At 31.4% G+C, this 52592-nt stretch carries 44 protein-coding genes and 1 pseudogene; 19 read left to right on the forward strand and 26 right to left on the reverse strand.

The annotated features are described in order from the left end of the window. Positions 1–1912: asparagine synthase (glutamine-hydrolyzing) (gene asnB / locus ABYI63_RS11070; RefSeq protein ID WP_372756412.1), on the forward strand; the 1912-nt coding region annotated here is incomplete at its 5' end. A gap of 257 nt (positions 1913–2169) precedes the next feature. On the opposite strand, the gene ABYI63_RS11075 is transcribed toward asnB, so the two are convergent. Further along, the gene (locus ABYI63_RS11075) at positions 2170–4191 is read right to left on the reverse strand and encodes a hypothetical protein (RefSeq protein WP_372756413.1); all 2022 of its coding nucleotides are present in this window, start codon (positions 4189–4191) and stop codon (positions 2170–2172) included. A gap of 711 nt (positions 4192–4902) precedes the next feature. On the opposite strand from ABYI63_RS11075, the gene ABYI63_RS11080 reads away from it, so the two are divergent. From ABYI63_RS11080 to ABYI63_RS11110, 7 genes are all read left to right on the forward strand, one after another. Further along, positions 4903–6075, forward strand: coding sequence for a glycosyltransferase family 4 protein (locus ABYI63_RS11080; protein WP_372756414.1), 1173 nt, complete (start codon positions 4903–4905; stop codon positions 6073–6075). Positions 6076–6097: 22 nt separating this feature from the next. Next, positions 6098–7138 (forward strand): sugar-transfer associated ATP-grasp domain-containing protein, encoded by a 1041-nt coding sequence (locus ABYI63_RS11085; protein ID WP_372756415.1) that lies wholly within the window; start codon positions 6098–6100, stop codon positions 7136–7138. 6 nt (positions 7139–7144) lie between these two features. Further along, complete coding sequence (locus ABYI63_RS11090) at positions 7145–8428, forward strand: CoF synthetase (RefSeq protein WP_372756416.1); 1284 nt, start codon at positions 7145–7147, stop codon at positions 8426–8428. 133 nt (positions 8429–8561) lie between these two features. Beyond that, positions 8562–9242 (forward strand): acetyltransferase, encoded by a 681-nt coding sequence (locus tag ABYI63_RS11095; RefSeq protein ID WP_372756417.1) that lies wholly within the window; start codon positions 8562–8564, stop codon positions 9240–9242. A 286-nt stretch (positions 9243–9528) separates the two neighbouring features. Then, positions 9529–11313: a NeuD/PglB/VioB family sugar acetyltransferase gene (locus tag ABYI63_RS11100; protein ID WP_372756418.1), complete on the forward strand. Its 1785-nt coding sequence runs from the start codon at positions 9529–9531 to the stop codon at positions 11311–11313. Between the two features lie 136 nt (positions 11314–11449). Next, complete coding sequence (locus ABYI63_RS11105) at positions 11450–12523, forward strand: hypothetical protein (protein ID WP_372756419.1); 1074 nt, start codon at positions 11450–11452, stop codon at positions 12521–12523. Positions 12524–12569: 46 nt separating this feature from the next. Beyond that, positions 12570–13187 (forward strand): sugar transferase, encoded by a 618-nt coding sequence (locus tag ABYI63_RS11110; protein ID WP_372756420.1) that lies wholly within the window; start codon positions 12570–12572, stop codon positions 13185–13187. A 49-nt stretch (positions 13188–13236) separates the two neighbouring features. On the opposite strand, the gene ABYI63_RS11115 is transcribed toward ABYI63_RS11110, so the two are convergent. The 7 genes from ABYI63_RS11115 to ABYI63_RS11145 all read right to left on the reverse strand — a co-directional run bounded on the left by ABYI63_RS11115 (position 13237) and on the right by ABYI63_RS11145 (position 21169). Continuing rightward, positions 13237–14928 (reverse strand): carbamoyltransferase, encoded by a 1692-nt coding sequence (locus ABYI63_RS11115; RefSeq protein WP_372756421.1) that lies wholly within the window; start codon positions 14926–14928, stop codon positions 13237–13239. Positions 14929–15131: 203 nt separating this feature from the next. Then, positions 15132–15815 carry an HAD family hydrolase gene (locus ABYI63_RS11120; protein WP_372756422.1) on the reverse strand — a complete coding sequence of 228 codons (684 nt, stop codon included), beginning with the start codon at positions 15813–15815 and terminating at the stop codon, positions 15132–15134. Then, positions 15799–16764, reverse strand: a complete 966-nt coding sequence (locus tag ABYI63_RS11125) for an ATP-grasp domain-containing protein (protein ID WP_372756423.1) — start codon at positions 16762–16764, stop codon at positions 15799–15801. The genes ABYI63_RS11120 and ABYI63_RS11125 overlap by 17 nt, the downstream gene beginning before the upstream one ends. Positions 16765–16865: 101 nt before the next feature. After that, positions 16866–17822 carry a hypothetical protein gene (locus tag ABYI63_RS11130; RefSeq protein ID WP_372756424.1) on the reverse strand — a complete coding sequence of 319 codons (957 nt, stop codon included), beginning with the start codon at positions 17820–17822 and terminating at the stop codon, positions 16866–16868. A gap of 5 nt (positions 17823–17827) precedes the next feature. Beyond that, on the reverse strand, positions 17828–19189 hold the full coding sequence (locus tag ABYI63_RS11135) for an MBOAT family protein (RefSeq protein ID WP_372756425.1): 1362 nt from the start codon (positions 19187–19189) through the stop codon (positions 17828–17830). Positions 19190–19462: 273 nt separating this feature from the next. Further along, on the reverse strand, positions 19463–19942 hold the full coding sequence (locus ABYI63_RS11140; RefSeq protein ID WP_372756426.1) for an Lrp/AsnC family transcriptional regulator: 480 nt from the start codon (positions 19940–19942) through the stop codon (positions 19463–19465). 69 nt (positions 19943–20011) lie between these two features. Continuing rightward, positions 20012–21169 (reverse strand): M14 metallopeptidase family protein, encoded by a 1158-nt coding sequence (locus tag ABYI63_RS11145; RefSeq protein WP_372756427.1) that lies wholly within the window; start codon positions 21167–21169, stop codon positions 20012–20014. 290 nt (positions 21170–21459) lie between these two features. On the opposite strand from ABYI63_RS11145, the gene ABYI63_RS11150 reads away from it, so the two are divergent. Next, complete coding sequence (locus ABYI63_RS11150) at positions 21460–21861, forward strand: helix-turn-helix domain-containing protein (protein ID WP_372756428.1); 402 nt, start codon at positions 21460–21462, stop codon at positions 21859–21861. A gap of 39 nt (positions 21862–21900) precedes the next feature. Further along, positions 21901–22275 carry a DNA topoisomerase IV gene (locus tag ABYI63_RS11155; protein ID WP_372756429.1) on the forward strand — a complete coding sequence of 125 codons (375 nt, stop codon included), beginning with the start codon at positions 21901–21903 and terminating at the stop codon, positions 22273–22275. Here ABYI63_RS11155 and ABYI63_RS11160 read toward each other — a convergent pair. Further along, positions 22265–22768, reverse strand: coding sequence for a hydrolase (locus tag ABYI63_RS11160; RefSeq protein WP_372756430.1), 504 nt, complete (start codon positions 22766–22768; stop codon positions 22265–22267). The genes ABYI63_RS11155 and ABYI63_RS11160 overlap by 11 nt on opposite strands. 10 nt (positions 22769–22778) lie before the next feature. Next, positions 22779–23540 (reverse strand): MBL fold metallo-hydrolase, encoded by a 762-nt coding sequence (locus ABYI63_RS11165; protein ID WP_372756431.1) that lies wholly within the window; start codon positions 23538–23540, stop codon positions 22779–22781. A 222-nt stretch (positions 23541–23762) separates the two neighbouring features. On the opposite strand from ABYI63_RS11165, the gene ABYI63_RS11170 reads away from it, so the two are divergent. Then, a complete protein-coding gene (locus ABYI63_RS11170; RefSeq protein ID WP_372756432.1) occupies positions 23763–25232 on the forward strand; it encodes a TonB-dependent receptor in 1470 nt (489 codons plus the stop codon). Positions 25233–25270: 38 nt separating this feature from the next. Here the strand turns inward: ABYI63_RS11170 and bcp are convergent, their stop codons facing one another. After that, entirely contained in the window at positions 25271–25723 is a 453-nt protein-coding gene (bcp, locus tag ABYI63_RS11175) for a thioredoxin-dependent thiol peroxidase (protein WP_372756433.1), read from the reverse strand. 33 nt (positions 25724–25756) lie between these two features. On the opposite strand from bcp, the gene nth reads away from it, so the two are divergent. Next, entirely contained in the window at positions 25757–26422 is a 666-nt protein-coding gene (gene nth, locus ABYI63_RS11180) for an endonuclease III (protein ID WP_372756434.1), read from the forward strand. Between the two features lie 25 nt (positions 26423–26447). On the opposite strand, the gene ABYI63_RS11185 is transcribed toward nth, so the two are convergent. Both ABYI63_RS11185 and ABYI63_RS11190 read right to left on the reverse strand, forming a co-directional pair. Then, the gene (locus tag ABYI63_RS11185) at positions 26448–26594 is read right to left on the reverse strand and encodes a hypothetical protein (protein WP_372756435.1); all 147 of its coding nucleotides are present in this window, start codon (positions 26592–26594) and stop codon (positions 26448–26450) included. A gap of 57 nt (positions 26595–26651) precedes the next feature. After that, positions 26652–27236: an RNA polymerase sigma factor gene (locus tag ABYI63_RS11190; protein WP_372756436.1), complete on the reverse strand. Its 585-nt coding sequence runs from the start codon at positions 27234–27236 to the stop codon at positions 26652–26654. 234 nt (positions 27237–27470) lie between these two features. Here ABYI63_RS11190 and uvrA point away from each other — a divergent pair, with 234 nt between their 5' ends. Next, positions 27471–30254, forward strand: a complete 2784-nt coding sequence (gene uvrA, locus ABYI63_RS11195) for an excinuclease ABC subunit UvrA (protein WP_372756437.1) — start codon at positions 27471–27473, stop codon at positions 30252–30254. A gap of 11 nt (positions 30255–30265) precedes the next feature. Here the strand turns inward: uvrA and ABYI63_RS11200 are convergent, their stop codons facing one another. The 4 genes from ABYI63_RS11200 to ABYI63_RS11215 all read right to left on the reverse strand — a co-directional run bounded on the left by ABYI63_RS11200 (position 30266) and on the right by ABYI63_RS11215 (position 33676). Next, complete coding sequence (locus ABYI63_RS11200) at positions 30266–31267, reverse strand: DUF3667 domain-containing protein (protein ID WP_372756438.1); 1002 nt, start codon at positions 31265–31267, stop codon at positions 30266–30268. A 213-nt stretch (positions 31268–31480) separates the two neighbouring features. Next, positions 31481–32299, reverse strand: a complete 819-nt coding sequence (locus tag ABYI63_RS11205; RefSeq protein WP_372756439.1) for a hypothetical protein — start codon at positions 32297–32299, stop codon at positions 31481–31483. 23 nt (positions 32300–32322) lie between these two features. Continuing rightward, positions 32323–33057, reverse strand: coding sequence for an SDR family oxidoreductase (locus ABYI63_RS11210; protein WP_372756440.1), 735 nt, complete (start codon positions 33055–33057; stop codon positions 32323–32325). Between the two features lie 10 nt (positions 33058–33067). Continuing rightward, positions 33068–33676 (reverse strand): TetR/AcrR family transcriptional regulator, encoded by a 609-nt coding sequence (locus ABYI63_RS11215; RefSeq protein ID WP_372756441.1) that lies wholly within the window; start codon positions 33674–33676, stop codon positions 33068–33070. A gap of 275 nt (positions 33677–33951) precedes the next feature. On the opposite strand from ABYI63_RS11215, the gene ABYI63_RS11220 reads away from it, so the two are divergent. Continuing rightward, positions 33952–34587, forward strand: a complete 636-nt coding sequence (locus ABYI63_RS11220) for a hypothetical protein (protein ID WP_372756442.1) — start codon at positions 33952–33954, stop codon at positions 34585–34587. Between the two features lie 15 nt (positions 34588–34602). On the opposite strand, the gene ABYI63_RS11225 is transcribed toward ABYI63_RS11220, so the two are convergent. Then, entirely contained in the window at positions 34603–36393 is a 1791-nt protein-coding gene (locus ABYI63_RS11225) for a serine hydrolase (protein WP_372756443.1), read from the reverse strand. A gap of 172 nt (positions 36394–36565) precedes the next feature. On the opposite strand from ABYI63_RS11225, the gene ABYI63_RS11230 reads away from it, so the two are divergent. Next, positions 36566–37750 carry a hypothetical protein gene (locus ABYI63_RS11230; RefSeq protein WP_372756444.1) on the forward strand — a complete coding sequence of 395 codons (1185 nt, stop codon included), beginning with the start codon at positions 36566–36568 and terminating at the stop codon, positions 37748–37750. Positions 37751–37913: 163 nt separating this feature from the next. On the opposite strand, the gene ABYI63_RS11235 is transcribed toward ABYI63_RS11230, so the two are convergent. Genes ABYI63_RS11235 through ABYI63_RS11250 form a run of 4 tightly spaced genes read right to left on the reverse strand, consistent with a single transcriptional unit; the run spans position 37914 to position 43392 of the window. After that, positions 37914–39380: an oligosaccharide flippase family protein gene (locus ABYI63_RS11235; protein ID WP_372756445.1), complete on the reverse strand. Its 1467-nt coding sequence runs from the start codon at positions 39378–39380 to the stop codon at positions 37914–37916. Then, positions 39380–40657, reverse strand: a complete 1278-nt coding sequence (locus tag ABYI63_RS11240) for a glycosyltransferase family 4 protein (protein ID WP_372756446.1) — start codon at positions 40655–40657, stop codon at positions 39380–39382. The genes ABYI63_RS11235 and ABYI63_RS11240 overlap by 1 nt, the downstream gene beginning before the upstream one ends. Then, positions 40650–43076 carry a YfhO family protein gene (locus ABYI63_RS11245; protein ID WP_372756447.1) on the reverse strand — a complete coding sequence of 809 codons (2427 nt, stop codon included), beginning with the start codon at positions 43074–43076 and terminating at the stop codon, positions 40650–40652. The genes ABYI63_RS11240 and ABYI63_RS11245 overlap by 8 nt, the downstream gene beginning before the upstream one ends. A 31-nt stretch (positions 43077–43107) precedes the next feature. Next, complete coding sequence (locus tag ABYI63_RS11250) at positions 43108–43392, reverse strand: DUF4834 family protein (RefSeq protein ID WP_372756448.1); 285 nt, start codon at positions 43390–43392, stop codon at positions 43108–43110. 156 nt (positions 43393–43548) lie between these two features. Between ABYI63_RS11250 and ABYI63_RS11255 the strand changes: the two genes are divergently transcribed. Both ABYI63_RS11255 and ABYI63_RS11260 read left to right on the forward strand, forming a co-directional pair. Then, positions 43549–44544: a transporter gene (locus ABYI63_RS11255; protein WP_372756449.1), complete on the forward strand. Its 996-nt coding sequence runs from the start codon at positions 43549–43551 to the stop codon at positions 44542–44544. A gap of 18 nt (positions 44545–44562) precedes the next feature. Continuing rightward, positions 44563–45681 (forward strand): GTP cyclohydrolase, encoded by a 1119-nt coding sequence (locus ABYI63_RS11260; RefSeq protein ID WP_372756450.1) that lies wholly within the window; start codon positions 44563–44565, stop codon positions 45679–45681. 56 nt (positions 45682–45737) lie between these two features. Here the strand turns inward: ABYI63_RS11260 and ABYI63_RS11265 are convergent, their stop codons facing one another. From ABYI63_RS11265 to ABYI63_RS11275, 3 genes are all read right to left on the reverse strand, one after another. Continuing rightward, complete coding sequence (locus tag ABYI63_RS11265; RefSeq protein ID WP_372756451.1) at positions 45738–46994, reverse strand: aminotransferase class I/II-fold pyridoxal phosphate-dependent enzyme; 1257 nt, start codon at positions 46992–46994, stop codon at positions 45738–45740. Between the two features lie 256 nt (positions 46995–47250). Further along, the gene (locus ABYI63_RS11270; RefSeq protein ID WP_372756452.1) at positions 47251–48291 is read right to left on the reverse strand and encodes a PLP-dependent cysteine synthase family protein; all 1041 of its coding nucleotides are present in this window, start codon (positions 48289–48291) and stop codon (positions 47251–47253) included. An 83-nt stretch (positions 48292–48374) separates the two neighbouring features. Next, positions 48375–50441 (reverse strand): S9 family peptidase, encoded by a 2067-nt coding sequence (locus ABYI63_RS11275; RefSeq protein WP_372756453.1) that lies wholly within the window; start codon positions 50439–50441, stop codon positions 48375–48377. Between the two features lie 74 nt (positions 50442–50515). On the opposite strand from ABYI63_RS11275, the gene ABYI63_RS11280 reads away from it, so the two are divergent. Next, entirely contained in the window at positions 50516–50839 is a 324-nt protein-coding gene (locus tag ABYI63_RS11280) for a YbaB/EbfC family nucleoid-associated protein (RefSeq protein ID WP_372756454.1), read from the forward strand. A gap of 5 nt (positions 50840–50844) precedes the next feature. Here ABYI63_RS11280 and ABYI63_RS11285 read toward each other — a convergent pair whose 3' ends face one another. After that, positions 50845–51876, reverse strand: coding sequence for a low specificity L-threonine aldolase (locus ABYI63_RS11285; RefSeq protein ID WP_372756455.1), 1032 nt, complete (start codon positions 51874–51876; stop codon positions 50845–50847). A gap of 92 nt (positions 51877–51968) precedes the next feature. On the opposite strand from ABYI63_RS11285, the pseudogene ABYI63_RS11290 reads away from it, so the two are divergent. Further along, a pseudogene (locus ABYI63_RS11290) lies at positions 51969–52592 on the forward strand (PCRF domain-containing protein); the annotation flags it as partial.

Genomic DNA, 52592 nt, shown 5'->3' on the forward strand with positions numbered 1-52592 from the left:
GACAATGTGCGGAATAAATGGATTTATATCAACGAAACCCCTTAGTGAAAATCAATTAAAAAAAGATATAACGCTAATGAATGATTTGATTATTCATCGAGGACCAGATGATGATGGGGTTTATTCATTTTCTGAAAAGAATTTTTCTGTAGCAATGGGAATACGAAGATTATCAATAATAGATCTTAGCTCAGGCAATCAACCAATGTATTCAGACGATAAACAGATAGTTATTGTGTTTAATGGCGAAATATATAACTACAAACAATTAAGGTCTGACTTAGAGGTGCTTGGTATACGCTTTGTAACACAAAGTGATACCGAAGTTATATTAAGAATGTATGCCTATTACGGAGAAAATTCTTTTAAAAAATTGGATGGTATGTATGCTTTTAGTATTCATGATAAAACTAAAAACAAAGTATTCATAGCTAGGGATTTTTTTGGAGAAAAGCCCTTATATTACACTAAGAATAATGATAAATTTATATGGGGATCTGAATTAAAATCGATAACTAAACTTTGCAAGTCTGTGCCAGGTATTAATAAAAAAGGACTGAATTTATTTTTTAAACTAACTTATATTCCAGCACCTTTTACAATTTATGAAGGGATTAATAAACTACTACCAAATCATTATTTAACCTACGACCTTTTATCAAATGAAACTTATTGTAAACCAATTGATGAGCAAACAGATACAGTTATTAATAATATGAGTTTTCAAGAAGCTAAATCTGAAGTAAAAAAATTAGTTAGAGAAAGTGTTGAAAGTCGCTCGGTTTCTGATGTACCTATAGGAACTTTTTTGTCTGGCGGTGTTGACTCTTCTATTGTATCGTTGTGTTTGTCTCAAATAACCTCAAAAAAAATAAATACATTTTCAATAGGCTTTGATAAAAAATCCTTTGATGAAACAGATAAATCTCAAACTGTGGCTAAATTAATTAATAGCGACCACCATGAATTTATTTTAAATGAAAAAGATTTAGAAAATAATGTCAATACTATTTTATTAAATTTTGATGAACCCTTTGCCGACTCCTCATCATTGCCAAGTTATTTGGTTACTAATAAAACAAGTAAACATGTTAAAGTAGCCTTAACAGGAGACGGTGGCGATGAGGTTTTTGGAGGTTATAACAAATACTATATGGGTAAAATTAATCGAACTTACACAAAGTTCATACCTAAAAATATTCATAATAGTATTTTAAATTTCTCGAACGTATTGTTGAAAACTAAAAAAGATAATAGAGGTAAACGCTATAAAATTAATAGGCTACTAAACGCTGTTGATTACTCAAATGATTACTACTGGGATATTATCTCTTTAGGTTATGCTGCAAATACATTATCGGATTATTTAATGCCGGAGTTTTTAGAACAATTACCTTTTGAATATTATAAAAAGATAACCGGTATAACTTCTCCAAAAAATCTTAAGGACTATAGAACAATAGATAAAAACATGAGTCTTGAAGGTGACATGTTGGTTAAAGTGGATAGAACAAGTATGTTAAATTCTCTTGAATGTAGAGCGCCATTTCTAAATAAAAAGCTATGGGACTATACAAACACCTTACCGGATTCTTATCTAATAAACGGATGGCATAAAAAACATATCCTAAAAGAAGCATTTAAAGATGAGTTTCCAAATAATTTTTTAAATAAATCGAAAGCTGGATTTGGAGTTCCTATTGGCGATTGGTTGCGCAATTCCCTACGTAAAGATTTAGAGTTTTATATTGAAGACAAATTTTTAGATTCACAAAACATATTTCAAAAACAAAACATAAAAAAATTAGTTCACGATCATTTAAATGGTAAAGACCATACATTTATGGTATGGACATTTTATTGTTTCCAGAAATGGTTTAATAACAACGCGATTAAACCCAATACAAATTAATAATTAGTCAAAAACATAGGTAAACCTATTCTTTTTATATTTAAATCTTAAAGTCCTTTTTTTAAAATAAAGGATTTTATTTTTTTATTTAATACAAAAACATAATTACTGCTTTTAAAATATAAATAATTCTCATTCATAGATAAATTAAAATCGTCAATTGTATTCTAACCTTTATTCTAATAAAATTGAATAAAAAAGACCGCAATTAATTAACGGTCTTTTTTTAGTATATAATATGATTAAAAAATATCTATTTACTTTTCTATACAAATATTATTATTTATTATAACCGAATTGGTAAGTTGTAATCCATCTTTAATTTTAACACACGAAACCCAAGCTGCTTTAGATGTATAATACGTAATTTCATTATTAGTAAAAGTAGAATTAGGACAATCCTTGTTAATTAATAGTCCTTCTTCGGCGTACGGTGCTTCTATTTTATTTCCTGTGAAGTTAATATTTTTACCACCATTAATTATTACATTACCAAAAACATTATCAATAAGGGAAATAGAATTAGCATTTATCTGTGTAGCATGAGCTCCAGTCACGGTAGCTTTAGAGCCGGTAACGACATTATTTTTTAATATAAAATTTGCATTTTCATTATTTATTCCAGCGGTGTTAAACAAAGACAACGCCGCATCACCTCCAGCCAGTATTTCAATGGTATTGCCCTCTATTAGTGTATTAGTTATAGCGTTAACTGAAACAATACCATACTTGCTACACTTTAAAGTATTATTTTTAATAATTGCATTAGACAAGCCCATAGTGTTATCAGATGTTCCAGGTCCCAAATAAATACCATTAGTTCCACCAATAATATTATTTCTTAATGTCACTCCATTACCGGCCATAATGACACCATTTTTAATAGTGTTACCGTATATTTCATTGCCATATACAAAATTAGTTCTATAAGTATTATCAGCCGTTCCAGCAGTTATGGATCCAATATTATTATTTCTAATAATTAGACCGTCAATAGTGGTAAATGACACCGCAGAATCAATATTATTCTCTTCAAAAATCATTGGACCATTGCCATGTGAAAATAAAAAACCACCAGCTTTAGGATTAGCAACCTTATCCGTTATTTGCTGATTATTATTTCTAAAAATAATATTGTCTACACGTTCCCATTCTATTAAATTCCCACTACTATCTCTAGTCCTAACAGGCTCAGTATTAAAATCAGCAGAAGGAGCAGCCCCTTCAGAATTAGGCATATCAATACCGCCATCAATAAAATCATTGTTCGCTATTGTGACATCTGTACAACTCGTTAAAACTAAGTTAGTTCTACGTGCTCGGATAAATTTGCAATTTATTATTTGAATATTCTGTGATCTCATATGATTTGGAGCAGTATAATGTGTACTTCCAGATATTAATAAACCGTCTCCTGCTGCATCCATGAAAGTAACACCGTCAATAATTATATTCTGTCCACTGCGAATTTCCATTGTATTTAGCCATTCGTTTGTTGGTCCTGTAGATCCATCTGAATCAACATAACCAGAATTATAATTATGTTGCTCACGCTCTCCATGCAAATAACCACCTGTTATTTTTATATTTTTCTGTTCTAAAATACACAATAAATTTGCTCTAAAATGTCCATTTGGCTGCATTCTTAAATGAGAATTATCTGTCATAACTAAATTGAAATCAGATGGAATATTAATAGCTCTTACAGACGGAACTCCTTTGTTTATTGGTCCATCAACTTTGAAATAGGCATCAAGTTTGTCTATCTTAAAAGTAAAAACCCCAATCGTTTTAATATCAAAAAATAGTTTTTCCAAAATAATAGTATTATTTAAAGCTACATCGTCCGTAACTTCACCCTCCACAATCCCCCAACGTTTAGGGTCAAAATCAAAAGTAGTATCTTTCATCTGTGGTTTAGACCCTGCTATGGTTAAAGTAGAATTTAAAAGTTCCCCAGAAACCACATTGTTAGTTCCAAAATTAATGGTTCCATTAATAATATCCCCACCATCATAAACAATAGTCACACCAGCTGGTAAAGTAATGGTTTGTCCTCCTAAATCCATAACACAATTAATAACGATCGTTGAATTAGCAGTAACATTATCTAAATTAAAATCACATGGGGTGGTTGTAGGCGTAATAGTTTCTGTATCAGTATCATCTGGTATAGGTTCTTCTCTAACATCTAATACCGGTTCAACAAACAACTCTTCGTTATTACATGATAGTAATAGGATTAATACTAAAAACATGGGCTTCATAATCAATTTCATAGGTATAAGATTTAAGTACGTGAAAATTTTATTTTTCAAAATTAAGTTAATTTTTAATAATATCGACAAAATGACGTGTATTTTCGATTAAGTGTAATTTTATTATGAAATCAATTAGTTAAAATACATTTTTTATCGATAATCTGTTTTTGTTTAAAGCATATACGTCGTTATAGGCTACTTGGACTTTTTATACTTTATTTTTTAAAAATGCAAATGTATACAAATAATGACATAATCCGTAACTAGCTGTGAATAAGTGACAATAACTTAATAAATACACCCAAATGGTACTAAAATCTTAAAATAATGCTGGAAAATAAATTTTTACTCATTCATAATTTTTTGCAATTATAAAATAACGGCATCGTTTAGGCAATAGCCGCCACTTTCTATATGAAGGATTTTAAAAACAAAGTAAATAGTGGTAGTTAAAAAAATAGAAAAAACGGACAAAATTTATCAGAATTTTATATAACAAACCTGTAAAAAATGCAGTTAAACAAACAGATTATACAAATACGAATATCAATTAAAATCAACCTACTTAAAGCTATAAAACAGCTTAGTCTTACAACCTAAGCTGTTTTTGTTGAAACTACATCCAGCATCCATACCCCCACTTTAAAAATCTAACAGTCTACCTTCTAATATCTATTATCTACCTTCTAATTAAATACTTTCATATATTTGTTTTCAAAACATCTTGTAATGCCTACAATTCAAAATAAAAATAAAATAATTAGAATTACCACCGTTCCGCTATCATTAAGTGGTTTATTACAAGGACAACTGCGATTTATGTCGCAATATTTTCACGTTTTAGGTGTGTCTTCAAAAGGCAAATCCAATGAATTGGCACAAGTCACCCGACTGGAAGGTATTCCAACCTTTGCTGTTGAAATGACTCGAAAAATAACACCTTTTAAAGACTTAGTAGCCGTTTGGAAATTATACAAACTATTTAAGAAAGAAAAACCACATATTGTACACTCACATACACCAAAAGCGGGTACACTTTCCATGTTCGCTGCTAAATTAGCTGGAGTGCCACATCGTTTACACACTATTGCTGGATTACCATTGCTAGAAGCCACAGGAGCTAAGCGGTGGCTATTAAATACCGTTGAAAAATTCACTTACGCTTGTGCCACCAAAATATACCCAAATTCTTACGGATTGAAAGCGATTATTCTGGAGCAAAACTTTACTTTTAAAGAAAAACTCAAGGTTATTGCTAAAGGAAGTTCCAATGGTATTGATACCAGTTATTTCGACCCACATTTAAATATCGATTTAACAACTAAAAATAACCTTAAAAAACAGCTAAACATTGCTGAAACAGATTTTGTGTTTGTATTTATGGGACGTCTTGTTGGAGATAAAGGCGTAAATGAATTAATTCTGGCGTTTAATAGATTATGTGAAAAATATGAAAATATTAAATTGCTTTTAGTGGGCACCTATGAAAGTGAATTAGACCCTTTGAATGAAGAAGTACTAGCCATTATTAAGACTAACAACTTTATTATATCCACTGGATGGATAGATGATGTACTACCCTATTATGCCATAGCCAATGCCCTAGCATTTCCAAGTTACAGAGAAGGTTTTCCAAATGTAGTTATGCAGGCTGCAGCAATGGAATTACCATGCATTGTAACCGATATTAATGGTTGTAATGAAATTATAAAGCATGAAGAAACTGGCATTATAATACCTGTTAAGAATGAATTAGCTTTATATAATGCCATGGAATTCATTTTAAATAATAAAGCATTTGCCAAAAACATGGGGATAAAATCTCGCGTTTTTATCAAAGAAAATTTCGAAAGGCAGGTTGTATGGAATGCCCTATTAGCAGAATATAACAACCTAAAATAACTAATAGATTTTAAAACGCCTAATGCTTCAAAGAATAAAGTATTTAAACGTATTCATTAAAGACCCCGATAAAAAAAGGCCTTTAACTATTTTTAAAGAAATTATTCAATATAGCTGGGTGAAAAGAGTAATCCCTACCGATTACTTTCGAAAATATTTATATCGTACCGATATTAAAAATATTACAAATTATTTATCTTATAAACAGTATTACAGCATTTTACTATCAAAAAAGCTGGTTTTTCCTGAAGTATCCGCATTGTTACATAACAAGCTCTCTTTTCATTTACTTTGTGAAAAGCATCAAATAAACACACCTAAATTATATTGCTATAATATTAAAAGTCAATTTTACTACAATAATTCTTTTGTTTCAGTTGAAAACACCAATGAATTGGTTAAATTTTTTCTAAAAATATACCAAGATAACAATATCGAATCATTGTTTTTGAAACCCATAGACGGTATTGGTGGCCAAGGCTGCTTTTTATTACACAAAGACAATTTAAAAGAACAACTTATTGAAAAACAGCAACTATTGCTTAACCAAAGCTATTTACACGAAGCTTATATTATTCAGCACCCCGAAATAAATCATATCCATTCCAATTGCGTAAATACTTTGCGCATTGTTACCTACATAGATTATAATAACAAAGTACACGTGGTTTCGGTATTCATGAGGTTTGGTATAGGTAAAAGCATCACCGATAACACCCATACGGGTGGTTTTTATATAGGTGTGGATACTATGACAGGAAAACTTTCTGGTGTTGGCAGACAAGATGTGAATATGGGAGGTAAAGTGTTTACAAAACACCCCGCTTCCAATGAAGTACTTGAAGGTTTTAAAGTCCCCTTTTTTAAAGAAGCTTGCCTTTTGGTACAAGAAGCCAACCTAATATTTCCTAACAGAATTGTAGGCTGGGATGTAGCAATTACAAAAACAGGCCCCGTAATTATTGAAGCCAACCACAACCCTAGCCTGCATGTATCGGATGTGGCTTATGGAGGTTATTGCAACCACCCAATCATTAAAGAAATCTTACAAGAAATAAATTAATAAACCATGAGCAATATTCGCCTCAGAGCATTTAATATAATAGAAAGGTTTATTAGTAAACAAAAAAGATTGGACGTTCTAGATGTTAAAACCATTATTGAAAATAGTTTACGGAATGATATCATTGCTAAAAAAAATAACTACTTAATACAGCTTTTAAAACATGCCTCCAACACAACAGGTTATTATAAAAATTTGTCTAGAGGAACTAACATAACTGATTTTCCTGTAACAAATAAAAACACTATTAAAAGCAATTTTCACTTATTTGAATCTAGTAAATTTAAAGGCAACAAACTTAAACTTGTTAGAACTAGTGGCTCTACAGGATTACCGTTTAAAACATTTCAAAATAAGGAAAAGGTAAGAAGAAATAATGCTGATAATCTCTATTTCTCTAAACTAGCAGGTTATTCTGTTGGTAACAAATTGTATTATTTTAGAATGTGGGATGCCTACGACAAAAAAAGCTTTTTAAACAAATGGCTAAGAAATATTAAAACTTTAGATGTATTCGATTTAAACGATGCTTTTTTCAATAAATTTGTAGCCCTTCTTTCAACCAAGAAACACCAAAAAAGCTTCATTGGCTACGCCTCTACCTTTGAACAATTATGTAAATATTTAGATAAAACCAAGTCCAAACCTATACAAACAAACTTACAATCGGTGATTGCCATTTCTGAAAGTTTGAACACCTACACTAAAGAGGCAATGAAAAAATATTTTCAAGTGGATATGGTTTCTAGATATTCCAATGTAGAAAATGGAATTATTGCACAACAATTGCCAGGTACCGAATATTTTTTGGTTAACACAGCAAGCTATTTTGTGGAAATATTAGATTTAAATACAGATACACCTATTAAAAATGGAAATCCCGGACGCATTGTTATAACAGACTTATTTAATTATGCCGTACCCATGATTCGATATGACACGGGTGACATTGGTATTATGGATGTGATTGAAGATAAAATTGTGTTGACACAAGTTTTAGGCAGAAACATAGATACGATAACAGATACCAAAGGAGATATCATATTAAATAACATCATGATGTTAGTGAACAATTACCATGAATTAAACCAGTGCCAACTTATTCAAAAATCTGCAAAAACATACCTTTTCAAAATAAATATAAAGTCAGAATTTAAAAGAGAAAAACAATTTATTGCAGATTTTAGACCCCATTTGGGATCCGATGCCATTATAGAAATTGAATATGTAAGTGAAATTCCACTAATGGCGTCTGGAAAACGACGCGTAATGGTAAATGAAATGTCTTAAAAATATTAGACATCATATATAAAAAACATCTTTTATTACTATATTTCCAAAAAAATAGTGGGTAACATAAAATTATAGAGTACAAAATTCTAAAAAAATTAATAACCCTAATCAGCCTCCAAATATTATTAACATGAGAAACACCTTAGAAAAACCAAAAGTTGTGGTTATAGGCGCTTCTGGCCACGCCAAAGTGATTATTGATATCATAGAAAGACAAAACCTGTATACCATAGTAGGTTTATTAGATTCTTACAAACCAAAAGGATTCAAAGTATTTGATTACGAAGTAATTGGATCTGAAACTATGATTCCGGAATTGCTAGATAAAAAACAAATAGAAGGTGGTATTATTGCTATAGGCGATAACGGTATACGGATATCTATGGCTAATAAAATAGCAACATTATCTCCAGATTTTATCTATATTTCAGCCATACATCCGTTAGCTGCCATTGGTAAAAACGTTGTTATAGGAGAAGGAACTGTTGTGGTTGCTGGTGCTATAATAAACACCTCTACCATAATTAAAAAACATGTAATTATCAATACGAAGGCTTCTATTGGACATGATTGTACCCTAGATGATTTTGTAAGCATAGCACCCGGAGCAACTATTGGAGGTAACGTGATCATTCAATACGGAGCAATCATTGCGTTAGGATCCAATGTATTAGGGAATTGTACTATAGGTAAACATGCCTTAATAGGTTCTGGCGCCGTTGTGACGAAGAATGTTCCTGATAATACTGTAGTGTATGGGATTCCCGCAAACAAGGTAAAGATGCGCAAGGAAGGAGATCCTTATCTTTAAAATTATCTTCAAAGTTTATTGATTATTATTATTCCTAAAGAATGGTTAATTAAAAATAACACAAGTATTTTGTCAAAAAAATCTTCCTTTAATCAATTATAATATATTAATTAATAAAACCTCACTAAATTGTTTTTATAAATTCAGATTATCACCACATTTAAATGAAAAAGTTTGTTTAAATATGTTTCCAAAAAGAGTATAAAAAGTGATTGTTTTTGTAAATTGAGTTGTATTAATAAAATCTCCTTTTATATAAAATGTTTTATAGTAAAAGTATAAATGCATGAAAAAAATATTAATCATAGGGGCTTCTGGTCATGCCAAAGTTGTTATCGATATTGTTGAAAAACAAGGTGAGTATCAAATTTTTGGTTTAATAGATTCCTATAAACAGAAAGGTGGGAAAATATATGATTATACCATTTTGGGAACTGAAGAAACCATTCCCGAAATTTCTAACACCGAAGATATTTATGGTTGTATTATAGCGATTGGAGATAATTTCACAAGAAAGAAACTTTATAAAAAAATATCTGAATTACATGCGAATATACATTTTGTTTCAGCAATTCATCCTAATGCTGTAATTGGAAAAAATGTAACTATCGGAGATGGTACTGTAGTGATGGCAGGAACTATCATTAATAGTGATACAATAATTGGCAAACATTGTATTTTAAACACAAAATGCTCCATCGATCACGATATGTATTTAGGTGATTTTTCTAGTATTGCTCCAGGAGTAACTATCGGAGGTAATGTAGAAGTAAATAAGTGTTCTGCCATATCGCTAGGAGCCAAAATCATTGAAAATGTAAAAATTGGAAATAATACGGTAGTTGGTGCTGGAGCTTTAGTACTAAAATCCTTTGGGGATAATGAAATTGTATACGGATCCCCTGCAAAAAGTATAAGATCAAGAACTGAATCCGATAGCTATTTAGGACTAATAGAAACAAATGAATTAGTGCCTGAATACAGCCTAAATTATGTAAGTATATCTACAGAAAATGATATTGAAAATTATAACAGCTTAATTCAAGAGTTTAGAGAATTCAATATGTTCTATTCAATAGAATACTGTAATCATTCTCTATCTAAAAAATTAAATTATTTTTTATTTAAAAAAAATGATGACCCATATATATTATTACCGTTTTTTTTAAATGAGATTAATTCTCCTTTGGTTGATTCTAGAACTAAATATTTTGATGTATCAACACCTTATGGCTTTAGTGGCCCATTGATTAATAAAAGAACAACAAATACCGACATAAAATATTTTTGGGAATATGTAGATAATTGGTATAAATCTAATAATGTAGTTACGGAATTTATTCGTTTTCACTTAAATAATAATCATTCGGGATATTCTGGTAAATTAATTCCAACATTAAGTAACGTACATGGTAAATTAACTGATTTTAATGAGTTATGGTTTAATTTTAAACCTAAAGTTAGAAATAACTATCGAAAAGCTATCTCAAATAAATTGCGTTCAGAAATATCTTTCGAAGTAATAACAGCAGAAATCTTAGAGATTTTTTATGATATTTATATAAAAACAATGTTTAGAAATGAAGCATCTCAAAACTATTTCCTTTCCTATAATTATTTTGAAAACCTTGTATGGAATCATAAAAACAAAATTGCTTTAATATTAATTTATCAGGGTAAAACGGCAATTTCAACCGAATTACTTATAATTAACGATGGTACCATGTACTCGTATCTTGGGGGGACACTTTCCGAGTATTTTAACTTACGTCCCAATGATTTCTTAAAAATAGAAATGATAAAATGGGGATTGAAAAATAATTTAAAATATTACTCTTTAGGAGGTGGTAGAACAGAAAACGATACTTTATATCAGTACAAAAAAACATTTTTCCCAAAAGACGAGGATATCATGTTTTATACTGGTAGAAAAATAGTAAATCACCAAATGTATTATTTATTATGTAAAGATTTCAATTTGGATTATAAAGAATTGGAGAATATACTTATAGACCCAAAAATTTATTTTCCTCTGTATAACAACAAATTAAAAGATAAAACCCCTGGATAACTTAATGTTTATAGCCTTAAATTTAAAACTTAATTATAAATTGGTTTTCTCCAATTCAACGAAGCATGATATATAAATTAACGGAGAAATATTCTATTTAAGGTATAATTGCACACATCAGGATACGAGTAAATTTATGACCACAAATAATTACACAAAAAAAAGAGAAGGCATTGGATCCTTGTTTCATGACATTGAGACCAGCTCTTACACTTGGAAGCCCATAAAACTGGACATGGAGTATGAATTATTTTATACTGGAAGACAGGCTTTTAAATTTATTTTAGACACAATCTCAGAAACACATGCAATTGAAAAAATTTGGATGCCTAGTTATTATTGCCAACATGTTACACGTTGGATAAAAAAAGTATACAATAACTTACATTTTTATGATATAAATCCATTCGAATTTGATAAAGTATTGGACTTATATGAGTTTGCTTCTAAAAATGACGTTGTTTTAATTAACAATTATTGGGGTCTCAGTGACACGGTTATTAAAAAATCTGATTTACCCATTATTATTGAAGATCATTCCCATGGTTGGTTAACAAGAAACTGCCTACATAGCAATGCAGATTATTGTTTTACCTCTCTTAGAAAAACCTTGCCAATCCCTTTAGGCGGTATTAGTTGGAAACCAAATTCTAAGTTCAATAATAGCAAACATGATTTTAAACAAGACATCCACTTTTATGAAGTTTTTGATAGGTTGCATGATGCGATGAAGCATAAAAACAGTTATAAAAATGGTTCTACGAATGTAAGTAAGGAAGATTTCTTAAAAGTTATTGAAGAGACCGAAGATTTTTTAGATGTTAATCATGAGATTATCAGCTTACGACCTCAGGATATAAAACTCTTTGACACCTTTTTAAATTATGATTTTTTAAGCCATAAACATGAGAATTTAAATATAGTTTATAAACAATTAAACAGACCTGATTTCATGCGAATAGTACAAAGAGACCAACATGTCGCCTTTGGATTATTAGTGTTATTTAAAGAAGAACGTTTATGGGCCTCACTTAAAAATCATTTAATTAGCAACGATATTTATCCATCTTTTTTATGGCCAGACAACAAACCTGTTTCCGATTGGCAGTATGTACTCAATATTCACGTTGATTTTCGATATAATGCTTCAGATATGGAATACATTTCTAACACCATAAATGAATGGATCCAAATGAATACGAAGCACTAACCATAAACGCATACTACTAAATTAATCATATTTCAAAAAAAAACGTATGAAATTATACGATACCTTTTTTAAAAGAATAATAGATGTTATACTTGCTCTTGTGGGCTTAATTTTACTATTCCCCATTTTACTTGTAGTAAGTATCGTTTTATTATTCTCAAACAAGGGGAAACCCTTCTTTTTTCAATCACGTCCTGGTAAAAACGAAAAGGTTTTTCGTATTATTAAATTTAAAACGATGAACGACCGTAAGGATGCAAACGGAGAACTATTACCATTTGATCAACGTGTAACCTCTATGGGTGCTTTTATTAGAAAATATTCATTAGACGAAATACCTCAATTAATAAACGTAGTTAAAGGAGATATGAGTCTTATTGGACCAAGACCGCTATTAATTCAGTATTTACCGCTTTATAATGAAAGACAAAAAAAACGTCATAATGTAAAACCTGGAATAACAGGATGGGCCCAAGTAAATGGCCGAAACGCAATAACATGGAATCAGAAATTTGAACTAGATATTTGGTATGTAGAAAATATTTCTTTTTTAACAGATTTAAAAATTATACTTCTAACTATAAAAAAAGTTATTATAAAGGAAGGCGTTAATAGTGATGCTAATTTAAACATGCCAACTTTTATGGGAACAGATAATGAATAAGTGTTAAATTAACTGGCTTAAATTTAACTTCTGAGCATTATTTATAACATTAATCCTTATCAATTAAAAAATCTCCAATGGCTAAATAATCTAACCCTGTAGAAAAGAAACAACGAATTGCATCTTGTGGCGATTCAACTACAGGTTCTCCTTGGATATTAAAACTAGTGTTTAATACTACGGGGACACCGGTTCGTTCTCCTAATTTTTTAATCAATTCATAATAACGTGGGTGAGACTCTTTTGTAACCGTTTGTAAACGTGCGCTCCCGTCCACATGAGTAACTGCTGGAATAACTGATTGTTTGTTTTCTAATACCTGACATACTTTAAGCATAAACGGAGCCTCAACCTCTAAATCGAAAAATTCATTTTTCGCCTCCACAATAGCAGAAGGAGCAAATGGTCGATAGGCTTCCCTAAATTTAACTTCTGCATTAATCTTGTCTTTCATATCTGGAAATGCAGGGTTTGCCAAGATGCTTCGACTTCCTAAGGCACGTGGTCCTATTTCCATAGCACCTTGAAACCAACCTATAATTTTCCCTTCTTCTAAAAGTTTTGCAGATACTTCACATATATCGTTATGTTTTGTATACTTTAACTTAGCGCCTTTTAGTATTTTCTCAATTTCTTCATTAGTATAACTTGTACCCACATAGGGATTTAAATGAACAAAATTCCTAGGTTGTTTTAAAAGCCCATTATATAAATAATAGGCAGCACCAATGGCTGTACCATTATCTCCGGCCGCTGGCATTACGTATACATCTTTAAAAGCACTTTCTCGCACGATTCTGCCGTTCATCACACTATTTAATGAAACACCTCCTGAAATAACTAAATAGTCTGCATTGGTTTTTTTATGCAGAATATCACAAATTTCAAGAACTTTATTTTCTAATACTCGTTGAAAAGCAGCAGCCACATCCATATGATGTTTTTGAAACGGTTCTCCATTTTTTCTAGGCTCACCAAATATTTTAAAAAACTTTTCAGAGCAACGTTTCCAACTCATGTTTTGATAATTGAAATAACTCAGATCGAAGGACAACTGTCCATCTGCCGTTACTTTCACCATCTTATCCACCTCCTTTAAAAACACATTAGGGTCTCCCATTGGTGCTAATCCCATGGTTTTACCTTCATCATAACTAGTTCTAAAACCACAAAACTGCGTTACGGCTTCATAAAAAGACCCTAATGAATGAGGAAAGTAGCTTTGCCCTAGGCAAGTTACCTCTATACCTTTACCATAACCCAGCCAGGTCGTTGCCCATTCTCCAGACCCGTCAATTCCAAGCAAAGCAGCTTCTTCATAAGGAGACACATAAAAACTACCCGGAGCGTGACAAAAATGATGCTGAATAAAATGCACCTCCGGTCCCGCTGCTTTACTATCCCAGTGATAACCAAACCAGTTCCAAAAACTTTTTTGTTTATTATAACCATGCACCAATTCATGGTTTATGAAGGGTTTAATAGTTTTTATGTTAGTTAAACTGTGTACTACTTTTTTACCTAAATTATGCGTGGGTTTAATGGAAACAGCAATATGGTTGATGTCATTATATCCTAACCCGGCTATTTTTAAACACCTATCAATAGCAAGGGATGGAAAACTTCTGGTATGTTTATCTCTATTTAATCGCTCTTCTTCAATGGCTGCAATTAATTGTCCATCTTTAATTATACACGCCGTAGAGTCGTGAAAATAATAATTCAATCCAAGTATAATCATTTGATAAAAAGTTAGAGGAAATTCTATTAAATATAATTATTTTGGGAGCGAAATTTGCATAATTCTGATAATTAGTGATTAAAATCCGATAAAATGCTTATCAAAATAAGGGTTAATAAAAAGGATTAATCCTACTTTATTTTGGATTAACATCTTTTGGTTGAATTCGGTATTTGAGCGTTAATTATTTCTTTGAAAAAAGTTTACTCAATATCAGATATTATTTTTTCCAATTCACTTAATTCTTTTATTATATATTTTGGTTGAATATCTGAATTGATATCAAAAGACTGCTGGTGAATATTTTTCCCGTTATCTTTTAGACAAACAGTATACCATCCCAATTCATTTGGAGCAATAAAATCCTTCTTTGTATTATCACCAATGTACATATAAGCATATGAATTACCATAAATATCACTAAAAAACTTAAAGTTTTGAATATTAGGCTTTTCTGTGCCAAATTCTTCAGAAATAATAATATCATCAAAATAACCTTCTAGTCCCAATGCTTTCAGTTTATTACGTTGTTGAATACTCCGGCCATCTGTTATTAAACCGACTTTATAAGCCTTATGTTTCACCCAAGATAAGGTCCTTTCTGTATTACTTGTTAACTTGATGTTTGGAATATGATACCTGTATTTCTTTAACAAATCTTGGATAGAGATCTCTCCTATGCCATTTAATTTTAAAATTTCGTCAAAAACATTGAGCTGCAACTTATAATAGTTCAGCATCTGTGTAAAAATTAAGTGGGGTGCTTTGTTTATTTTTATTGAGAGAAAATTGGCAATCTCTTGATAAGCAGACTCTAAATAATCCACTTCATTGTAAAGTGTATCGTCTAAATCAAAAATAACTATTAATTTACTCTTTGCGTTCATGAACAAAAATTTCTTTATCGTAACGTAACATCAATAATTGATCTTCCCAATCATCAAAATATTCAATGCTTTGGTTAAAAATATATTCCTGAATTACCCACTTGGGATAATTTGCACCAGCAGCATATGTTAAAGGAAACCCACCTCCAAACCGAGCATTTATTTCGATACCATATATAGAACTTTCATCTTTATCGACGAAAAATTGTGAAGTTAAGCACCCTATTGCCCCTGCTACATATGATAAATTTGTTTTGATAAAATTTACTAAAACATTTTTATTGGTAATGCCTTTATTAACTTCACCATCACGAACTTCTAATCGTTTTCTAGGGACAACACACTTTAAATTATGTAACTTATCATAATACAAATCACAGGTATACTCATCGTACAAATTCTTGTCCAAATATTCCAAAAACATTAAATTCGTATTGCTAAAATGATAATCTAATAATGATTCCTGCTTTTCTATAATAAAGGTATCCTCACTCCTACTTCCATCTAAGGGTTTAATAAATAAAGGCAATTTATAATCCGTTTTAGTGTATTCTTTAGCTACCATAATATTGCGCTCTCTAAAAAAAGAATGCATCATACGTTTGTTTCTACATTTGTTAATAAAATCGAAAGACGAAATTATAGGCAAAACACCATTTTGTAAAAAAACATCTTTATTCTTGGCTAAAAACAATAATTCAGTATCAATGGTTGGTATAATAAGCTTGATTTTATTAGTATCACATATTTTTAAAAGTTCTTTTAAATAATTTTTAGCAGAGACTTTTGGCAGCTGAAATGAACCATCGGAAATCTGGCATGCAGCAGATAATTTCACATTAAAATCTGTGGTCATTACTTTTGCTTCTGGTATTAAAGCTGTTAGTTCCTTTTGAAAAGCTTGTACCAAAAACACGCGCCTACCAGCCGATGTAATTAATATATTCATTAATTTTTAAAATTTTACTTAAATGATTTATCATTTAAATGTATAAAATAAACTAGTTGTAAACGGAATTTATAACACTTTTAAATACATTGTTATAAAAATTAAGGCAGTTTTTTTCTGTAATAATTTGAAATTAAATTAGCAATAATTTCTCTTCCATGATTATTCCAATGCATATCGTAAATTAAGGATGTTGGAATATCGGATTTTTTTAATTCTTGGGAGAAATCAATATAATTATAATTATTTTCTTTTAAATAACTTAAAAAAAACTCTGGCGCTTTATCAGCATCTAAAAGAAATACAAACCTAGTTTTATCGAAACCATAAGCATTTACTAAACTTTTAAAATTCTTAAAATAAGTTTCATGCAATTTTTTTTGACGAACTTTTTTATCATGTTCATTTAGCGTATTGGTAGCTGATTCCTCTCGAGAAAATAGCCTTTTTACCAACTCTCTTGGAGCGTCAAAAGCACCAATATTTTGAAAATAAACCAAAAGTTTTATTTTGCGCATGGCCTGATATTTAGGTGATTCTAAAATCATTCGATCTTGCATTACATAATATTCACTTCTTGTTAAATCGGTATCAAAATCTAAACCTATAACGGCATAATCAATCAAATCAAAAAAAGATTGATACTGATAAATTAAATGTAATTGATCTGCCAGATCATAACCTGCATAACCAAATTCATAAACTTCAATATTTTCCAGTTGGTCTTCTACTTTCTTACCTATGGAATTGTAATAGTGTTGATGAAATCCTTCTATAAATGAATCGCCTATTAACGCTATTTCTACCTTGTTTTTAGAAGGTTCATAGTTATGATAGGAATTGTAACCATTGTTATTTATACTGTATTCAGAAAAATTTTGCCTTCTATTTCCGGTTACAGAAAAACCATCCTGATTAGGCATCCACCTTTCAACACCACGATCGTCTATAATTCTAACAGGATAATCTTTAGTTAAATGAAAAACCCTAACAAAAACCTCTAAACATATTAGAATTAATACCGTATAAACACCAATTTTAATAAATAGTTTTTTCATAATCTTTAAAATTGAAAATAAATAAACGATCTATCAATGTTACTTTCATAAAACAATAACATTCCGAAAATGAGCATTGTATAAGTAAAAAACCTAATATATTTTGATTTAAACGGGATAGGACTTCGTTCATCTCTCCTAATTAAGTATTCATAAACAATAAACATAATTAACAACAAATAATAATCAATCATGCGATATCCCTTGGGATGCAAATAAGCTTCGAAATTAAAATTCTCCCCAATAACATAAAAATAATCGAAAGCCGTTTGAATACTTTCGGATCGGAAAAATATCCATAAAATCGTTACGATACTGAATGTTAAAATTATTTGAGACCATTCTTGCAACCAACCTTTTAAAGTCTTATAAACACCTAAATTTTTATATTTATGAGTTCTGTTTACACCTAATAAATACAAAGGAATAAACATTAAAGCATGTAAGGCACCCCACAAAATGAATGTCCAATTTGCGCCATGCCACAAACCGCTAACAAGAAAAATAATAATAATATTTCTAATTGCTTTAACATTACCAAACTGAGAGCCTCCCAATGGAATATATAAATACGATTTAAACCAAGAAGATAAGGAAATATGCCAACGTCTCCAAAATTCACCAATATTTCTTGAAAAATAAGGAAACTTAAAATTAGACATTAGTTCAACACCGAAGAGTTTAGCTGTACCAATAGCAATATCGGAGTAACCACTAAAATCTCCATAAATTTGAAAACTAAAAAACAAAGCACCTAAAATTAAAGTTGATGCTGGATAGTTTTGATAATTTTGAAAAATATCATCAACCATAAAACCAAAAGAATCGGCAATTACCACCTTTTTAAAAGAACCCCATAAAATTAACTTAATTCCTTGGGTGCTCTGCTCGTAGTTAAAAACACGTTTCTTCTCAATTTGTGGTAATAATTGAGATGCCCTTTCAATGGGTCCTGCCACCAATTGTGGAAAAAAACTAACAAAAGCTGCAAAAGATAAAAAATCGGTAGTCGGCTTTAGTTTTTTATAATACACATCAAACGAATAAGACATGGTTTGAAAGGTGTAAAATGAAATACCCACAGGCAAAATAACTTTCAAGGTCCAGGTACTTGTAATATGATATCCAAACATAGAAAACATATCTACCCAAGAGTCAATAAAAAAATTATAGTATTTAAAAAAACCTAGAAGTCCAATATTAAAAATAACACTAACCCAAAGCCATTGTTTTCTTTTGCGTTTGTCATCTTGCCTACCTATATTTTGGGCAACATAATAATCTACAAGGGTACTTAATAAAATTAATGATAAAAAACGCCAATCCCACCAGCCGTAAAACACATAACTAGCGACTAAAATAAGCATGTTTTGTGCCTTTAAACTCTTTTTAAAAATGAACCAATAAAGAAAATATACTACGAATAAAAAAATAAAAAACTCGAGCGAATTAAATATCATATAAAATTGAAGTAAAGTTTAGGTTGGTTTCTTTAATATTATCTTAAAAATCATGGATTTATAAAAATAAATCAAAAATAATCTTTGAAAGTACAAATTAAGACTTTTATCGACACCATGGCTCAAAAAAAAAAGCTACTTCAATTAAGAAATAGCTTTTTTTTGTGTTTTATATTCTGATTACATTTCATTAAATATAGAATGCATCAATCGTTTTTTATCATTAATACTTTCTTCTAAGGAAATCATTGTTTCTGTCCTGTAAACACCTTCAATATCGTCTAATTTAAAGATTACTTCTTTGGCATGTTCAGTACTTCTTGCTCTGATTTTACAAAATATATTGAATTTACCTGTAGTGATATGCGCAACCGTTACGAAAGCAATTTCATTAATTCGCTCAAGCACAAACTTAGTTTGAGAGGTGTTATTTAAATAAACGCCTACATAAGCGATGAATGAATACCCAAGTTTTTTATAATCTAACATTAATGATGATCCTCTAATAATGCCTTGCTCTTCCATTTTTTTAACACGCACATGAACAGTACCTGCTGAAATTAATAACTTCTTAGCAATATCTGTAAAAGGAATTCTTGTGTTATCAATTAACATGTCAAGAATTTGATGATCAATTTCGTCCAATTTAATTTTCCCCATAATTAATTATTCTTAAATATATTGCGAAAATAATACATTTATGCTAATAATTACACATAAAAGGACGGTTTATTTCGGTAATAATGATATATTTTTATTATTCAGTATTACTAAATCGATTTCGTCATCAATTTTTAATAGTTGCCTATCTTCTTTAAAGACTTCTAAGTTATTCGCATCAATTAGATTGTGTGCAAAATAGCCGTTTAAATTTTCTATTTTCTCAACTTTTGGTATAAAATTAATCTTTCCTTCAATTAATTTTTCTTGATATTGAATGGCAATATCTACGATAGATTCATTATCACCTTCCTTTATTTTTGTATTCTTTATAATGATATCGAAAAAACATTTCTCATTTTCAGGAATCTCTAAATACGGTTTATAATTAGCTCCGGTAATCTCATTTTGTGAAATATAATTTAAAGAAGCCAAATAAGAGATATAAATTAACTCTCTGGTTTGTTCTCTAGCATAATCGTTGGCGTAATGCCCCGCTTCAAATAAAATGGTTGGTATATTCTCACTTTGAAACGTATCACCCACACAATTTATATTAAAAGCATCATCATATACACCTACTTGATTAGGAATAACTTCTTGTAAGGCAGCATTCATAACTGCAATTATTTCCATCGCTATTTTTCGATTAGCGGTTATTGTACAAGCCTCATCTTGTGCTGGTGATAAAAATGATACTGTTGCAGATTTGTTGCTCTTTCCTGCACCAAATATAGTACGCTGACCATGCAAATTATAACAATAATGCGGTTTAAAGGCATTAAAAACCTTTCTCAACACTTTACTTTCAGGTTGGGTTAAATCCTGTGCATCTCGGTTTAAATCGACTAGATTCGCATTAATTCGTGTATATGCATTTGCTCCATCAGGATTCAAAATAGGTATTATATACAACGTACAGTTCTCTAAAATGTGGTTTAAAGATGGATTGTTACTTACTAAGGTGTTTAACAAATCGAAAATAGCCTTTGTAGTTGTAGATTCGTTCCCATGCATTTGAGACCATAAAAGAATTCGTTTTCTTCCAGAGCCAATACTTAAACCATAAATTGGTTTGTTTAAAACCGAATGCCCGATAGTTTCAATTTTTAAAACCTTAGATAAATTATCCAGTAAAGGTTCAATATGTTTATTGGTAACATAACGATGGTTTAATTGTAATTCTTTATTCTGTTGAAATAACAACTTTATAGATTCTATTTCCATGATAATAATTTAGTGTACAAATGTAAACAATTCATAATTCACAAATGTAAACAATGTAAACGCTTTAGATTGTTACAATGTTAAACACAGTTATAAGTCAAAATCACGGTGTTTTACAAAGTTAACACCTCATAATTGAAACAATTATTTATTGTGTTTATTTTCAGTTGTTTAAAGTGTTTTATTTAAAGTTATAAGTGAGGTATTAAGCTTTAATTTAGAAATATATTTTTAAAATTAATTTAATTATGTTACATTTGTGTAACCATATTACATTTGTAACGTTTACAATGATAAACACAGAAGAATTTACAATAAGACTCCAAAAAGTAATGGATTATTACAGCGAAACAGCGTCCTCTTTCGCCGAAAAAATTGGTGTACAGCGTTCAAGTATTTCTCATATTCTATCCGGACGAAACAAACCTAGCTTAGAGTTTATTTTAAAAATCTTATCCTCTTACCCTGAAGTAGAATTGTATTGGCTATTAAATGGCAAGGGTGAGTTTCCTACCAATAAAAAACCAGATTTATTTAATTCGGAACTACCTCCTAGCAAAACAGAAACTCCTCCTGCACCTCCTGCGCCTATTAAAACCGAAAATATCCTTTCTGAATTAAAAAAAGATAAGACCATAGAGCGTATTGTTATTTTTTATTCCGACGGAAGTTTTAAAAACTTTGAGAATTAACTTTTAAGTTTCCTATTTTTACACAGAAATATTAAATGAATGAAGTTTCTATATCTTTTGCTTTTTTTAAGCGTATTTAGCTGCTATGAGACAAGCAGAAATTGCACCGATTATAAAACTGGTGAATTTTACAGTGAAGTAGTTATTGATGGTGAATTATTCAAATCTAGATTTAAGCGCACAGAAAGCCTACAAATTGAGATTTACAATAAAAAAACAGACTCATCTCAATTACGTTGGATAAACGATTGTGAAGTGGTGTTTAAAACCATTAATCCAAAAAATATGGCAGAACGAAAGGACATACATTTAAAAATCCTAACAACAACCGATTCTTCTTATACTTTTGAGTATTCGTATGTAGGTGAAACCAAAAAACAAAAAGGTGTTGCTTACCGAATTATTATTGATTAAAAGGATATAAAAACGACTCCACTAAATTGAATTTTAGTTGTTGTTCTTGAGTAATCTCATAAGTTAAGAAAAGCTCTCCCCAAAATTGACCGTCTGAAAAGTCGGCAATTATCCATTTGTGGTTTAGTAATTTAACCGTATTAATCATCATATGCCTGCCTTCCTCAGAACCATACGGAATTATTGGGTGCTCTCCTTTAGTTTCATTTAATTTATAAAGCTCATCCTTTATTAAAGAAATTAATTCATCAGTATTATATCCTTTATTTTCAAAATAAGTTATCGCATCTTCATTTCTCTCTAGATTAAAATGCGACAATTCTAAATTTTCATTTTGTAATACCAAGACTGAATCTTTACTACGTTCCAGCTGTGCTTTATAGCCATCCAATTTTCGGTTCATATCTTCAAAAACACGTTTAGAATTTACGTACTGAAACAATATCAGAAGTATTGAAAACACGAATAAATAAATGAAAATTTTTTGCTTCATTATATAATCTTTAAATGGTTATTTGTAATTCATCATAGGCCAAAAATACATTTTCTGGCAAGAGTTTTTCTACTTCAGCATGAAAACCTAAAGTATGACTTATATGAGTAAGATATGCTTTTCCTGGATTTACTTTTTCAATAAAAATTAAAGCCTCTTCTAAATTAAAATGTGAATGATGCGGTTCCATTCTTAAAGCATTCACCACTAAAACTTTAACATTCTTAATTTTATTAATTTCCTTTTCTTTAACGGTTTTCATATCAGTTAAATAAGCAAAATCTCCAAACCTATATCCAAAAACTTGAAGTCTATTGTGTCTCCCTTTTACTGGAACAACTTCTAAATTATTTAACTTAAACGGTTTGTTTTTAACTCGATTAGAAATAACCGACGGCGCCCCTGGGTATTTATTCTCCGTTGTAAAGATATAATCAAATTTTGTTTTCAAAGATTTTAATACACGCTTATGAGCATATATGGGAATATCTCCCTGACTAAAATAAAAAGGTCGGATATCATCCAAACCCATAATATGATCGGAATGCTCGTGGGTAAATAAAACTCCGTCTATTTTAGTGCATCCTGCACGCAATATTTGATATCTAAAATCTGGCCCACAATCTACAACATAAGTATAATCATCCCATTCCACCAAAACGGAAACACGTAAGCGTTTATCTTTGCGATCATTACTTAAGCAAACAGGGTGTGTACTCCCTATTACTGGAATACCTTGTGATGTGCCGGTACCTAAAAAAGTAATTTTCAAAAAAAAATATTTAAATTTTACGATTCATTAATAAAATCATGAAATTACATAAATTGATAATTTTGATACTATTTTATTTACAATTATTATAAAATAATAGTTTCATTTTATGCTCAAACTAAAAGCACTCGTATTCAGAAACAAAAATAAGCTTATTTTTTTGTTTCAAATACTTATTTGATATCTTTACTTTTTTATCTTAAAATAACCCAAAAAAACACTATGGAAATCACCTTAAAGGGAGACAGAGAATTTGAAGAAATCCCATCTTTAAAAAACAAGGCACTTCGAATAAACCTTAATGAAAATATCTATGGTACGTTTGCCGAAATTGGTGCAGGTCAAGAAACTAGTCGACATTTTTTTAGAGCTGGCGGTGCTTCTGGAACAATAGCCAAAGCAATGTCTGCTTACGATAAAGCTTTTAGCGATTCCATTTATGGAGCTGAAGATGATGGGCGTTATGTAACAGAAGCTAGGTTAAAAAAAATGCTGAATCATGAAATTGATTTGATTGAAAAACGCCTTAAAAGAGAAGATTATCCTAACAAAATGTTCTTTTCGTTCGCCAACACTGTTACAACCATCGATTTTGCAAAGCAATTTAAAGGTCATGGTTGGATTGGGATAAAATATCAAATTGAAGCCACTCAGGAATACAACGAAATTCATCTACACATCCGTTTTAAAGAAACAGATGCGCGATTGCAACAAGAAACATTAGGAGTTATCGGTACGAATTTAATTTATGGCGCTTTTTATAAATATAACGAACCTAAAAAACTGTTACGTTATTTATACGACCATTTAGATAAAGATCAATTAGAAATTGATACCGTTAACTTTTCTGGACCATTGTTTAAAAACGTTGATAACCGTTTAATGAGTTTACAGCTTGTTAAAAATGGCATGACAGATGCCGTAATGTTTGGCCCTGATGGACACAATGTACTTCCTGCACGTGTTCTATACAAGAAAAATATTTTAGCCTTTAGAGGAAGTTTTAGACCAGTAACTCAAGTAAATATTGACATGTATGAAAACGCATACAAAATGTTTGTTGCAGAGAAGAAGGTTCAAAAAGAAAATACAGAGGTAGTTTTTGAAATTACCCTATCAAATTTACGTGCCGAAGGCGAAATTGACGAACAAGATTTCATGGATAGAGCTGATTTGTTATGCTCTCTAGGACAATCAGTTATGATATCTAACTTTCAAGAATACTATAAGGTTGTTGAATACTTCTCCAACTACACAAAAGCCCGAATGGGGTTAGCGATGGGAGTTAGTAATTTAGTTGATATCTTCGATGAAAAATACTACCGCCATATGAGTGGAGGTATTTTAGAAGCGTTTGGAAAATTATTTTTCAAAGACCTAAAAGTGTATTTATACCCAATGATAGATATTGAAACTGGGGAATTAATAAACAGTGAAAACCTGAAAGTATACCCACGTATGAAAGAGCTCTACAAATTCTTTAAATACAACGGAAAAGTTATTGATATTAAGGATTATAACGAAAAATGCTTAACCATCTTCTCTAGAGAAATAATGCAGCAAATTGCAGAAGGTGAAAGTGGCTGGGAAGACAAACTTCCAGTTGGTATTGCCGATTTAATTAAAGACTATCGTATGTTTGGTTACACACGAAAACCTTTAGTATTAAGTAAACGTAAAAAAATAAAATAAATAAAAAAGCCTTCTTAAATTTTAAGAAGGCTTTTTTATTACTCAAGAATTTGCGAAGCATGAATCTTCGCCTTTACTCCATCAATAACACGATCCACTATTCCTTGTTCATTTATAACAAATGTTGTTCTATGGATGCCATCATAATTTCTACCCATAAATTTCTTTGGTCCCCACACTCCAAAAGCATTAATCATAACCTTATCAACATCCGCAATTAATGGATACTGAAAACCATGTTTGTTTTTAAAATTGGACTGTTTCTTTTGTGTATCGGCGCTTACTCCTAAAATTTCATAACCTGCATCGGCTAATTCTTTATAATGGTCTCTGATATTACAAGCCTCTACAGTACAAGTTGGTGTACTTGCTGCTGGATAAAAGAAAACCACTAATTTCTTTCCTTTGTAATCCGATAATTTTACAACATTACCTTGTTCATCAAATACTTCAAAATTTGGTACTTGGTCTCCTTGCTTTAATGTATTCATAATATTAACTTTGGTTTTCCACAAAAATACAACATGACGAAGGAAAACAAAGTAGAATTTGTAATTAAAACATTAAACGAATTATATCCAACCATACCGGTTCCACTGAATCATAAAGACCCTTATACGCTTTTAGTGGCCGTTTTACTATCCGCCCAATGTACCGATGTTCGAGTTAATAAAATAACACCTTTATTATTTGAAAAGGCTGACAATCCGTACGATATGGTAAAACTTTCTATTGAAGAAATAAAAGAAATTATTAAACCCTGCGGACTTTCTCCTATGAAAAGTAAAGGTATTCATGGTTTGTCTGAAATTTTAATTGAAAAACATAATGGCGAAGTACCACAAAGTTTTGAAGCCCTTGAAGCATTACCCGCAGTAGGACATAAAACAGCAAGCGTAGTAATGTCTCAAGCATTTGGTGTTCCTGCATTTCCTGTAGATACTCATATTCACAGATTAATGTACCGTTGGAATTTAACTAACGGTAAAAATGTAGCTCAAACCGAAAAAGATGCAAAGCGATTGTTTCCTAAAGAATTATGGAACGACTTACACCTTCAAATTATTTGGTATGGACGCGACTATTCGCCAGCACGGGGTTGGGATTTAGAAAAAGACATCATAACTAAAACTATTGGAAGACAATCCGTTTTAAATGAATACAAAAAACTAAAAAGTCCTAATACTTAAATTAAGCATTAGGACTTTTTACCATTTAGTTTAAAAGCGCTTCAAACTTTAAATTATTACAACTTATTACCGTTAACGCTTTCGAATAATTAAGAAGAAAATTAACCGTTTCTTCTTTCGGTTCCTTGTTTTTCAAATTTCCAATAGAATTTTCAGAGTAAATTTTTGCCATTTTAACAATTTAAGTATTAATTTAAATTATTAACGCAATTAAATTTACTTTATTGTGCTAATTTGTTAAAATCACATTGTGTTTTTCTACAATTTTTCTCAGGTTTATTAAGGCATATCGCATTCTGCCTAAGGCGGTATTGATGCTAACACCTGTTTTGTCCGATATTTCTTTAAAACTCAAATCTTCATAAATACGCATTAACAATACTTCCTTTTGATCCTGAGGAAGCTCTTCAACCAAGCGTCTTACATCTGTTTCTACCTGTTCTTTAATAATACTATTTTCTGCATTTAAACTAGAATCACTTAGCACCGAAAAAATGTCGAATTCATCCGTGTTATCAAATTTTGGCATCCGGTTATTTTTCCTAAAATAATCAATCACCAAATTATGAGAAATACGCATTACCCAAGGTAAAAACTTGCCTTCTTCATTATAGTTCCCTTTTTTTAAAGTACGAATAACTTTAATAAAAGTGTCCTGAAAAATGTCTTCAGCAACATCTCTATCATAAACTTTTGAATAAATAAAACTGTAAATTTTTTGTTTGTGCCTGTAAATTAAAATTTCCAAAGCACCCTCATCTCCTTTTATATAACTGCTAACTAAGGAAGAGTCCTGTATAAGTTCGTGTTGCATAATCATTACTTTTTTCAAAGAAGTTACCTTCCTTGTTTGGGGGTTATCAATTTAAAAGTAATGTTGCGTTATAGGCAAGTGTTGATTTATAATTATTTAGCTATGCCAAATATAACAACTATCATTCCAAAAAAGCAATAAAAAACACATTTTTTTAACTATTAATTAAGGTATTATCTGTTTTTTAGGCTGAATTACTTATAGTATCTTTGCTAACCTATTTCTTTCAAGCTTATGATTACTAAAATTTCGGAAGTAACCCCCAAAGAAAACATCATTATTAAAGGTGCGAAACTTCATAATTTAAAAAATATTGACGTTGTTATACCACGAAACAAATTAGTAGTAATCACCGGGTTATCGGGTTCCGGAAAATCTAGTTTAGCATTCGATACGCTGTATGCTGAAGGGCAAAGACGCTATGTGGAAAGTTTATCCAGTTATGCACGCCAATTTTTAGGAAGGCTAAACAAACCTAAAGTGGAGTACATTAAAGGAATTGCACCCGCAATTGCAATTGAACAAAAAGTAAACTCTACAAATCCTCGTTCCACAGTTGGTACCACTACAGAAATTTATGATTATTTAAAACTACTTTTTGCCAGAATAGGAAAAACCTATTCACCAATTTCAGGTTTGGAAGTAAAAAAAGATACCGTTACCGATGTTTTAAATTACCTGAACTCATTTACAGAACAGGAAAAACTATTACTCCTCGCTCCTATTCATTTAGAAGACGGTCGTAGCATGGAAGATAAACTTAAAGCTTTACAACACCAGGGCTACGCTAGAATAAAAGTAAATGAGGTAGTTACAAGAATTGATGAAGCCTCAGGTTTGAAGGAAAACGACCGTGTTTTATTAGTGGTTGATAGGATTATATTAAAACATGAAGAAGATTTTCAAAACCGACTTGCTGATGCTGTTCAAACGGCCTTCTTTGAAGGTAAGGGCGAATGTTTGATTGAAACCTTAAATGACAACAAACAACGTTATTTTAGTAATAAATTTGAGATGGATGGTTTAAGTTTTTTAGAACCAAACGTTCATTTATTCAGTTTTAATAATCCGTATGGAGCCTGCCCGAAATGTGAAGGTTATGGCGATATAGTCGGGATTGATGATGATTTAGTCATTCCAAACACAGGGCTATCTGTATTTGATAACGCCATTTTCCCTTGGCGTGGAGAAAGCATGAGTTGGTATCGCGACCAATTGGTTAACAATTCTCATAAATTTGATTTCCCTATACACAAACCTTATTTTCAATTAACGAATGAGCAAAAACAACTCATTTGGGATGGAAATAAATATTTTGAAGGCCTAAATTCATTTTTTGCAGAATTAGAAGCAAAAGCTTATAAAATTCAAAACCGTGTAATGTTATCACGATACCGTGGGAAAACCAAATGTAAAACATGTAATGGCAAACGGTTACGCGTGGAAGCTAATTATATAAAAATTGGAAATGCTACGATAACCGATTTGGTTGAAATGCCTTTAGATAAATTGACTAATTTCTTCAAACAATTAGAATTAAACGATTATGATGCTCAAATTGCTGATAGATTAGTAAAAGAGATAAATAATCGTTTATCGTTTTTAGCCAATGTGGGCTTAGATTATTTAACACTTAACCGAAAATCCAACACCCTTTCCGGTGGCGAAAGTCAGCGTATAAACTTGGCGACCTCTCTAGGAAGTAGCCTAGTAGGTTCTATGTATATATTAGATGAACCTAGTATTGGTTTACACCCTAAAGATACGGAGCGATTGATTTATGTTTTAAAGCAGTTACGTAATTTAGGAAATACCGTTATTGTTGTAGAACACGACGAGGACATTATGAAAGAAGCTGACTACATCATTGATATTGGCCCAGAAGCCGGTACATTTGGTGGCAGCGTAGTTGCTTCTGGTAAATTTGAAGATATACTTGCTTCCGACTCACTTACTGCACAATATTTAAATGAAACCATGAAAATTGAAGTTCCTAAAACTAGAAGATCTTCAAAATATTATGTAGATATAATTGGTGCACGAGAAAACAACCTAAAAAATATCGATGTTCGTTTTCCTTTGGGTATGCTTACCGTAATTACAGGAGTTTCTGGTAGCGGAAAAAGCACCTTGGTAAAGAAAATATTATTTCCTGCCCTGCAAAAAAAGTTAACTGATTTTAGTGATAAACCCGGTCAGTTTACAAGTTTGGAAGGTCAGTTTAGCAACATTAAACAGATTGAATTTGTGGACCAAAACCCTATTGGAAGATCCTCACGCTCTAATCCTGTAACATATATTAAAGCTTATGATGATATTCGTGCATTATTTGCAAATCAGAAATTAAGCAATATTAGAAATTACCAAGCAAAGCACTTTTCTTTTAACGTAGATGGCGGACGCTGTGAAACTTGCAAGGGAGAAGGTGAAGTAACAATTGAAATGCAATTTATGGCTGATGTACACCTTGAATGCGAAACTTGCAAAGGCAAACGTTTTAAAAAAGAGGTATTAGAAGTTACTTTTTCAGGAAAAAATATTGATGATATTTTAAACTTTACAATTGATGATGCCATTGCTTTTTTTGAGGCTAACAACCAAACAAAAATTAAAACCAAACTACAGCCATTACAAGACGTTGGTTTAGGCTATGTAACCCTCGGACAAAGTTCCTCTACGCTTTCTGGTGGTGAAGCACAACGTATTAAATTAGCTTCCTTTCTAGGCAAAGGAAACAACAAAGATAAAGCGCTTTTCATTTTTGATGAACCTACAACTGGGCTACACTTTCACGATATCCAAAAACTATTAAAATCATTTAATGCTTTAATTGAAAATGGTCATTCTATTATTGTTGTGGAACATAATCTAGAATTGATTAAATGCGCTGATTATATTATAGATTTAGGCCCTACAGGTGGTGAAAATGGAGGAAATTTAGTAGCCATTGGCACACCAGAGGAAATCATAAAAGTTTCAGCTTCCGAAACAGCTAAATACTTAAAGGAAAAACTTTAAACCATTTTACTCTAATAAAACAAAAATACGATAGTAAATAAGGTAATTACTGCCATTGGTATTACAAGTAAAAAAAACATAAAAGTGATGGCGCTACTTTTTATAAAACTTATAAAAAATCTTTGTTGGTAAAAACGTTTTACAGCTTTAATTAAATACAAAAAAGCTAATAACACAAGTAAATTAAACACCCAATCTGGAGTATCATATATAAAGTTTATCAATAAAAAAACAAGAAACAAAACAAATAAAAACGAGAAATAGTAAAAACTAAAAACCAAGTGATACACATAACTCCCTCGTTTTCTATGAAATAACATTAAAATCAAAGCAAAAATAGGGAGCAATAAAAACATTGCAATTGGAATGGAATCATAAAACCCTTGTAAAATACTACCACCCATTCTCGATTTGTAAAACTTTAATGCTTGGGTAATCAATCGCCGCTTAAAAACACCATCATCGCCCTTTAAGCCTAGCTCCTTTAAAATGATTACATCATCCGTACCAACGGCAATTAATGAATCAACTCGTTTTCTATTAAACCCAAAATCATTGAGATCATCCTTTCTAGAACCCAATGAATCATTTATTTTAAATTGCAGATAAGCCGAGGAATCTTCAATCTTAATTTCACTATTAACATCTGTTTTATTTTCAGAATACAAGGTTTTGGCAAGATTTTCATCAAAACTTTTCACCTGATCACGCTGTACAAATGAAAACACAAAAAAGAATACTACCGAAACAAACAAATACATCTGTGCTGGATGTAAATACAATAACCGTTTGCCTTCTGTGAACTTTTTAGCTAAATATCCTGGCTTAAAAACCAACGGGAAAAAACTTTTGAAAAAACGGGCATCTACTGAAAAGTAATTATTTATGGTATTGTAAAACAATAATGAGATTGATAATTCTTCGTTGGAATTTTGCCCGCAGTGAGGGCAAAATTTAAAATCTTGCTGAATTTTTTTCTCACAATTAGCACAGGTTATAAGTTTTTTTCTCATAAAATTGGTTTTTATAAAATTAAAAAAAGTTTTTAATCACAAACCTTCCTGATAGTCAATTGTTTAAAATTTTATAACAGTAATCTAAAATTAAACTTCATTTAGCCTTCAAAACCAAGCTTAGAAAAACAAAATGCCGAAACACATTTTAAAGTGTTTCGGCATTTATTTAAATTAAAACTTGAAACAATCAAGTTCCTAAATACATGAAGCTTAATTTTTTGTAAAATCAGCTTTTGTTAAGCCGTTATTGAATTTAATATCAGTCCAATTTACAGTAATCCAAGGCTCCTCGGTAACATGAGCATCCCAATTGGATTTTTTATACTGTCGTTTTGTTGGAATCATAATCCCATCTATCGTTTCATACTCTAATTTCATTAAATAAGGAGTTTCTACAACTCCAAAATCTGCTACGGTAAACAAAAATTGATCTACTAACAGGCTGTTTTTATTAATATAAAGCTGATAAATATCTGTCGGCTTGCTATTTACAGATTTAAAAGATATTTTAACAACATCGTATACATTGTTATCTACAACCTTCTCTTCAACATACTCATAGTTTACACCTGGATCTAATAATTTTTGAAACATAGCAAACCAATAAAAATTCGTTGGGCGGTTAAAAGCTACACGTTTTAATCGCGTGCTATCCGTTAAAATTTCACCATTGTGTTTCAGCCAATATGCTGTACCATCGTAACCTTGTTCAAAAGCTCCCTCCAATTCTGGAAAAGTGCGTTCATGCTTTATATATTTCCCGTATGACAATTCATCTTTAAAAATGTACTTTTCTATAGAAATATCGGTTTTATCATCTGGTGTTTGATAGGTGTAAGTATAAACAACATCTTTTTTCTTGGCAAGCGTTTTGTAATTACCCACCTTTTCAACCATGTTATAAACCAATTCTTTTGCCTTATTTTCAAAAGTGATTTCTGGCTCTGGAACCGTTGTAATTTCCTTTTTATCTTTACACGAAAGAAAAAATATACTTAAAAAAATAGTTGATACTAATGTAATTTTCATTTTATTTATATTTATAATTAGAATTAAACTAAGGCACCATTGGCACCTATAACTTGACCAGAAATCCACTTTGAATCATCACTTGATAAAAACAGTACAATACGCGCAATATCAATAGGTTTTGCCAACCTATTAAAGGCATTCATACCACTTAATTTATCTATAGTTTCTTGAGACTTACCTGTTAAAAACAAGTCTGTAGCTGTGGCTCCTGGTGCTAATGCATTAACCGATATACCTCTTCCAATTTCTTTAGAAAACACACGCGTAATTTGTTCTACTGCTGCTTTTGATGCTGAGTAAAGCGCATACGTTGGAAACATTAATTTAACGGTACTTGATGAAATTTTTATAATATTACCATTGTCTGCTAATTTACTTTCGGCTTCCTGTAGGGTATTAAAAACACCTCTAACATTCACATCAAAAAGTCGGTTAAAATCTTCTTGCGTATTATTTTTTAATTTTTCACAAATTAAAATACCAGCATTATTAATCAAGACATCAATTTTTCCGTAAACTTCTATTGCTTTATCAAACAACTGGGTTACTTCGTTTTTTTTACTTACATCAGCTTTAATAGCAATAGCTTCGCCCCCATTTTTCATTATTTCACTTACTGTATCATTAGCTTCTGCTTCACTGTTTGAATGATTAACAACTACTTTTGCGCCATTTTCAGCCAATAGAAAAGCAATTTCTTTACCGATTCCTTTCGATGCGCCAGTTATTAAAATGACTTTATCTTTTAATGACATATTTCTATTTTTATTGAGTTACTTTTAATTGCTGAAGATATAATGATAGACCCGCCATGTAGTCATCTAGGATAAAATCATCATCATATAATTTTCGAATGCCGCGAACACCTTCAAAGGCACTAATTAAATACACCGCAACAGCACTACTCGAAACATTTTTATTTATGGAATTTTCAATTTTACCTTTTTCAATTAGTTTTATTAAAGCTAATTTCCATGACTCTACAATATTTTTTAAAGCTATTTGATAAACCGTTTCATTATCGCCAATTTCATTAATAAAATTGTTCATGGGGCAACCATGCCTTTTGTCGTACACTGAAAAGGTTTTAATACGGCTTAAAAAGGTATTTTCCAATATTTCAAACACGTTTCCAGGTGCTTCCAACGGTTCTATCATAGCTTGATAAACGCGTTTTTGCAGGATAGAACGAATTACTTCCAACCCTAATTCTTGTTTATTTTTATAATGATGGTAAAATGCTCCTTTAGTAAGTTTGGTTGCTACCATTATTTTATCAATACTAGTAGTTTTAAAACCATTTTCATGAAACAACTTGAATGCTTCATCTATAATGACTTGCTTAGTAAGCTCCGATTTTAAATCTTGTTGCATGTGTCAAAGGTATTTAAAAAAGATACTAATTAGTATGTTTTATGTTTTCTTTAACCTATTAGCATTTTGGAAAGTAATGAAAATACTATAAACAGAAACCGCTAAAAACATTAACAAATAATTAAATACTGATTTTCAATTATTTATAACACACCTTTTTTTTCTGGCACGTAAATTGAAAAGCAGCTAATTGTAGCAAGTACCAAAAAGCTAAAATTCCGAGATGCATATCGGATATAAAAAAACGGTTATATTAATTTTTAAAATTTTGAATTATGAAAACAATACTATTATTACTTACAGGTCTGTTAATAAATATAACGACTGTATCAGCTGAAAATCTTTCAAATAATAACAATACCACGGATGTTTCTAAACATTACCGTTTCGCCCAACCTATTTCGTTTATTGAACGCGGTGTAGAATTCTTTATCTTTCCAGATGGAAGTTTTGATTATGATTTGAATCGAACTACATATTATGGTTCAAATTCCAAAAGAAGTACTATAAATGCCTCTTATAACGGACCTAGAATTTCAGTTAATTATTCTTCGTCTGTACCAATGAGAACAAACATTTCTCGTGATAGAAATGGAAATATAAGGAGCATAAATAACATCGTTTTAAATTACGATAGATATGGTAAAATTTCTAGGGTTGGCTCGGTACATATCGATTATGGTCGTGGAAAAAATGGAACTTTAAGTCAGGTTGGTAATTTAAAGGTAAATTATAATAGATGGGGTGAAATTGCTAGTGTTCGTGGTTTTGTAAACCAAAATAACCGTTTTGTAACCTATAATTTAAGAAAAGAAAACGATTACGCCAGCAATAACAGCCGTTATGATAATGATGACAATTATTATTATTACAAGCAAAATGGAAACATTAAAAAACAGAAAAAGAGATAATAAATAACGACATTACTATTTCATTTTAGCTGTAAAAATACCGTTAGGTTGATGCAATACTAAACTTTTTACATCATGTTCTTGTAGAAATTGTACTTTGTAACCCGATAATCCTTTAATTATGAATTCACTCTCAGCTATTGGAGTTAAGGAATATTCCGGTTGCCCTGGTACAAAAAGCATTAACCTTTCGGTTTTAAAATAAACTTGTATTTCTAAACCCGAAAGCAAATAAGTTCCAATATAATTATTCAATGTATCCTTAGATACTGCTACTTCTTCAATACGCCTTTCAAAAGTAAGCGCATCTATAGTAGGTTCTAACTTTAGCTTTACATTTGCAATATCACCGTTATCATTGGTTTGAAAATTAAAATTAAATCCCAAATCTTCATTCAAATCCACCTTATTATCCTTAACTAAATAAGGTATAAAAACATCATAATGTTTATGTAATAAAAAAGCTTTTTCTCGGGTGAAATTAGCCCAAAGTGAATCGTTTTTTACTTCAATTCTAAAATCCCCATAACCTTTGTGGTGGTATTTTCCTGAATATTCTGCCATACTATGGGAAGGCTTTGTATTTTGCACTTTACTATCTTTTTGGCTCTTTTTCTTTTCTTCTAATTGCAATTTATATTTAGCTTCTTTTTCAGAATAGTAAGATACCCAATCAGTTCTATTCAAATTTAAAATTTCGTCAGCAATAGCATTTCTTACCAATGAAGGTAATAAAGACCCATTTTGATTAGCAAGCACAACAATTCCTATCTTATCGTTTGGAAACATAGCAACATTAGCAGAAAACCCATCTATATTACCACCATGTTCTAAACGGTAATGTCCTTTGTATGAGGAAATAAACCACGCATAACCATAACTATTAAGGTGCTGATCGGGAAATTGCTTATCAGCTATACCAGTTCCAACAAGCATCAAAGGATTCATAGCCTTTTCTACATATTTTTTAGGTAATACTTGCTCATTGTTATACAAACCTTCATTTAGCCAAATTTTAAGCCAATTAGCCATTTCTTTAGCACTGCTATTAATACTTCCAGCAGGGCTAATTGCTGAAATATTATAATAAGGCATTGGTTTGTTTGAAATAAAGTTTTCTAGAGAATAACCTTTAGAAATATTATCATGACTTTCTAATTCTTTAATTGTTAAATTGGAGGAGTCCATATTTAAAGGCTTAAAAAACCGTTCTCTTATGTTATGCTCCCAACTTTTTCCTGTAAGTTTTTCAATAATTAAGCCCTGTGCTAAATACATAAAATTGTTATAATACCAGGTTTCTCTCATTCCGGTAAATGGCTCATGATATTTTACACGATGCAATAGGCTATCTTTACTTTCTGTAGGAAATAAATACCATGAAAAATCATGCCTTGGTAAGCCTGTTCTATGGCTTATCATATCTAAAATGGTAACTTTATTGTTTAAATCATCATTATAAAACTCCAACTCAGGTAAGTACTTTTTAGGGCTATCGTTAAAGTTAAGTTCCTTTTCTTCTTCCATCAAACCAAGTAGAGCGGTTGTAAACGCCTTAGAGGTGGACCCTATTGGAAAAAGGGTATTTTCGTCTACCTTTAATTTATTTTCTAAATCTTTATACCCAAAGCCTCTGGAATATATTACCTTATCTTCTTTTATAATGGCAACTGAAAAACCAACTGTTTTGGTAATTTCTTGAAGTGAAATTAATCGTTTTTCAAGTTTTTTATCATCAAGAGTTACCTGTGAAATCACCTTTATACTTAATAACAGGAATAGAAACAAAAACCATTTTGGATTCATAGAGTATATGTATAATCTTTATGAACTAAGTACGTTAAAATTTCTCACACATACAATAATTCTTATTCATAAAAATAAAATACCCCTCATTATCAATCACTTAAATACTACTCATGTTTTTTGGCACGCTGTTTGTAATTGAGTAAGCGTATAACAATTAATACCCACAATCATGAAAAATATTTTATTCTTATTAGCAGGTTTTATCTTTACCGGTTTTGCGGTAAGCGCCACAAATATTGATGATGCTAATTATAACAGAGGTTATGGTAACTCTTTCATTTTTGTGGAAGATGGCATAGAATTTTCTGTTTTCCCTGATGGTCAATTCGACTTTAACATTTTACGAGGTAATTCAAACTTTAATGTTTCAATTGGCTCACCGAACGTAAACATCAGTTTCAACTCTGGATACGATTACAACGCTTATGTGCAATACGATGAATTTGGTGCCATAATTCAGATTGAAAATACGCCTATTTATTATGATTATTACGGGCGAATCGTTCAAGCTGGTAATGTAAGCATTAATTATAATAACAACGGCTATGTTTCACGCGTTGGTGGTTTATATGTTTATTATAACAATTACAATAAGTTTTCGCACTTTACAGGTTATATAAATGTGTTTAACAGACATTATGTTCATAGACCATGGCATCGTTTCTATAGTGTACCATCTTACAACCATTGTGTTGTTTATAACAGACCTTATAGACAATATTACAGGCCGATACGTTACACCTACACAAGACCATTTTACAATAATCACAGACCGGTAACAGCTATAGCTAGCAGACGAGGAAACGTAATTACTAGAAACAGAGATTATGCAACAGTTAATAGAAGTTCCAGAAACGTGACTCAGATTAATAGAAATGCAACCTCTAGATATGAGTCTAATAATATCGATTCAAGACGTAATGATAATATTTCAAATAGAAGTTCACAAACCGTAAATAGAAATGATTCTAGATACAACAACAGTAATAATAACAGTAAAAGTCCTCAGACTATAAACAGAAATGATAGTAGAAATATCATATCAAATAACAGAATGTCTAGAGATAATTCTCAAATAAATAATACTAAAAACAATAGAGAAAGCGTTAATAGAACCGTAATATCAAATAATTCTAGAAATCAGCAAATAGTACGTACAAGAGAAAATACCGTTACCCAAAGACCAAGCAACAGTAATTCAAACAAAAGCACACCAAATGTAACCCAGCGTACAACAACAAGAACAACAGTTACAAGATCTACTCCAAGCAAAACAATGGCTGTACAAAGTAGAAATGGTAATTCTGAAAACAAAAATTCAAGATCGGAAAACACATCAAGAAGACGATTATAACCAAGTTGGTTGGTTAGTTTGAAAATCCCTGCGACCAGTATGCCTCAAAGCAACGTCGTGGGGGTTTTTGTTTTTATCACCTATGTAATAAACATTTCAAGATATATAAAATTGAAAACTTCTACCAGCCAGCTAAGTAAAAACTGGCATCGAAATAGAATATCTAGAAGTTGTAAATTTGATTTAAATATTTTTTTATTATTCCTGATATATCTTCAGAAACATTCAATTTAATAACAATTGTAACATAAACAATTGTAGCTAATAAAGACTTTAAAGCAATATTAATAATTGGATGAAAAGGAAATTCCCAAAAGTAAAAAACTAATACGCTAAACACGATTACTCCTAAAACCTTTGCTGTATTTAGGTTAAAAGGCATCATATTAAACTTAATTTTCACAAAATAAATTTTTATCGAATTATATACCAAAATGGCTAAAAAAGTAGCAAAAGCCGATCCATTAATTCCGTATTTAGGAATAAAAAGCATATTTAAAAATATGGTTAAAATGGTTAAAACAACACCAAATAACAACACCATTCTATAGTAATCGCTGTTAAACAACACCACATTGTTGCATCCCATTAGGCAATCGTAAAGCTTGGCAATGCCTACCAAAAACACCACAAGAAGACCTCCACTAAATTCTTTTGGAATTAAAAGATATAATGCATTTATATTAATTAAAATGATAATAAAGATAAAGCCACCAATGACGAATAACGTTTGCGAACTTCTCACATATAAATCATTCAAGGCAACCTTGTTTTTATCATTCAAATATTGCGCAGTTAAAGGTTGAAGTATTTGCTGCATAGCACGCGAAGGCACCACAATTACAGTAGCGATATAGATAGCCACGCCATAATAGGCAACTTCCTGAATAGGAATATACATACCCAACATAAACGAATCGATATCCAAAATTATGGTAGCAATAGAACCAGCAATAATTATTAATGCTGAATATTTTAAAATTCCACGAATCCCTTCAATTCTATTAAACTTAAGTACCGGGAATTTTATAGCAAATGCATATAGTTTCATTACCAGCGTTCTAATAATATAAACCCAAACAACACCCAAAACAAATTGTTCTACATCTAGCCATTTAAAATACACAGCAAACAAAAGTAACATCACACCCACCCTATGGAATACTTCTTTCATAAAATTGCCAAAAACGGTTTGTAACTGGGTTTTAGACCAAGCAAAAAACACTTCAAAATAAGCCATGGCAACAGCTGAAATAAAAATATACCAGACATAACCTTTAACAATGCCGTTTTTTTGAGATAATAATTCACCAATAGCTTCATATGTAAAACATCCTATTAATCCAACAGGGATAATCATAACTAAAGGCAAAAACAGCATTAGAGTTAAAAAACTGTTTAATGAATTTTTAGTTTTAAATGAAGAATAAAATTTTATAATGGTATTATGAGCACCAAATGCCATTAAAGGCATCACAATGTTGGCAGTTGATAAAATAAATGATACTAAGCCATAATAAATATCAGTAAGAAAATAAGTATATAAAAATAAGGTGTTTAGGGCACCTATACCAAATCCCATATAGGTAGTTACGGTATTTTTAAAAGATTGAGACGTTACAATGCCCATTATATTAATTTAGATAATACTTCGGTAAGTGCTTTTCTGCTATACTTTTGCAATCCTATTGGATGAACTTGAAGTGTGTTATTTTGAAACGCTTTATAATGCTCTAAGATAGTTTTTTTTAAAGTATCATATGAATGATAGTTAAAGTAGCTTCCCGTGTTTGTTTCTTTAATTATTTTTTCAACATCTGAATCACTTGGTCCCAAGGCAATAATGGGTCTGTTGGAAACCATGTACTCAAACAGCTTTCCTGGAATTATGCATTTAGTTTCACTAGAATCAATTTCAATTAATAATAAAACTTGCGATTTCTTTTGAAACTTAATTGCTTCTTTATGTGAAACATAACCTATGTTATTTACATAATCAGTTAAATTGTATTTTTTAATAGATTGGAGTATATCTTCACTCACAAACCCAATGAGATTAAGCTGAAAGTCATTTGAGAATGATTGATTCTCCTTAACTAAATTGCTTAAAGCTTGCCATAAAACTTCTGGGTTTCGTTTGGACAATAAAGAACCAATATGAGCGATTGTAAATTTAGAATCCATCTCAAATGCATCAACAGGCTCGTAATCATACCCGTTTGTAATCACCACTATTGGTTGCTTTGTTAATTGTTGAAATTCTTTTTTAGTTGTAAAACTTGTAACTATTAACTGGTCGGCAGTATGCAACACTTGTTTCTCCAAAGCTTTGTGTTTTGCCTTTGAAGCTTCCGTAAGTTTCAATTCTTTGTGATAACCTATAGTAGTCCAAGGATCTCTAAAATCTGCTAACCACTTCACTCCTAACTGTTCTTTCAATTGCAAACCAATAAGATGCAAACTATGCGGTGGCCCTGTAGTTATTACAATCTCTATATGCTCTTTAGAAATATATTCTGAAAGAAAAGCGACAGATGGTTTTACCCATGCATTTCGCGCATCCGGAATAAAAAAGTTACCTCTAATATAAAGCATCGCTTTCTCAACAAAACTTTGTTTTTTGTTTTCTGAGATAATGCCTTTACTAATGGTTTTTGATGTTCTTTTTGAAAACACATTAGCAAACCTATAAGGCTCTTTAATAGGATGTTTAATAATAGTAAGGTTATTAGAAACTTCCAAACCCAAATTAGAATCGATTATTGGGTAACTAGGGTTTTCCGGAATGTAAACAATTGGTTCAATATTAAAATCTGGTAAGTATTTTACAAATTTTAACCAACGCTGTACTCCAGGGCCACCAGCAGGTGGCCAATAATAGGTTATTATGAGTGCTTTTTTACGCACTTCTCTCCGTTTTCTTTTTTAATTCGTAATATAAACCTCCCAAAAGCAACAACCCAAATAGCACAGAACTTGCCAAGGCAATTCTGCTTCCAGTTTTAACAACATCGGGATCAAATTTAAATTCAATGGTATGTGTTCCTGCTGGCACTTCCATGCCTCGAAGTGTATAATTTACACGCATATGTGATGTTTCCTTACCATCTATAAACGTTTTCCAACCATTACCATAATAAATTTCTGAAAACACTACAAAACCATTGTTTGAATTATCAGACTCATATTTCAAATAATTTGGCTTGTAATACACTAATTTTATACTTGCTAAAGAATCGACGGTATAATTGGTTTTTAAGTTTTTATAAATACTAGAATTAAAAACAGCTTTATTTTTATTATCCAAGCTATCTAAAGCTTTTATTTCTTCATTTGCTGAAGCAACCCCTTTTAACTCTTTCACAAACCAAGCATGACCGTTAGCTTGATCATTTTCATAAGGAAACAAATTTCCTTCCTGATCTTGAGCTATAATGTATTTTGTATTTAACATACTAAGTACATTAATATTATTTTTAGCTACATAAAAATCAAACAACTCACTATAACGCTTTAATTCTGCGGCATTATAACCATGAACCGAATTATGGTAATATGAAGGTTTTGCTGCCCCACCTACTAAATCGAACACACGGTAATACCCTTCATCTTGAAGGATGTAGCTATCAACTTCAGTTTTTTCAAATGGTTTATTCACTTGAACAGCCGAAACAAAATCGTCATTATTTACATAACGCCTATCAACACCAACTAAATCAAATAGAATAAGAACACCAAACAGTATAATAACCCATTTTTCCTTCAGTTTATCATTTAAAAACATAAAAATTATACCACCGGAAAGTAATACTAAAACCAAGGTTCTTAAAGTATCTGTTGTGAAAATGGATTTTCGGTCTTCTTTTAAAGCATCAACAAAAGCTTCGCCGTAATTTTGACGATAAAATCCATCGTTCACACCAACAAAATCGAACAAAGACGATTTAAATAATAAGAAAATCAACGCTAATCCGCCTGTAATTATTGCCGAGTATTTTAAAGCCTTTAGTTTTTCTTCTTTCTTTTCAAAATTATTAAATAATCGAACCAACCCAAAAATAGCTAATACAGGAATACACAATTCTAATATTACTTGTATGGAGGTAACAGCCCTGAATTTATTATACATCGGTACGTAATCGATAAAAAAGTCGGTTAAAAACCCTAGATTTTTACCATAGGACAACAATAAGGATAATACAGCCCCACCAACAAGCCACCATTTTAAACGTCCTTTTACTAAAAATAGCGCAAAAACAAATAAAAATAATACAACAGCTCCAATATATGCTGGTGCCTCAACAATGGGCTGATCGCCCCAATACATAGGTGCACGTTTAGCTTCTTGAGCTGCTTGGGTTGTTGTTGCTCCTAATTTTCTAAAAGCTTCATAAGTAGCCGAATCTTTACCTACATCTTCACCATTACCACCACCCATAAATCGAGGGATGAACAAGTTAAAAGTTTCGGCAAAACCGTAACTAAATTGGGTTATATAATCTCTATCTAAACCCGAAGACACCTCTTTTGGTGAGCCGTCTGGGTTAATGGTTAAGTCACTTTTCCCTCTTGTGCTTTCCTTAACGTATTCCTGGGTTGCCAACACATTAGTAGCATTTAAACCAATAGCTAATACTACTGCCAAGGCCAAAATACCAATGGTTTTAAAAAAATGAGGAAGTTCTTTCTTTTTATAAGCATCAACCAAATAAGCAATACCTAAAACAAAAACCAATAGCATTAAATAATAGGTCATTTGAAAATGATTTGCTACCAGTTCAAGCCCCATCGCCACCACCGTAAGCAAAAACCCTGCAATATATCGCTTTTGAAAAGTTAGCAAAATACCACTTAAAACTAAAGGCATATAAGCAATAGCATGGGCTTTACTATTATGTCCAACACCCAAAATAATTATTAAATAAGTGGAAAACCCAAATGCTAATGCACCAAGAACCGCCAATTTAAAATCGACTTTAAGCACCAATAAAAGCACATAAAACCCTAATAAGTAAAGAAATAAATAATCGGCAGGACGGGGTAAAAATCTTAATACAGAGTCTAGTTTTTTAATATAATTATGCGGGTATTTTGCTCCTAATTGGTAAGTAGGCATACCAGAAAAAGCACTGTTTGTCCAGTAGGTTTCTTCTCCGGTGGCTTCTCTAAAATCGTTTTGTTGCTTACTCATGCCAATATACTGCATGATATCACTTTGAAATATTTGTTTTCCTTGTAAAACTGGATTAAAATAGGCCAGAGAGATTATCACAAAACCTACTAAAATTATAACGTGTGGAAGTGCTTTTTTTATTGAAAATTGCATGAAATGAAATTAAAAAACAGTGGACGTGAAATTAGTCAATTTCTTCGTAATCCACATATTCACCAACATCTTTATTTGAAGTTTTTGTGTTTGGCATTTTATCTATGGTTACTTCACCTTCTCTTTTTTTCGGGTCCTGCTGTGGCCTTTGTTGCGACTGCCTAAACTGACCTCCAAACTTTTGTTCAGCTTTTTTAGCTAGATATTTTAACAATATAGGTGCAAACAGCCTTGAAAGAATCTTTAACCCATAATAAATAACAAGGATTATTAATATGGTTCTTATAAGTCCATTTACAGATGCTTCCTGTAACATAAAAATTAATTTTTAGCAAAAATACAATTCTATCTGTTTAAAAAACGTTCATTAATGATAAAAAAAGTATAAAATATCTATATTTGGAAAGCCTTAGCTGGCTATTTTTTAAGCATCTGTAAATAAATCTTATTTGCGATATCTAAAATATTGACTATGAACCCAATCAAATCTACCCTAATTCTTTTAGTATGTTTAATTACCACTAATGCCTTTTCTCAATATACCGATGTTATTAATTCTAATAGGCCGGGCGTATCTAGAAGTGCTTTTTCAGTTGGAACTAATGTTGTACAATTTGAAGTAGGACCCTATATGATAAAAGAAGAACGCATACCTGCAACCAGATATGAGGTTGATGGCTTCGGGGTTGATTTTTCTGGACGATATGGCTTACTTTGGGAAGAATTGGAACTAAATATTGAAGGGGCTTTTCAAAGTGATACAAAAACTTATAATTCTAGTGTTATAGCTGAAGATAAAAGAGCAAACTTTAAATCCCTTACCGTTGGTGCAAAATATTTGGTATACGACCCTTATAAAAAGGGAGAAGCAAAACCAAACTTATATAGTTGGAAAGCTAACAATCGCTTTAAATGGCGCACTTTAATTCCCGCTGTATCAGTTTATGCTGGCGCTAATTATGATACTGAAAATAACCCATACACTGCCCCAGGGATTGAAGGTTTTAGCCCTAAAGTTATGATTGCAACACAACATAATTTTAATGGAGGTTTTGTGTTTGTTATGAATTTCATTAAGGACCGAATTGGTACCGACCAATCCGATTTTCAATATATTTTAACTTTAACGCATTCATTAAGCCCTAAATGGGTGATTTTTGGTGAAACCCAAGGCATTCAAAGTGATTTTTATGCCGATAATCTTTTCAGATTTGGTGGCGGGTATTTATGGAGTAAAAATTTTCAGTTAGATACTGCGTTAACCTTCAATAATAAAGACACGCCTTCTGTATTAGGAATCAATTTCGGAATGTCTTATCGTTTAGATTTTCATAAGGATAAGGAAATTGATAATGGTACTTCTGCCAAAGATGAGGCTGGCAGAAGAAATAATAGATCTAAAAAAACGACTGATGTTATTGAAGAATACAACAGAAAACATAAAAGAAAAGACCAAAATTTCAATTAAAAGAAGGACTATCAACTAATGATTACAATAAAAGAAGTAAAAACAAAAAGTGATTTAAAAGCTTTTGTAAAGTTTCCATTCAAATTATATAAAGACTCAAAATACTGGGTACCTCCTATTATTAGTGAAGAAATAAAAACATTTGATAAAAATGAAAATCCTGTATTCAACGATGCAGAAGCAAGGTTGTTTTTGGCATACAACAACAACAGCATTGTTGGGCGTATAGCAGCTATTATTAACTCTTTAGAAGTTGAAAAACAGGGCGTTAAAAAAATGCGTTTCGGTTGGTTTGATTTTATTGATGATTTGGAAGTATCAAAAGCGCTTTTAGATAAGGTTGAAAGCATCGGAAAAGAACATAATTTAGAATTCACAGAAGGTCCTGTTGGTTTTTCAAATTTGGATAAAGTTGGTGTGATGACTGAAGGTTTTGATGGAATTTCTTCGATGATGACTTGGTATAACTATCCCTATTATATAAAACATTACGAAAATGCCAATTATACAGTAGAAAAAAAATATTCTGAAAGTGGCTTTCCTTTTAAAAACGTAAAACCTGAATTCTTTTTCAAAGCTCAAGAAGTCATCAAAAAACGTTATCAGCTTAAAGCTTTGCAGTTAACAAAAACATCTGAGGTGATGCCGTATGCGGATAAAATGTTCGATTTATTTAATGAAACATATGCTTCATTATCATCATTTGTTGCCATAACCGATATTCAAAAAGAATATTTTAAAAAGAAATTCATTAGTTTTATTAATCCTGAGTATATTAAATTTATTGTTGACAAAGATGACAAACTAATTGGCTTTGCTGTAGTAATGCCCGCTTTTGCCAAGGCTTTACAAAAGGCAAATGGAAAATTATTTCCGTTTGGTTTTCTTCATATTCTTAAAGCAAAGAAAACTAGTAAAGACGTTATTTTTTACTTAATTGGTATTCATCCTGATTATCAAAACAAAGGTGTACATGCCGTAATTTTTAATGAATACTACAAAACTTTTAAAGAAAAAGGTATTGAAAACTGTGTTAGAACACCCGAGCTAGAAGATAATTATGCTATTCATCAAATATGGAAGCATTTTAATCCGGAAGTTTATAAGCGAAGAGTTACTTATAGAAAGAATTTATAATAAAAAAAGGGTCATTTCTTCAAATGACCCTTTTTTTATTATATAACTGTAATAACTTAATCTACATTTTCAACATGTAATTCAGCCATTTGCTTATAAGTTCCATTTACTAATTTTTCTCTAATTGCTTCAAATGCTGCTAAAGTTTCATCAATATCAGCTAAAGTATGAGAGGCAGTAGGAATCATTCTCAATAAAATTATTCCTTTAGGAATAACAGGATAAACAACTATAGAAAGGAAAATTCCGTAATTTTCACGTAAATCATTCACCATTACCATAGCCTCAGGAATAGAACCTTCTAAATATACTGGTGTGATACAAGTATTAGTATCACCGATATTAAAACCTCTTTTTCTTAAACCATTTTGAAGTGCATTTACGTTTTCCCATAATTTATCTTTAATTTCAGATGAATTACGCAACAATTCTAAACGTTTTAAAGAACCAATTGTTTGAATCATTGGTAGCGATTTTGCAAACATTTGAGAACGTAAATTGTATTTTAAATAATCAATCACATCTTTATCGGCAGCAACAAAAGCACCAATGTTAGCCATCGATTTTGCGAATGTAGAGAAATATACATCAATACCGTCTTGACAACCTTGCTCCTCACCTGCTCCTGCACCTGTTTTACCTAAGGTGCCAAAACCGTGTGCATCATCCACCAATAAACGGAAATTATATTTTTCTTTCAAGGCAACAACTTCTTTAAGTTTACCTTGTTGTCCTCGCATTCCAAAAACACCTTCTGTAATGAATAAAATACCACCACCTGTTTCGTTAGCCATTTTAGTAGCACGTTGCAGGTTTTTCTCCATACTTTCTAAATCGTTGTGTTTATAAGTAAAGCGTTTACCCATGTGCAAACGAACACCGTCAATAATACAAGCATGAGAATCAACATCATATACAATAATATCATTTTTAGTTACTAAAGCATCAATAATAGATACCATACCTTGGTAACCAAAATTCAATAAATAGGCTGATTCCTTTTTAACAAAAGCTGCTAATTCATTTTCTAATTGTTCATGGTACTTTGTGTGACCACTCATCATTCTAGCTCCCATTGGATAAGCTGCACCCCATTGCAGTGCAGTTTCTGCATCTACCTTACGTACTTCCGGATGATTGGCTAAGCCTAAATAATCATTAATAGACCAGTTTAAGATTTTCTTACCATGAAATTCCATTCTAGGACCTAAGTCACCTTCTAATTTAGGAAAAACATAATATCCTTCAGCTTGTGATGCCCATTTTCCTAATGGACCCTTATTGTTTTGAATTCTTTCAAATAAATCTTTCATTTATTATAAACGTGTTGCTATTAAACTAAAAACTAACTTCAAACTAAAAAAAGCAATGTAATATACTGCTTCTTTAAAAACTTATTTACGTGAAAATGAAGTAAAAAGCTTTATTAGTTTTTAGTCGGTCCGCGCAAAATTAAATATTTATATTGTTTGTACATAATTTTTAGCGTTCAATTATTTACAAAATAAAAAAAGAGACAACTTTTTGTGATAAAAACAAATGTTACCTCTTGTTTATGAGTTCTTTATGCTATTTTATGTATTCAATAGTTTGTGCTGCGGCTTCATTCAAACTATCAAAAAAACCTTGTTCTTGCATCCATTTATCACTATAAATCTTACTCATATATCGTGATCCATGATCTGGAAAAATTACCACAACGTAATCATCTTCTTTAAATTCCCCTTGCTCTCCAAGTTGTTTAAGGGCTTGAGTTGCAGCCCCGGAGGTATACCCTACAAAAAGGCCTTCAGTTCTAGCTAGCTCTCTAGCTGTATGTGCACTTTCTTCGTCGGTTACTTTTACAAACTCATCTATAACATCAAAGTCGGTAGCTGTTGGAATCAAATTCTTTCCTAAACCTTCAATTCTGTATGGATAAATTTCTTTTTCATCAAATTCTCTGGTTTCATGGTATTTTTTAATTACTGAACCAAAGGCATCAACACCTATTACTTTAATATTTGGATTTTGTTCTTTTAAATATTTTGCAGTACCCGAAATAGTTCCTCCTGTACCACTACAAGCAACTAAATGTGTTATTTTACCTTCCGTTTGCTTCCAAATTTCTGGGCCTGTTGAAACGTAATGTGCATCGATATTTAGCTGATTAAAGTACTGATTAATATAAACCGAACCTTTCATCTCATTGTGTAATCTTTTAGCAACTTCATAATAAGATCTTGGATCGTCGGCACTTACATGTGCAGGACATACATATACTTTAGCACCCATGGTTTTTAGCATATCAATCTTATCTGCAGAAGATTTTGAACTAACAGCTAAAACACAATCGTACCCCTTTATGATGCTTACCATGGCAATACTAAAACCTGTATTACCCGAAGTCGTTTCTATAATTGTAGCTCCAGGAGTTAAGATGCCCTTTCGCTCTGCCTCTTCTATTATATGTGTTGCTATTCTATCTTTTGAAGATTGCCCTGGATTAAAAGATTCTACTTTTGCGTAGAAGTTTCCTTTAAAATTAGAAGCTACTTTATTAAGTTTAATAAGTGGTGTATTACCTACTAAATCTAATACATTATCAAAGACTTGATTTCTGTGTTTCATAAATGCCTTTTAGGGTAGTTACGGTAATATTAGTAAAAATATTTGTAACTTAAAACCTGACAAAAGTAAAACTTTTTTTAGAACTAACCACAAATTCCTTCTAAATCTAACAAAAAGGCATATTCTAATGCTACTTCTTTTAAGCTTTCAAAACGTCCGGAAGCCCCACCATGCCCGGAATCCATATCGGTATGAAGCAATAATTTATTTGTATCTGTTTTTAATTCCCTTAGCTTTGCTACCCATTTAGCTGGCTCCCAGTATTGAACCTGTGAATCGTGTAAACCGGTAGTAACTAACATATTTGGATATTTCTTAGCTTCCACATTATCGTATGGTGAATAGGATTTCATATAATTATAAAATTCCTTCTTGTTAGGGTTTCCCCATTCATCATATTCACCTGTTGTTAATGGAATGGTATCATCCAACATCGTTGTAACAACATCTACAAAAGGTACAGCTGCTATTACACCATGATATAATTCTGGGTTCATGTTAATTACCGCACCCATAAGTAATCCCCCTGCAGAACCGCCATAAGCATATAAATGGTTTGCAGATGTATACTTTTCTTCTATCAAATATTTAGAACAATCAATAAAATCGTAAAAGGTATTTAATTTAGTTAGTAACTTACCGTTTTCATACCAATCTCTACCCAAATATTCGCCTCCACGAATGTGTGCAATGGCGTAAATAAATCCGCGGTCAAGTAAACTTAAACGTACTGTTGAAAATGATGGATCGATAGTTGATCCATAAGAACCATAAGCATATTGCAGTAACGGACTCGTTCCGTCTAGTTTGGTTCCCTTTTTAAAAACCAAAGACATTGGAACTTTTACCCCATCACGAGCGGTTGCCCAAATACGTCTAGATTCGTAGTTTTCTTTATTAAATTTACCCCCTAAAACTTCTTGTTCTTTTTTAATTTCTTTCGATTTTGTTTTGAAATTATAATCAATAACAGAACTTGGTGAGGTTAAGGAGTTGTAAGCATAACGCAACACATCACTATTGAAATCAGGATTACTTCCTATATAGGTGGTATAGGTTTCACTTTCAAAAGGTAAGTAATAATCTTCGGTACCATCCCAACTAATAATACGTAAATTATTTAAACCGTTTTCACGTTCGTTAACTACCAAATAATCTTTAAATATCTCAATATCCTCTAGTAAAACAGCATTTCTATGTGGGATAACATCTTTCCAATAGCGTTTTTCCGTTTTAGCTTCACCGGTTTTTAGTAGTTTGAAATTAGTAGCACCATCGCAATTAGAAATGATGTAAAAACTGTCATTATAATGAGCGATGCTGTATTCAATATCGCGTTTACGCTTTTGAAATATTTTGAACTCAGCATCAGGTGTATTGGCATCCAAAATACGATATTCCGACGATAAGGTACTAGAAGAACCAATAACCACATACTTTTTCGATTTCGTTTTGTAAACGAATGTATTAAAGGTTTCATCGGCTTCATAAAACACTTCTACATCATCTTTAAAATCGGTATGTAGTTTATGTTTAAAAATTTTATGTGAGCGTAAGGTTACTTCATCCTTCATGCAATAAAACAAGGTTTTATTATCGTTTGCCCAAGTAGAACTGCTTGTGGTATTTAGTATTTTATCAGGAAATATTTCACCTGTAACCAAGTTTTTAATTTGAATAGTGTATTGTCTTCTTCCAACCGTATCGATAGAAAAACTTACCATGGTATTATCTGGACTAATAGCCATACTTCCTAAATTGAAAAACGCAAATCCTTTTGCCATTTCATTACAATCGAACAAAATCTCCTCTGGAGCTTCTAAAGTTTCCTTTTTTCTAGTGTAAATGGGGTAATCTTGACCTTTTTCATAACGGGTTATATACCAATAGCCATTCAATTTATAAGGAACCGATGTATCATCTTCCTTAATTCTAGCTTTCATTTCTTCAAACAATTCCTTTTGAAATGCTTCGGTATGCAACATTTCTTGTTTGGTATAGTCGTTTTCAGCATTTAAATAATCAATTACTTCAGGATTTCCTCTATCGTTTAACCAATAGTAATTATCAATGCGAATATCTTTATGTTTTACTAGTTTTTTTGGTTTTTTAGCGGCCTTAGGTGGAATAAGAGAAGTTTTCAACGACATATTTATTGTTAAATTAGGTCGGCAAAAATATAAAAATTAAATAGCTTTGTAGTGAATTATAAATTTTTAAAATTATGTTTGGAGATATGATGAATATGATGGGGAAACTTAAAGAAACCCAGCGTAAAGTTGAAGAAACTAAAAAGCGTTTAGATAGTGTTTTAATTGATGAAAAAAGTAATGATGGCAAACTAAAAATTACATTAACAGCCAATAGAACGATTAAATCTATCGATATTGATGAAAGCCTTCTTGAAGACAAAGAACAACTTGAAGATTACTTAATTCTTACTTTAAACAAAGCCATAGCTAAAGCCACTAATGTTAATGAAGCAGAACTTGCTGCTGTTGCAAAAGAAGGCATGCCAAATATTCCAGGAATGGATATGTTTAAGTAGACTTCTTAGATTTCTAGACTTCCTAGATTTTTTAGAATTTCTATAAATATTTCATGCATCGCATCCGTATAATCTAAATGGGTAACAATACGCAGTTTATTGGTGCCCATTCCTATTATATGAATATTTTTATCCTTTAATTTTTGAATGAATTTGGTTTCGTTTACATCCTTATTAAGTTCGAAAATAACGATGTTAGTTTCAATAGGTTCAACCGTTTTTATAATTGATAATGTAGAAAGCACTTTCCCTATTTCCTTAGCTTTTTTATGGTCTTCTACTAATCTATCAATATTATTATCTAAAGCGTAAAGTCCTGCAGCAGCTAAATAGCCCACTTGACGCATATTACCTCCAAAAACTTTTCTAATTCTAAGGGCATGCTTCATTATCTCTTCATCTCCTACTAAAACCGAGCCCACAGGACAGCCTAGTCCCTTACTTAAACAAACTGAAATGGTATCAAAAACTTCACCATACTGTTTAAGCGTTTCCTTTTTTTCCACTAAGGCATTCCATATTCTGGCGCCATCTAAGTGAAAACCTAAGTTGTATGTATCGCACACTTCTCGGATTTTTAATATTTCATTAAAATCCCAACAAGAACCGCCGCCTCTATTGGCGGTATTTTCAATTTCCACAAGGCGCGTAGGACTGTAATAGTAAGCTTCCGGATTGATGGCTTCTTTAACCTGTTCTGCCGTAAACATGCCTCTGTGGCCATCTAATAATTTACAAGACACCCCACTATTAAAGGCTACACCACCAGATTCGTAATTATAAATATGGGCAAATTTATCGCAAATTACTTGGTCTCCCGGGTTTGTATGCAGTTTTATTGCTGTTTGATTTGCCATGGTGCCACTAGGAAAAAACAAGGCACTTGGTTTGCCAAACATTTTGGCTATTCGTGTTTCTAATTGGTTTACGGTTTCGTCTTCTCTAAAAACATCGTCACCAACTTGGGCTTCCATCATGGCCTCTAACATGGCTTTAGATGGTTTTGTAACAGTATCGCTTCTTAAGTCTATTATCATATTAAAAAAATATAGGTAAAGCTATAAAATTATATCAAGAATTGTTTTCTTCTCCTTCTATAAATCCTATTTTTGTTCAAAATAAATGGACTATGATAACTTCCGATCAAATAAAAGATCTTAATACCCGCCTTGACAAACTTAGGCACTATCTTTGACTTAGATAGAAAACTAATTGAAATAAAAAACGAAGAAGAAAAAACCTTCGACCCTAACTTCTGGAATGACCCAAAAGCTGCCGAAGCCATTATGAAATCGCTTCGTGTTACTAAAAAATGGGTTGAAGATTACAATAAAGCCAAATCCCTTACCGAAGACTTAGAAGTTCTTTACGAATTTTATAAAGAAGGAGAAGCTTCGGCTGAAGATGTGGAACTTCAATATGACAAAGCATTTAACTTACTAGAAGACATCGAATTTAAAAACATGCTTTCTGAAGAAGGTGATAGTTTAAGCGCCGTATTACAAATTACTGCAGGTGCTGGTGGTACCGAAAGTTGCGATTGGGCAAGCATGCTTATGCGAATGTATTTAATGTATGCCGAGAAAAGCGGTTTTAAAGTTAAAGAGCTAAACTTTCAAGAAGGCGACGTGGCAGGTATAAAAACGGTAACCTTAGAAATTGAAGGTGATTTTGCGTTTGGTTGGTTAAAGGGTGAAAATGGCGTGCATCGGTTAGTGCGTATTTCTCCGTTTGATAGTAACGCGAAACGTCA

The sequence above is a fragment of the Mariniflexile sp. genome (assembly GCF_041583155.1).
In the GTDB taxonomy this organism is placed as follows: domain Bacteria; phylum Bacteroidota; class Bacteroidia; order Flavobacteriales; family Flavobacteriaceae; genus Mariniflexile.

Bases quoted from the DNA above. Each gene is read 5' to 3' on its own strand.
- ABYI63_RS11075 (WP_372756413.1), bottom strand. From the start codon at position 4,191: ATGAAATTGATTATGAAGCCCATGTTTTTAGTATTAATCCTATTACTA.
- ABYI63_RS11080 (WP_372756414.1), top strand. From the start codon at position 4,903: ATGCCTACAATTCAAAATAAAAATAAAATAATTAGAATTACCACCGTT.
- ABYI63_RS11085 (WP_372756415.1), top strand. From the start codon at position 6,098: ATGCTTCAAAGAATAAAGTATTTAAACGTATTCATTAAAGACCCCGAT.
- ABYI63_RS11090 (WP_372756416.1), top strand. From the start codon at position 7,145: ATGAGCAATATTCGCCTCAGAGCATTTAATATAATAGAAAGGTTTATT.
- ABYI63_RS11095 (WP_372756417.1), top strand. From the start codon at position 8,562: ATGAGAAACACCTTAGAAAAACCAAAAGTTGTGGTTATAGGCGCTTCT.
- ABYI63_RS11100 (WP_372756418.1), top strand. From the start codon at position 9,529: ATGAAAAAAATATTAATCATAGGGGCTTCTGGTCATGCCAAAGTTGTT.
- ABYI63_RS11105 (WP_372756419.1), top strand. From the start codon at position 11,450: ATGACCACAAATAATTACACAAAAAAAAGAGAAGGCATTGGATCCTTG.
- ABYI63_RS11110 (WP_372756420.1), top strand. From the start codon at position 12,570: ATGAAATTATACGATACCTTTTTTAAAAGAATAATAGATGTTATACTT.
- ABYI63_RS11115 (WP_372756421.1), bottom strand. From the start codon at position 14,928: ATGATTATACTTGGATTGAATTATTATTTTCACGACTCTACGGCGTGT.
- ABYI63_RS11120 (WP_372756422.1), bottom strand. From the start codon at position 15,815: ATGAACGCAAAGAGTAAATTAATAGTTATTTTTGATTTAGACGATACA.
- ABYI63_RS11125 (WP_372756423.1), bottom strand. From the start codon at position 16,764: ATGAATATATTAATTACATCGGCTGGTAGGCGCGTGTTTTTGGTACAA.
- ABYI63_RS11130 (WP_372756424.1), bottom strand. From the start codon at position 17,822: ATGAAAAAACTATTTATTAAAATTGGTGTTTATACGGTATTAATTCTA.
- ABYI63_RS11135 (WP_372756425.1), bottom strand. From the start codon at position 19,189: ATGCTTATTTTAGTCGCTAGTTATGTGTTTTACGGCTGGTGGGATTGG.
- ABYI63_RS11140 (WP_372756426.1), bottom strand. From the start codon at position 19,942: ATGGGGAAAATTAAATTGGACGAAATTGATCATCAAATTCTTGACATG.
- ABYI63_RS11145 (WP_372756427.1), bottom strand. From the start codon at position 21,169: ATGGAAATAGAATCTATAAAGTTGTTATTTCAACAGAATAAAGAATTA.
- ABYI63_RS11150 (WP_372756428.1), top strand. From the start codon at position 21,460: ATGATAAACACAGAAGAATTTACAATAAGACTCCAAAAAGTAATGGAT.
- ABYI63_RS11155 (WP_372756429.1), top strand. From the start codon at position 21,901: ATGAAGTTTCTATATCTTTTGCTTTTTTTAAGCGTATTTAGCTGCTAT.
- ABYI63_RS11160 (WP_372756430.1), bottom strand. From the start codon at position 22,768: ATGAAGCAAAAAATTTTCATTTATTTATTCGTGTTTTCAATACTTCTG.
- ABYI63_RS11170 (WP_372756432.1), top strand. From the start codon at position 23,763: ATGGAAATCACCTTAAAGGGAGACAGAGAATTTGAAGAAATCCCATCT.
- bcp (WP_372756433.1), bottom strand. From the start codon at position 25,723: ATGAATACATTAAAGCAAGGAGACCAAGTACCAAATTTTGAAGTATTT.
- nth (WP_372756434.1), top strand. From the start codon at position 25,757: ATGACGAAGGAAAACAAAGTAGAATTTGTAATTAAAACATTAAACGAA.
- ABYI63_RS11185 (WP_372756435.1), bottom strand. From the start codon at position 26,594: ATGGCAAAAATTTACTCTGAAAATTCTATTGGAAATTTGAAAAACAAG.
- ABYI63_RS11190 (WP_372756436.1), bottom strand. From the start codon at position 27,236: ATGCAACACGAACTTATACAGGACTCTTCCTTAGTTAGCAGTTATATA.
- uvrA (WP_372756437.1), top strand. From the start codon at position 27,471: ATGATTACTAAAATTTCGGAAGTAACCCCCAAAGAAAACATCATTATT.
- ABYI63_RS11200 (WP_372756438.1), bottom strand. From the start codon at position 31,267: ATGAGAAAAAAACTTATAACCTGTGCTAATTGTGAGAAAAAAATTCAG.
- ABYI63_RS11205 (WP_372756439.1), bottom strand. From the start codon at position 32,299: ATGAAAATTACATTAGTATCAACTATTTTTTTAAGTATATTTTTTCTT.
- ABYI63_RS11210 (WP_372756440.1), bottom strand. From the start codon at position 33,057: ATGTCATTAAAAGATAAAGTCATTTTAATAACTGGCGCATCGAAAGGA.
- ABYI63_RS11215 (WP_372756441.1), bottom strand. From the start codon at position 33,676: ATGCAACAAGATTTAAAATCGGAGCTTACTAAGCAAGTCATTATAGAT.
- ABYI63_RS11220 (WP_372756442.1), top strand. From the start codon at position 33,952: ATGAAAACAATACTATTATTACTTACAGGTCTGTTAATAAATATAACG.
- ABYI63_RS11225 (WP_372756443.1), bottom strand. From the start codon at position 36,393: ATGAATCCAAAATGGTTTTTGTTTCTATTCCTGTTATTAAGTATAAAG.
- ABYI63_RS11230 (WP_372756444.1), top strand. From the start codon at position 36,566: ATGAAAAATATTTTATTCTTATTAGCAGGTTTTATCTTTACCGGTTTT.
- ABYI63_RS11235 (WP_372756445.1), bottom strand. From the start codon at position 39,380: ATGGGCATTGTAACGTCTCAATCTTTTAAAAATACCGTAACTACCTAT.
- ABYI63_RS11245 (WP_372756447.1), bottom strand. From the start codon at position 43,076: ATGCAATTTTCAATAAAAAAAGCACTTCCACACGTTATAATTTTAGTA.
- ABYI63_RS11250 (WP_372756448.1), bottom strand. From the start codon at position 43,392: ATGTTACAGGAAGCATCTGTAAATGGACTTATAAGAACCATATTAATA.
- ABYI63_RS11255 (WP_372756449.1), top strand. From the start codon at position 43,549: ATGAACCCAATCAAATCTACCCTAATTCTTTTAGTATGTTTAATTACC.
- ABYI63_RS11260 (WP_372756450.1), top strand. From the start codon at position 44,563: ATGATTACAATAAAAGAAGTAAAAACAAAAAGTGATTTAAAAGCTTTT.
- ABYI63_RS11265 (WP_372756451.1), bottom strand. From the start codon at position 46,994: ATGAAAGATTTATTTGAAAGAATTCAAAACAATAAGGGTCCATTAGGA.
- ABYI63_RS11270 (WP_372756452.1), bottom strand. From the start codon at position 48,291: ATGAAACACAGAAATCAAGTCTTTGATAATGTATTAGATTTAGTAGGT.
- ABYI63_RS11275 (WP_372756453.1), bottom strand. From the start codon at position 50,441: ATGTCGTTGAAAACTTCTCTTATTCCACCTAAGGCCGCTAAAAAACCA.
- ABYI63_RS11280 (WP_372756454.1), top strand. From the start codon at position 50,516: ATGTTTGGAGATATGATGAATATGATGGGGAAACTTAAAGAAACCCAG.
- ABYI63_RS11285 (WP_372756455.1), bottom strand. From the start codon at position 51,876: ATGATAATAGACTTAAGAAGCGATACTGTTACAAAACCATCTAAAGCC.